The sequence below is a fragment of the Saccharopolyspora oryzae genome (genome assembly GCF_027853915.1).
Lineage (GTDB): Bacteria > Actinomycetota > Actinomycetes > Mycobacteriales > Pseudonocardiaceae > Saccharopolyspora > Saccharopolyspora oryzae.
On sequence record NZ_JAQGLA010000027.1, the window covers coordinates 1 to 56,599 of the forward strand.

The following is a 56,599-nucleotide window of genomic DNA, read 5'->3' on the forward strand; positions in this document are numbered from 1 at the left end:
CCCCCCCCCGCCGCTCACACGTCTCGGCGCATGCAGACCCGTTTGGCCGGGTCCAGGCCCAGGTTCGCCTCGTGGGCGACGAGCGCGGCCAGCTCCGGGGTCGTGGCGTCGATCTCCTGGAAGCCGAGCCGCGCGTAGTACGGCGCGTTCCACGGCACCGACCGGAACGTGGTGAGCGTCAGCGCAGGCAGACCGCGCTCCCGGGCCCACGATTCGACGTGCTCCAGCAACTGGCGGCCGATCCCCCGGTGCGCGTGGTCGGCGTGCACGCTGACCTGCGCGATGTGGGCGTTGCCGTCGATCAGCTCGACCAGGACGTAGGCCACCACCTCGGCATCGACCTCGGCCACCCAGGCCCGCCCGGCTCGCTGGTACTCGGCCAGGGCCTCGACCGGGGGCGGCGGGTCGTCGGCGATGTCGGGCATGCCGACCTCCCGGAACACCTCCCCCGCGGAGACCTCGATCTCCTGCAGCCGCCCCAGCTCTGCTTCCCCGACGTTGCGGATCCTCACCTGCCCAGTGGATCAAACCCGCCCGCCCCGCGGCCACCGGATTTCCTACAGCGGCAGGTCTTCGGGTTCGGTGACCGGGCGGTCGCAGACGTAACCGCGGCACACGTACGCCGCCGGGGCTCCGCCGACCAGCGGCCGGCCGGCCAGCAGCGGCACGCCGGTCGCCTCCGGCTCCCCCGCGACCACCACGGCTCCGCCCGGGGCGCGCCGCCGCGCTGCGTCGAGCAGCGCCGCCCGGTCGGCGTTGTCGGCTGCGCCGACGACCGCGACCTGCAGCGGCCCGTGGGCGCGCGCTTCCGCCGCGCTGAGCCAGTGGCCCGCGAAGCGGGGAGCGCGCTGCGCGAGCAGTCCGGCGCGTGACAGCGCCTGCTCCGCAGCGCTGCGGTAGCGCGCTGTGCGCTCCGGGCCGGCGAGCGCGGCAGCGGTGAGCAGGGCGGAGGTGAGCGCAGCGGCCCCGGAGGGGCTCGCGTTGTCGGTCGGGTCGGAGGGGCGGCGGACCAGCGCTTCTGCGTCGGCCGCGGTGTCGTGGAAGGTTCCCGGGTGCTCGGTGTCGGCGAACTGGTCCAGCGCCGTGTCGAGCAGCTCGCAGGCCGCGTCCAGCCAGCGCGGGTCGGCCGTGGCCTGGTGCAGCGAGAGCAGGCCCTCCGCGAAGCAGCCGTAGTCCTCGAGCACGCCGGCGGCGGTGCCGACCTCCCCGTTCCGCGAGGTCCGGCGCAGCCGACCGTCCACCAGGTGCAGCGAGAGCAGCAGGTCAGCGGCAGCAGCAGCCGCGTCCAGCCAGGCCGGTTCGTCGAGCGTGGCGGCGGCTTCCACCAGCGCTGAGATGGTCATGCCGTTCCAGGCGGTGACGACCTTGTCGTCCTTGCCCGGCTGCGGACGGCGGTCGCGGGCTTCGCGGAGGCTGTCGCGAACCCGCCGCCAGCGGGCCGCGTCGTCCGGGTCGCGCTTGAGCTGCAAGGTCGAGGCGCCGTGCTCGAAGGTGCCTTCCTCGGTCACCTCCAGCAGCTCCGCCGCCCAGTCGCCGTCCTCCGCCCCGAGCACCTCGCGCAGCTGGTCCGGCGTCCACACGTAGGTCAGGCCTTCGACGCCCTCGGTGTCGGCGTCCAGCGATGCCGCGAAGCCGCCTTCCGGCGTGCGCAGGTCGGTCAGCAGGAACTCGGCCGTCTCGCGGGTCACCCGCTCGCCGAGCGGATCGCCGAGCCGCGCCAGGTGCGCGTACGCGCGGAGCAGCAGGGCGTTGTCGTAGAGCATCTTCTCGAAGTGCGGGACCACCCAGGCGTTGTCCACGGCGTAGCGCGCGAACCCGCCCGCGAGCTGGTCGTAGATGCCGCCGCGGGCCATGGCTTCACCGGTGTCCTTGGCCAGCTCCAGCGCCGAATGCCCGCTGCCCGGTTCGCCGAGCCGTTCGTGGTGGCGCAGCAGGAACTCCAGCACCATCGACGGCGGGAACTTCGGCGCGCCGCCGAACCCGCCGTGCGCGGCGTCGAACTCGGCGTGCAGCCGGGAGACCGCCCCGGCCAGCACCTCGTCGTCCAAGATGGTCTCCGGGAGCGGCGCGCGCTGCGCGGACAGCTGCTCGACCACCCGGCTCGCGGCCTTGCGGACCTCGTCGCCGCGACCGCTCCAGGCCTGCGCGACGGCGTCCAGCAGCTGCTGGAACGACGGCATCCCGGACATCGGCGACGCCGGGTAGTAGGTGCCGCAGTGGAACGGCTCGCCGTCCGGGGTGAGGAAGCAGGTCATCGGCCAGCCGCCCTGCCCGGTCATGGCCTGGGTGGCTTCCATGTAGACCGCGTCGATGTCCGGCCGCTCCTCGCGGTCCACCTTGACGTTGACGAAGTGCTCGTTCATCAGCCGAGCGGTCTCGGCGTCTTCGAAGGACTCGTGCGCCATCACGTGGCACCAGTGGCAGGCGGCGTACCCGACGGACAGCAGGACCGGCACATTGCGGCGCCGGGCCTCGGCGAACGCCTCCGGCGACCAGGGCCACCAGTCGACCGGGTTGTCGGCGTGCTGGAGCAGGTAGGGGCTGGTCGCGCCCGCGAGCCGGTTAGCCATGCGCCCAGCCTCCCACTCGGCCCCGGCTCCCCACCACAGGGCGGGCCCGATCACGACCGGGCCCGCCCGCAGCGACCGGGCCTCAGGCGCCGGGCTGGATCGGGCCGATCTGGGTGCCTGCGCCGACAGCGATGTCGCCGACCGCCCAGCCGTTGGTCCCGGCGGGGCCGTCCAGCTCCGGGAGCTCGAAGATCACGCGGTCGGCGGGATCAGCGCCACCGCTGTTGGGCACCTGGACGTCGAAGTGGACCGGGGATCCGGGGCCGAAGGCGACGTCCTCGGGCTGCCCGTAGGGCTGGGGCTGCACGTCGACGGGCGACTTGCCGAGGAAGAACGTCGGTTCGACGGCCCAACCGGACAACGTGCACGCCGAGGTTCCCTCGTTGGCCGTTAGCGTGACGCGGTAGTGCGTGTGGCCCGCGGTGCTGTCGGCCTGCGCGATGGTCCCGGAGGAGCCGCTGATCCCGCAGGCGCTCGGCGGCGGGGGCGGCGGCGTCGCGAGCGCCTGGGAGGCGTTGAACCCGAACCCGGTGATCGCGGCGACCGCGAGCGAGGCACCGAACGCACTGCGGCGGAAGAACGTGCTCATGGAAAGGCTCCACTGTTGATCTCTGCGGTTCGTTCCTTTCACCCCGGAAGACGCCTCGGCGCGGTGGCGGTTGCCGACGTCACCCCGATCGTCTGATTGCCCACTCCGGCGCAACCCGGTGCTCGCTCGCGCGTCCTGGGGCTGAACCTCCTTCCGATACCTGGACGTGCTTGAGTAGGACGAGGACTTCTCAGAAAATGTGTTAAGAGCGAGAGCGACCTCGGGAGCGGTTTTGACGTCGACGAAGACGATGCGCGGGGAGTAGCCGTGGTGGGCAGGGCACGGCCGCCGGACGCCGTCGTCGAGCAGCGGCGGCAGGACGAGCTGCGGCGGGTCGTCGAGCACGGTGAGGTCCGCATCACCGATCTCGCCGAGCACTTCGAGGTCAGCCTGATGACGATGCACCGCGACCTCGACGCGCTCGTCGAGCGGCGGCTGGTGCGCAAGCTGCGCGGCCGGGTGACCGCCTACCCGTCGCTGACCTTGGAGACCGCGACGCGCTTCCGGGTCAGCCTGCAGGTCGCCGAGAAGGAAGCGCTGGCCGCCGCGGGCGCCGCCGAGGTCGAGCCGGGCATGACGCTGCTGATCGACGACTCCAGCACGGTGTTCCCGCTGGCCCGCCGGGTCGCTGAGGTCGAGTCGCTGCGGGTGTTCACCAACTCGTTGACCGTCGCGAAGATCCTCGCCGGCGCCGGGCACGAGGTGGGGCTGCTGGGCGGCCGCTACCGCGCCGAGTTCGACTCGTGCACCGGCCCGGAGGTGCTGGAGGCGCTGTCCGGGCTGCGCGCCGACGTGTCGTTCGTGTCGGCCACGACGGTCACCGAAGGCCACCTGTTCCACCCGGTCCGGGACTACGCCGAGATCAAGGAGCGCATCGTCGGCCGCGCGGAGCGCAACGTGCTGCTGGTCGACCACTCCAAGTTCGGCCGGACCTCCCCGTTCGCGCACGGCGACGTGGGCGCCTACGACCTGGTCATCACCGATGCCGCCACACCGGAGGCGGAACTGGACGCGCTGCGCGGTTTCGACACCGAGGTGCGCGTCGTGCCGATACCCGAGCCAGACGGGGGAACCGATGCGCTCAGCTGACAGCCCGGCCCGCTCGGCCGAGGAGGGCGCTCGATGAGCCTGGTCGCCGGGGTCGACTCCTCCACCCAGTCCACCAAGGTCGTGGTGTGCGACAGCGAGACCGGTCAGGTGCTGCGGCAGGGCCGCGCACCGCACCCGGACGGCACGGTCGCCGACCCGGCCGACTGGTGGGACGCGCTCACCACCGCCACCGGCGGACTGCTCGACGACGTGGCCGCCATCGGTGTCGCGGCGCAGCAGCACGGCCTGGTGGCGCTGGACGAAGGCGGTGAGGTGGTCCGCCCGGCGCTGCTGTGGAACGACAACCGCTCCGCGCAGGCCGCGCTCGACCTGACCGAGGAGCTCGGCGGAGCGCAGGCCTGCGCCGACGCGGTCGGTCTGGTGCCGGTGGCCAGCTTCACGGTCAGCAAGCTGCGGTGGATGGCCGAGCACGAGCCGGAGCTGGCCGACCGGGTCACCGACGTCCTGCTCCCCCACGACTGGCTGACCTGGCGCCTGACCGGTGAGCTGGTCACCGACCGCGGCGACGCCTCCGGCACCGGCTACTGGTCGCCCCGCGAGGGCCGCTACCGCCCGGACGTGCTGGCCACCGCCTTCGGCGGCCGCAACCCCCGCACGCCCCGAGTCCTCGGCCCGGCCGAACCCGCAGGTCACACCCCGGACGGCAAGCTCGTGTCGGCCGGGACCGGCGACAACATGGGCGCCGCACTGGGCTTGGCGATCGGCCCCGGTGACGTCGTGGTGTCGCTGGGCACCAGCGGCACGGTGTTCGCCTCGGCGGACCGCCCGAGCGCCGACCCGACCGGCACGATCGCCGGGTTCTCCGATGCCACCGGGCGGTTCCTGCCGCTGGTGTGCACGCTCAACGCGGCCCGGGTGCTCACCTCGACGGCCGCGCTGCTGGGCGTGGAGATGGCCGAGTTCGACCGGTTGGCATGTCAGGCCGAGCCGGGAGCGGACGACCTCGTCCTGCTGCCGTACCTCGACGGCGAGCGCACCCCGAACCTGCCGAACGCCAGCGGCACGCTCATGGGCCTTCGCCGCGACAACATGACCCCGCAGAACCTGGCCCGGGCAGCGGTCGAAGGAATGCTCTGCGGCCTCGCAGCAGGCGTCGAAGCCCTCCGCGAACAAGGCGTCGAGGTCCGCCGGGTGCTCCTCATCGGCGGCGCGGCCCAGTCGAAGGCGGTCCAGGTCGCAGCACCCCAGGTCTTCGGCGTCCCGGTCACGGTCCCCGCCCCCGCGGAGTACGTCGCCCTCGGCGCAGCCCGCCAAGCGGCCTGGGCCCTGACCGGCGACCAACCGACCTGGCCTCTGACCGGCTCGGCGGAACTGGACGTCACCGACCCCTCGGCAGGCGAACGCATCCGCGAGCACCACCGCGAAGCCTTCACCCGGGTCCACGGCGACTGATCCGTCGTCGGGGCTGTTCGAAGGGCTTCAGCAGCTGCGACCGACGGGTGAGACGAGAGCGGGGCCGCCCGGTCTTGCCGGACGGCCCCGCTCTTCAGCCCCCGCTAGGGGGTTTCGTCCTTGCCCTGCTTCGCCTCGCTGGGCTCGGCTTCGGACCGGGCTTCGCCTTCCGGCGCCGCTTCGGCTTCCGCCTTCGCCTTCGCCGCTTCGGCTCGCTTGACCTTCGCCGGCGCTGCCGCGGCCGCCTTCTCCTCGTCGAACGAGACCGGGAGCTTGCGGAGGTGCTTGGTCATCGAGCGGATCAGGAAGACCACCGCGATGGCGAACAGGATCAGCAGGACCAGGCCGACCGGGGAGGACTTGCCGAAGTCCTCGCCCTGGCCGCCCGGGTCGTTCGGCGGTACCGGGGCCTGCGCGATCACGTAGGCCGCCGTTTCCTGGGCAGTCATGCGCACACCTTCTCCTGCACACCGGAGAACAGGTCGTCCTCCGGCAACGTGGTGTCGACCAGGGAGCGGACCAGCTCGTAGTCCTCGGTCGGCCACAGCTCCTGCTGGATGTCCAGCGGCACCGCGAACCACCGGCTGGTCGGGTCGATCTGCGTCGCGTGGGCGCGCAGGGCGTCATCGCGCTGCTCGAAGTAGTCGGCGCACACGACGCGCGTGGTGACCCGCTCGTCCGGGTCCGGGCGCGACGAATCCCACTTGGCCAGCCACTCGCCGTAGGGCGACTCCATGCCCCGCGACAGCAGCGCCTCGTGGAACAGGTGCATGCGCTTGCGGGAGAAGCCGTGCGAGTAGTACAGCTTCAGCGGCTGCCAGGTCTCCCCGGCGTCCTGGTACAGGTCGGGGTCGCCCGCGGCGTCGAAAGCCGCCACCGAGATCTCGTGGCACCGGATGTGGTCCGGGTGCGGGTAACCGCCGTTCTCGTCGTAGGTGATCACCACGTGCGGGCGGAACTCGCGGATGACCTTCACCAGCTCGCGGGTCGACACCTCGAGCGGCGTGGTCGCGAAAACGCCCTCCGGCAGCGGCGGGGGCGGGTCGCCCTCCGGCAGGCCGGAGTCGACGAAGCCCAGCCAGCGGTGCTGCACGCCGAGGATCTCGGCCGCGGTGGCCATCTCCTGGCGGCGGACCTCGGTCAGGTTCTCGACCACCTCCGGCCGGTCCATGGCCGGGTTGAGGATGCTGCCCGCTTCACCCCCGGTGCAGGTGACCACCATCACCTCGTGCCCCTCGGCCACGTAGCGCGCGGTGGTCGCCGCACCCTTGCTGGACTCGTCATCCGGGTGCGCGTGCACCGTCATCAGCCGCAGCTTGTCCGCCATCGCCCGGTGGTCCCCTCCATGCTCGTGCAGCGTCTCTCCTGAACACGGCCCCGCTCACAGGCCGCAGGACGCCCCAGGGATACTTAACGTGGATGTCGGGCTCCATTGTTCCCGGTGGGCCCGATGCACCGAGTGCCAGCCCCCACAAGCGGGGCTCGGCCAGACCGCAGGCGAAAGGCTTCCCGAGCCGGTGACGCACCCGCAGATCCCCGAGGACCGGTACGGGGCGCGCGCGAAGAAGCGACCGCGCCCCGGGCTCCGCTGGTTGCTCTTCGCGGTCGTGTTCGTCGTCCTGCTCGGTGCGACCTACGTCGGTTACCAGAACCTCGGCACCGCTCCCATCGAGGGCAAGCAGGTCGCCTTCGAGATCATCGACGACCAGTCCGTCCGCATCGTGGTCGAGGTCCAGCGCGACGATCCGCAGCGCCCCGCCGAGTGCGTGGTGCGCTCCCGGGCCAAGTCCGGCCTGGAGGTCGGCCGCAAGGAAGTCCTCATCCAACCAGCGGATGGCGTGACCAGGCAGGAGACTGTGGTGCGCACGTCCTCCCAACCGGCCACCGGGGAGGTGTACGGCTGCACCTACAACGTTCCTGAATATTTGTCCAACCACCTACGGCCAACTGGGTGAAGACAAGCGTTCCACGCCGGGCGCTGGGAAAATGCAGCCCCTCGGCGTGTAGGTTCGTGCTATCGTCGACCACAGGCACGGCCCCGCGCGGGCCGTGTTTTTCCGTTACTTGGCCATCGAGCCCAGAAATAGCGCGGAAATGCAATTGGCCCGCGAGGAGTCGCGGGACGCAGTCGACGAGGAGTGGTGACCGTGAGCGAGACCCAGGTGACCTGGCTGACCCAGGATGCTTACGACCGGCTCAAGGGTGAGCTGGACGAGCTCGTGGCCAACCGCCCGGTGATCGCCGCGAAGATCAACGAGGCCCGCGAGGAGGGCGACCTCCGCGAGAACGGCGGGTACCACGCCGCCCGCGAGGAGCAGGGCCAGATCGAGGCCCGCATCCGCCAGCTGCAGGAACTGCTGCGCACCGCCAAGGTCGGCGACGTGCCCACCGAGTCCGGTGTGGCCCGCCCCGGTTCGGTGCTGACCGTCCGCTACGACGGCGAGGACGAGACCGAGAAGTTCCTGCTGGCCACCCGCGAGGAGGGCGCGCACGGAGAGCTGGAGGTCTACTCCCCGAGCTCCCCGCTGGGCCAGGCCCTGCTGGACGCCAAGGAAGGCGAGACCCGCGAGTACGAGCTGCCCAACGGCGGCTCGATGAAGGTCACCCTGGTCAAGGCCGAGCCCTTCAACGGCTGACTTTCCCGCACCGGATAGCGGTTGCGCTAAAGCACAGGAGAAAAGCGAGTTCTGCAGAGAACTCAACGAATCTTGCACCGCGGGTTCCCCACTTCGGGCACCCGCGGTGCTTTATTCCCCCGTTTCCGCGAGGCGTTCCAAGAGCGGGCGGACTCTGGGCGGAACCGGGGTGGAGAGAGCGATCGACGTCGATGTGCGGCGCACTCCGGTCACGCTGACGACTTCGTCGATCACCCGCTGCAGATCCGCGTTGGAGCGGGCCACCATGCGCACGAACAAGTCGCCCTGCCCGGTCGTCGCGTGCACCTCGCACACCTCGTCGATCGCGGCCAGCTGCTTGGCCACCACCCCCCGGTGCCCCTGAGCGATCTCCAGGACCGCGAAGGCCGTCAGGCCGTAGCCCATCGCCGCCAGGTCCAGGTCCGGCGGGAAGCCCAGCAGGATTCCCCGCTGCACCAGCCGGTCCATCCGCGCCTGCACGGTGCCGCGCGCGACGCCCAGCCGGCGGGAGCACTCCAGCACGCCCAAGCGCGGCTCGTCGGCCAGCAACAGCAGCAGGCGCGCGTCCAGCGCGTCCAGACCCTCGACATTGGGAGCCACGTCACATCTCCTGCTCAGGTTGACCGATCCAACCAGTAGTTCCGATCGAATACTGGTCAGATTGCGCACCGGAATCAACCGCTGTTGCCCAGGATGACCTGTCCGCGCACGCTGAGCTCATCACCGATGGAGCGAACCGGGGGAGGCCATCGTGACCGGCACCGTCAACCACGGCAGTCAGACCGAACAGCTCGACGACGTGACCTTCGACCAGATGCGCCGCCTCGTCGGTCTCGTCGAGCACGACGACGCGAAGGACCCGTTCCCGGTCAGGGCGCTCGACGCGGTGGTGTTCGTCGTCGGCAACGCCACCCAGAGCGCGCTGTTCTACCAGGTGGCGTTCGGGATGGAACTGGTCGCCTACTCCGGACCGGAGAACGGCAACCGCGACCACAAGGCGTTCGTGCTCAAGTCCGGTTCGGCGCGCTTCGTGCTCAAAGGCGCCGTCGACCCGGACAGCCCGCTGGCCGACCACCACCGGCGGCACGGCGACGGCGTCGTCGACCTGGCCCTGGACGTGCTCGACGTGGACAAGTGCGTGGAGCACGCGCGGGCGCAGGGCGCGACCGTGCTGGAAGAACCGCACGACGTGTCCGACGAGCACGGCGCGGTCCGCACCGCCTCGATCGCCACCTACGGCGAGACCCGCCACACGCTGCTCGACCGCAGCCGCTACACCGGCCCCTACCTGCCCGGATACGTCGAGCAGCGGGGCAGCTACGTCAAGCCCGCGGACTCGCCCAAGCGGCTGTTCCAGGCCGTCGACCACTGCGTCGGCAACGTCGAACTCGGCCAGATGAACACCTGGGTGGAGTTCTACAACCGGGTCATGGGCTTCGTGAACATGGCCGAGTTCGTCGGCGACGACATCGCCACCGACTACTCGGCGCTGATGAGCAAGGTGGTGGCCAACGGCAACCACCGGGTCAAGTTCCCGCTCAACGAGCCGGCCGCGGGCAAGCGCAAGTCGCAGATCGACGAGTACCTGGAGTTCTACCGGGGCTCCGGCTGCCAGCACATCGCGCTGGCCACCGGCGACATCATCAAGACGGTCACCGCGATGCGGGCCGCCGGCGTGGAGTTCCTGAACACGCCGGACGCCTACTACGACGACCCGGAGCTGCGCGCGCGCATCGGCGAGGTGCGGGTGCCGATCGAGACGCTGAAGGAGCACGGCATCCTCGTCGACCGCGACGAGGACGGCTACCTCCTGCAGATCTTCACCAAACCGATCGGCGACCGCCCCACGGTGTTCTACGAGCTGATCGAGCGCCACGGCTCCCTCGGCTTCGGCAAGGGCAACTTCAAAGCCCTCTTCGAAGCAATCGAGCGAGAGCAAGAGCGCCGAGGCAACCTCTGACCAGGGATCTCCGCAAATTCAATGGAAATTGGACCTCCGATTTCCATTGAATTTGCGGAAGTTCTCCACAGGAGGGGTCACCCGACCCCCCCCGTCGGCGTGCCGGGCGCCCGCCACGCCGGGAGAGCGCAGTTTCAATTGAAACTGCGGTCACCTCAGCGGTTGGCGAGGATGGTGTAGTGGGCGGATTCGAGTTCGTGGATCACCTGTTCCCGGTGCTCCGGACCTCGGGTTTCCAGGGAGATCTCGACCTCCACCTCGCCCAGCGCCAGGGCCCCGGAGATCCTCGAGTGCTCGATGTCCAGGACGTTCGCGGTCAGCTCGCCGAGCTTGGCCAGCAGGCCCGCGAGGGATCCGGGTCGGTCCGGGATGCGGATGCGCAGCGACAGGTAGCGGCCCGCCGCGGTCATGCCGTGCTGGATGAGCTGGAGCAGCAGCAGCGGATCGATGTTCCCGCCGGACAGCACCGCCACCGCCGGGCCGACGACCTGCTCGGGGTGCTCCAGCAACGCCGCGACCGCCGCCGCTCCCGCCGGTTCGACCACCAGCTTCGCCCGCTCCAAGCACAGCAGCAGCGCCCTCGACAGCCCTTCCTCGCTGACCGCGAGGACCCCGTCGACCAGCTCCGACACGTGCGCGAACGGCACCGGGCCGGGTTCGGCGACCGCGATGCCGTCGGCCATCGTCTGGGTGTCGGCCAACCGCACCGGCTTGCCCGCCGCCAGCGAGACCGGCCACGCCGCAGCTCGCTCCGCCTGCACCCCGAGCACCCGGACCTGCGGGTGCTCGGCCTTCACCGCAGCGGCGATCCCGGAGACCAGTCCACCGCCCCCGGTCGGCACGACGATGGTGCGTACCTCCGGCAGCTGCGCCAGGATCTCCAGACCAACAGTCCCCTGACCAGCGACGATGTCCGGGTGGTCGTAGGGGTGGATGAACTCCGCGCCGGTGCGGCGGGCGTATTCCCGCGCCGCGGCGAGGCTTTCCTCCAGGACCGCGCCGTGCATCCGGACGTCGGCGCCGTAGGCCCTGGTCGCCGCCAGCTTCGGCAGCGGAGCGCGCTCCGGCATGAATACCGTCGCCCGGATCCCGAGCAGCGATGCGGCCAGCGCGACACCCTGCGCGTGGTTCCCGGCGCTGGCTGCGACCACCCCGGCCACGCGCTGCGCCTCGTCCAGCGCCCGCAGCCGCACGTAAGCCCCGCGGAGCTTGAACGAGCCCGTGCGCTGGAGGTTCTCGCACTTCAGGAAGACGTCGCCGCCGAGGTGCTGGCCGAGCACGCGGGAGTGCTCGAGCGGGGTTCGCCGCGCGATCCCGGCGAGTTCGACGTCAGCGGCCCGGATCCGGTCCAGGTCGACCAGCCGCATGCGCCAATCGTGCCACCGCGAATCGGCGGTCACTCGAGCAACACGTTCGGTACCCTCGAAGGAGCGGCCGGTCAGCGCGCCGGGCGCAGCGTCGCGGAGGGGGCCGGGCGCGACCGTCGAGCACTCCCGGCAGCCGAGCACCGCGACCCGGGACCACCCCGCAGACCCACCGGACAGGAGGACGCATGTCGCAGCTGACCTCGACGAACCGCGTCCTCCCACTGGTCACCGGCGTGGCCACGGCGGCTGCGCTGTCCGGCGCGGCGGTCTTCGCGGTGCTGCAATCCGGGTGCGACGACCCCGGCGCCTACCGGGTGCGCGACGACGTGGTCGAGCTGATCGGCGGTTGCCTGCAGCCCGACGACCTCCCGATCAGCCCCCGTCCCCCGGCAGACCTGGGCAGCGGCGAACCCGCCCTGGCGCGCTGAAACACCGCGGGCCGCCCACCCGGTGGATGGACGGCCCGCGCGAACTTTCGAAGATCAGCCCAGTGCCTGGAGGATGTCCTCCACCAGGTCGTCGGCTTCCTCGATGCCGACCGAAAGGCGGACGAGCTCGGCCGGGACCTGGAGCATCGAGCCCGCGGTGCTCGCGTGCGTCATGCGGCCCGGGTGCTCGATCAGGGACTCGACGCCGCCCAGCGACTCGGCCAGCGTGAACAGGCGGGTGCGCGCGCAGACCTCCAGCGCGGCCTCCTCGCCGTCGGCGTGCAGGAACGAGACCATCCCGCCGAAGTGCCGCATCTGCTTGGCCGCGACCTCGTGGCCCGGGTGCTCCGCCAGGCCCGGGTACAGGACCTTCGAGACCTTGGGGTGACCGGCCAGCGCGGCGACGATCCGCTCCGCGTTGGCGCTGTGCCGCTCCATGCGGACCGCGAGGGTCTTGACGCCGCGCATGGTGAGGAACGCGTCGAACGGGCCCGGCACCGCGCCGGCACCGTTCTGCAGGAACGCGATCTGCTCGGCCAGCTCGTCGTCGGAGGTGATCACGGCACCGCCGACCACGTCGGAGTGCCCGCCCAGGTACTTGGTCGTCGAGTGCACCACGACGTTCGCGCCGAGCTCCAGCGGCTGCTGGAGGAACGGCGAGGCGAAGGTGTTGTCCACGACCAGCTTCGTGCCGGCCTCGCGGGACACCTGCGCCAGCGCGGCGATGTCGGCGATGTTGAGCAGCGGGTTGGTGGGGGTCTCGACCCAGATCACCTTGGTGTTCGGCTGGATCGCCGCCCGCACCGCGTCCACATCGGACACCTGCGCCGGGGTGTACTCCACGCCCCAGCTGGTGAGGACCTTGTCGATCAACCGGAACGTGCCGCCGTAGGCGTCGTCCGGGATGACCAGGTGGTCACCCGGGCGCAGCGTCGCGCGCAGCACCGCGTCGGTGGCGGCCATGCCGGAGGCGAAGGCGCGCCCGTGGCGACCGCCCTCCAGCTCGGCCAGGCACTGCTCCAGCGCGGTGCGGGTCGGGTTGCCGGTGCGCGAGTACTCGTAACCCCCGCGCATGCCGCCCACCCCGTCCTGGGCGTAGGTCGACGTGGCGTGGATCGGCACGATCACCGAACCGGTCGTCGGATCCGCCTCCTGCCCCGCATGAATCGCGCGGGTGGCAAAGCCATCACTCATGACGAGCAGCGTACGACCTGTGGGCCGATCGGCCGACTCGACCCCGGAACGCAGAGCGGCCCCCGACCGGACCGGTCGGGGGCCGCTTCGCGTCAGCTCAGCTGGTCACCACTGGGGCGGCTGGGGGCCACCGGGCGGCGGGAAGCCGCCGGGCTGCTGACCCGGCTGCTGGCCGGGCTGGCCGAAGCCCTGCTGCGGCTGGCCGAACTGGCCCGGCTGACCGGGCTGACCCGGCTGGCCGAAGCCCTGCGGCGCGCCGTAGCCGCCGGCGGCCGCAGGAGCCGAGGCACCCGCACCAGCGGCGACCCACTCGCGGGTACCCGGCAGCATGGCCAGCACACCGATGGCGATGCCGGCGAGCATGCCCAGGATGGCTCCGATGATGCTGGCGCCCTGGACGTACCCGCTGAAGAGGAGCACTACCGAGCAGATCAGGTACAGCGCCTCAGCGCCGACGATCAGCAACGGGCCCACGTTCTTCCGCAGGATGGTCATGATGCCGCCGGTGCAGAGCACGATCGCAGCGATCGTGACCGCGATGTAGATCGTCACCATCAGGCCGTACGACGGCAGCTCCGGCAAGCCGTCGGTGCTGCTGCCGAGCTGCTCGAGCGACGACTTGGCCTGGTCGTACACCGCGTAGGCACTGCCGAGGAGGAAGGTGCCGATCAGGTAGAAGATCGCGGCGATACCACCGATGACCGCGGCGATCCAACCGACGGTCAGCGCCAGGCCCTTGTTGCCCTGGCCCTGGGGGGCCTGGCCGTAGGCGGCCGGGGGCTGGGCCCCGTAGCCCGGCTGGGCCTGCGGGGCCGGGAAGCCGCCGCTCGGCGGGCCCGACTGCTGCGGCTGGGCCGGGAAGCCGCCCGGCTGGCTCTGGGTGCCCGGCTGCTGGTACATGGGCTGCGGGGGCTGCATCGACGGCGGCACCATCGCAGTCGCCTCAGCCGCACCGCCCTGGCCGGACAGGCCGGGCTGCTGGTACATCGGCTGCGGCGGCTGCATCGACGGCGGAACGACCTGCGTCGAGTCGGACGGCGGCTGCGCTGCCTGCCCCTGCGACTGCACGGGCTTCACGACCTGAGTCGCGTCGCTGCCGGCCTGGTTGGGGTCCTGCGGGTCCATCCGGTTCGAGATGGGGTCCGAACCCTGCTGACCGCCGTCCGGCGGCTGCGGAGAGCTCATCGGGTTGTCCTACTCCCTCGGGGCGTAATGCGAAAGCCTGGGCATTCGAGAGCACACGCTATCTGATGGATCAGCAGCGTAGTGCCATTCCGTAACAACTCGTCATCGCCCGGCGATGAAACCGAGAACGTCCTGACGTGTGACGACGCCGGCGGGCTTCCCATCGATGAGCACCATCGCGCCGTCGGCCCCGGCCAGCGCGGTCATCGCGGCGCTGACCTCCTCGCCCGCGCCGATGGTCGGCAGCGGCGGGGACATGTGCTCCTCGATCCGGTCGGCGAGGTTCGCGCGACCTGCGAAAAGGGCGTCCAGCAAGTCCCGCTCGTTGACCGCGCCGGCCACCTCCGCGGCCATGATCGGCGGCTCCGCGCGCACCACCGGCATCTGCGAGACGCCGAACTCGCGCATGATCGCCACCGCCTCGGCGACGGTCTCGTTCGGGTGAACGTGGACCAGGGCCGGGATGGTGCCGTCCTTGCGGCGCAGCACGTCGCCGACCGAACCACCGGCGTGGTCCGGCGACAGGAAGCCGTAGGAGGCCATCCAGGAGTCGTTGAAGACCTTGGTCAGGTAGCCGCGGCCGCCGTCGGGCAGCAGCACCACGATCACGTCGTCCGGGTCGGCGGTCTCCGCGATCCGCAGCGCCGCCGCGACCGCCATCCCGCAGGAACCGCCGACCAGCAGCGCCTCCTCGCGGGCCAGCCGCCGGGTCATCTCGAAGGAGTCGGCGTCGGAGACCGCGACGATCTCGTCGCAGATCTCCCGGTCGTAGGTGGTCGGCCAGAAGTCCTCGCCGACGCCCTCCACCAGGTACGGACGGCCGTTGCCGCCGGAGTAGACCGAGCCCTCCGGGTCGGCGCCGACGACGCGCACCTGCCCGCCGGAGACCTTCTTCAGGTACTGCCCGGTGCCGGAGATGGTGCCGCCGGTGCCGACGCCGGCGACGAAGTGCGTCACCTTGCCCTCGGTCTGCGCCCAGATCTCCGGGCCGGTGGAGTGCACGTGCGATTCCGGGTTGGCCGGGTTGGAGTACTGGTCCGGCTTCCAGGCGCCGTCGATCTCCTCGACCAGGCGGTCGGAGACGCTGTAGTAGGAGTCCGGGTGCTCCGGCGGAACCGCGGTCGGGCAGACCACGACCTCCGCGCCGTAGGCCTTGAGGACGTTGCGCTTGTCCTCGCTGACCTTGTCCGGGCAGACGAAGACGCACCGGTAGCCCTTGCGCTGGGCGACCATGGCCAGGCCGACTCCGGTGTTTCCGGAGGTCGGCTCCACGATGGTCCCGCCGGGCTTCAGCTCGCCCGAGGCCTCGGCGACCTCGATCATGCGCAGCGCGATGCGGTCCTTCACGCTGCCGCCCGGGTTCAGGTACTCGACCTTGGCCAGCACCTTCGCCTGGCCGGTCGCCACCGCGTTCAACCGCACCAAGGGGGTGTTGCCCACCAGGTCGGTGACGTGCTCGACGTAGTCCACGTTCGGTCCTCGATCCTTCCGAACTGCTGTGTTGCGTCGAGCCTAATCGGCAGGTCACCGGGTAACTCATCGGACCTTCCCGGCGACACACCGATCGGGAACGATTTCGCGTTCTCCGACGTCTTGCGAATAACGGGAGCGTTCGCCTCGCGCGCGGGGCGAACGCGGGTGACCATGACCCATCCCGTTCGACGCGGCCGACCGGTGGATCCCGGAACGGCCCGGTTCAGGGAGGGCCGCATGATCGCAGCGAAGGCGCTCCGTCTCGCACTGCTGGCAGCCGGCACGGCCGGCGGGATCTCCGGCGCCGCCTACGGGCTGCTCAACGGTCAGTCCAAGTACGCGCGGCGGGTGATCGGTCCGCCGAGCAACGAACCGGTGCGCGCCGACGGCGTCCACCTGCCCGACGGCACCGGCCCGGTGCCGCGCTACGAGCTGCTCGACGTCGAGCCGCTGGAGTTCGCGGTGCTCGGCGACTCGTCCGCGGCCGGGCTGGGCGTGGACTTCCCGGCCGAACTGCCCGGGGTGCGGCTGGCGCGCGGGCTCGCCGAGGAGCTGGACCGGCCGGTCGCGCTGACCACCCGCGCCATCGTCGGCACCACCTCGCAGGAGCTGTCCGCGCAGGTCGACGCGGTGCTGGTGCGGCCGCCGAGGCTGGCGCTGATCATCGTCGGGGCCAACGACGTCACCTCGAAGCTGGCGGTCTCGGCGTGCGCCGAGCTGCTGGGCGATGCGGTGCGGCGGCTGGTCGAGGCCGATGTGGCGGTGGTCGTCGGCACTTGCCCCGACCTGGGCGCGATCCGGCCCATCCCGCAGCCGCTGCGGTCGGTCGCACGGCGGTGGAGCTTGGCTCTCGGCCGCGCTCAGCGCCGGGTGGTGGAGGCCTCCGGTGGGCGCGCCGTTCCGCTGGCCGACCTGCTGTCGCCGGAGTTCCTGGCCCGGCCGAGCGAGTTCTTCAGCCCGGACCGGTTCCACCCGTCGGCGGCCGGGTACGAGGCCGCGGCGGCGATCCTGCTGCCCGCGATGTGCGCGGCGATCGGCGAGTGGGAGGGCGGGCCGATGCCTGCTGCGCCGACCCGGTCCAAGGCGGCCGAGGCCCGTCGCCCGACCAGTCGCATCGTGGCCGGCCTGAACCGCCACCTGCACCGCCGCTCGCGCTGAAGGGCTCGATCCGCGTGGCGTGCGCCACGACATACCAAACGGTCGGTTGTGCTCTTGTTCCGTGACTGCCATCACCGCCAAGATGGGGTATCCGGCCTTAAAGTGACCGACCAGTAGGTCAAGTCGTGCGGGCCACGCGCGGCAGGTCACCGATTCGCGCCCACGACCGCGGACGAAGGAGTTCCCATGCCCGAAGCAGTCATCGTCGCCACCGCGCGATCCCCCATCGGCCGCGCAGGCAAGGGGTCGCTGAAGGACCTCCGCCCGGACGACCTCACCGCGCAGGTCGTCCGCGCCGCGCTGGACAAGGTGCCCGAGCTCGACCCGAACGAGATCGACGACCTGATGCTCGGCTGCGGCCTGCCCGGCGGCGAGCAGGGCTACAACATGGCGCGCGTGGTCTCGGTGCTGCTCGGCTACGACCAGCTGCCCGGCACCACCGTCACCCGCTACTGCTCGTCGAGCCTGCAGACCACCCGGATGGCGCTGCACGCGATCAAGGCCGGCGAGGGCGACGTGTTCATCAGCGCCGGCGTCGAGATGGTCTCCCGGTTCGCCAAGGGCAACTCCGACTCGCTCGAGGACACCAAGAACCCGCTGTTCGCCGACGCCCAGGCCCGCACCCAGCAGACCGCCGAGCAGGGCGCGGACTCGTGGACCGACCCGCGCACCCTGGACCTGGTGCCGGACGTCTACATCCCGATGGGCCAGACCGCGGAGAACCTGGCGCGGGTCAAGGGCATCAGCCGCGACGAGATGGACGACTTCGGCGTCCGCTCGCAGAACCTGGCCGAGAAGGCGATCGCCAACGGCTTCTGGGCCCGCGAGATCACGCCGGTCACCACCCCGGACGGCACCGTCGTCGACTCCGACGACGGCCCGCGCGCGGGCGTGACCAAGGAGGGCGTGTCCGGCCTCAAGCCGGTGTTCCGCCCGGACGGCCGGATCACCGCGGCCAACTGCTGCCCGCTCAACGACGGCGCCGCCGCCCTGGTGATCATGAGCGACACCAAGGCCAAGCAGCTGGGCCTGACCCCGCTGGCGCGGATCGTGTCCACCGGCGTCTCCGGGCTGTCGCCGGAGATCATGGGCCTGGGTCCGGTGGAGGCGTCGAAGCAGGCGCTCAAGCGCGCCGGCATGGGCATCGGGGACATCGACCTGGTGGAGATCAACGAGGCGTTCGCCGCCCAGGTGATCCCGTCCTACCAGGACCTGGGCATCCCGCTGGAGAAGCTGAACGTCAACGGCGGTGCGATCGCGGTGGGCCACCCGTTCGGCATGACCGGCGCCCGGATCACCACGACGCTGATCAACTCCCTGCAGTGGCACGACAAGCAGTTCGGCCTGGAGACCATGTGCGTCGGCGGCGGCCAGGGCATGGCCATGGTCCTCGAGCGCCTCAGCTGAGGGTTCCGCCAGCGCAGAACGTCCGGCCTGGTCAGGACCCGTGAGCACTTTGGGGTGCTATAGCAACACAAAGTGCTCACGGGCACCTACCAGGCAAAACAACACCGCGAACAGAACGGGGCGCCGCCGTCCGAAGTGGACAGCGGCGCCCCGTTTCGCGCTGGGAAGTTCCTCAGTCCCGCTGGAAGTACGAGAGCAGGCGGAGGATCTCCAGGTAGAGCCAGACCAGGGTGGTCATCAGGCCGAAGGCGATGTACCAGGAGAACTTGGCGTCCACGCCGCTCTTGATCGCCTGGTCGGCCGCGTCGAAGTCCAGCAGGAAGCTGAACGCGGCGATGCCGATGCACAGCAGGCTGAATCCGATGGCCAGCATGCCGCCGTCGCGCAGCCCCAGGCCGCCCGCGGTGAAGAAGCTGGCGATCAGGTTCACCAGCATCAGCACGGCGGCACCGGCGGCCGCACCGATGATCCACTTGGTCAGCTTCGGGGTGACCCGGATGGCGCCCGTCTTGTAGACCACCAGCATGGCCGCGAAGACACCGATGGTGCCCGCGATGGCCTGCATGATGATGCCCGGGTTCCCGACCCACCTGGCGAACATGAAGCTGATCCCGCCGAGGAACACGCCCTCGACCGCCGAGTAGGCGATGACCAGCCCGGGGCTGACCTTCTTCTTGAAGATGATGACCAGCGAGAGCACCAGGCCGATGATCGCGGCCGGCAGCGCCAGCGCGACGGCGGACGGGCCCACCAAGTAGGTCAGCGTGCCGGTGACCACCGCCAGGGCGAGGGTGATCGCGGTCTTGGTGACCACGTCGTCGATCGTCATCGGCCGAGAGGCCTGCGGCGGCGCGGCGGTCGCCTCGCCGAAGGGCGAGGGGGCCTGCCCCTGGCCGTAGTTGAAGTTCGCGTAACCGCCGGTCGTCGGCAGGTTGCGGAACGCGGGGTTGCTCGTTGTGCGCAACTCATCCTCCTGGGCGTGCTTGCGCCGTCACTCGGAACAACGCTCAGGAGCGCTGACCGGTTCCCGGTTCGGTAAAGCCGACTTTACCGTCCGATCGGGGATCTCCCCATCTCCCCCGGAAACTACTCGGTATCGATTTTCGCGCGATGTCGATCACATCGCGTCGCCAACCTTTTCGCGCCGGTGCAACCGGTGATCACCGATGAGTGAGCGCCGCCACACGACTCGGCTCAACGGGTGATCAGAACCCGTCGCGAATGCCCGGTTCTCCACACCGCGTGACCGTCCTCGTCCACCGTATGACCTCTTGTCGCCACGCTCAGTGATCGGAAGTATCGCGCTGGGCAGCTGCGCGATTCCTGGTCGGGGTTCAGCGGAACGAACGCGCGGCGCCGGATCACTTCCACCAGAACTGGAGCACGCATGCGCATGTTCAAGAAGTGGGTCACGGCGGTGCTGGGCACCGCCGTGCTCACCGGGGGGAGCCTGCTGGCGGTCCCCGGTGCCGCGAGCGCCGACCCGCAGGAGGCGGTCGGCCACGAGACCCGGCCCGGGCAGCCGTACCGGAACAACCCGGAACCCGATCGCGACTGGCTGGGGTCCTACCTCGTCAACGGCCAGCAGGTGTGGTGCGTGCAGTTCGCGCTGACCGCGCCGGACAGCGGCGAGGAGTACCAGCCGGGCGACGAGCTCAAGACCAAGTGGGGCACCGCGATCCCCGAGGACACCGCAGCCGACATCTCCTACCTGCTGCTGCGCTACGGCAACACCCAGTCGCCCGACGAGGCCGCCGCGCTGGCGCACCTGCTGCACTCCTGGACCGCCGCGCCGCGCAGCCAGGCCGACCTGGACCCGGACAACGACTTCACCCGGATCGCCTACGACGCCGACGCCCACCTCGCCAAGCTCCCGGAGAGCGCCAAGGCCAAGGTCGAGTCGTTCAAGGCCGAGGCCGGCGAGAACCGCGGCCCGTGGGAAGCGGAGCTGACCGCCCCGGAGGGCGAGCAGACCATCGGCCAGGCCGCGGAGTGGACGCTGACCGTGCAGCGCACCGACGGCAAGGGCATCGGCGGCGTGCCGGTGCAGCTGTCCCCCACCGACGTCGAGATCGAGGGCGTCGGCGACGACGGCGCGGTCACCACGCCGGAGGACGGCAGCCCGCTGAAGCTCCAGGTGACCCCGACCGGGCCGAACCCGAAGATCACCGGGAAGCTGTCCGCCCCGGCCGATCGGCCGTACGTGCGGCAGGCCGTCAACCAGCCCGACACCACCCAGCGCGTGGTGTCCACCGGCGGCGAGCAGGAGCTCTCCGTCGAGGCCGAGACCACCGCGGTGACCGCGCCGGGCGTGGTGAAGGTCGGCAAGACCGACTCCGAGAGCCAGGCCGGGATCGCCGGCGTCTCGCTGCGGGTGACCGCCGCGGACGGCTCCCCCGCCGTGCGCCAGGACGGGACGCCGCTGGTCGGCGAGGACGGCCAGCCCGCCGTGGTCGTCACCGGCGACGACGGCACCGCGGAGATCGCCGACCTGCGGACCCCGCAGGAGATCAAGATCGTCGAGGTCAAGCCCGCACCGGGCTACGAGGAAGCGTTCGACGAGGCCAACCCGCCGTCGGTGACCGGCACCGTCGAGGGCGGCCGGACGCTGGAGCTGAGCCTGGTCAACAAGCCCAACACACCGACCGTGCCGATCCGCATCCCGGCCGGTGACCCGACGCCCGAGTCCGGCGTGCCCGCCGGGCTGCTCGGCCTCGCCGGCCTGACCGCGGTGACCGTGATCGGCGGGACCGGCTTCGCGCTGCGCCGGCGGATCGGGGCGCGGAAGCAGTGACCCGGCGCCGTTCCCTGTTCCTCGTGGTGGCGGCCGCGGTGATCGCCCTGGTCGCGGCGGCCGTGCTGGTCGCCGGGAACCTGGTCACCGAACCCGCCACCACCACCGCCGCGGCGGCTCCACGCGATCTGCCCGTGCAGCCGGTGCACGTCCCGGCGGGACAACCGCCGGGCACCATCCGGCTGCCGCAGGGCGGCACGGCCGAGCTCGTGCGCAAGGAGATCGACCGGTCCGGCACGCTGCCGGTGCCCGACGGCGTCGACGAGGCGACCTGGTGGGGCGCCGGGCTCGACGCGCCGAAGGGCGCGACGGTGCTGGCCGGGCACGTCAACTGGAAGGGCGCGGTCGGACCGTTCGCCGAGCTGTGGGACTCCGCTCCCGGCCAGCCGGTGACCGTCGTCGACGACAGCGGCGAGGAGTGGCGCTACCAGGTGTCGGAGGTCGTCACGGTGCACAAGGACGACCTGCCGTCCCGGGCAGGCGAGCTGTTCGGCCAGGGCGGTGAGCACCGCCTGGTCCTGGTGACCTGCGGTGGCCGCTACGTCGGCGGCGACCTCGGCTACGACGAGAACCGCATCGTCATCGCCACCCCGGCCTGACCCGCGACGACGAGAAGGGGCCGGTGGATCGATGTCCACCGGCCCCTTCTCAGGTCCACCTGCAGTTTCAATTGAAACTGCGATCCGTCGTGGCTGGGATTTGCAGTTTCAATTGAAACTGCGGTCTGGACGACCGGACCGACGACGGTTCCGTCCCCGGATCAACGTCGTTTCTTGCCCTTCTTGGCCGACGCCGCCGTCTTGCCCGGGCGGTTCTTCTTGACGTTCGACTTGCCGCCCGGCCGCTGGCCGTTGTTGCTCTTGGCCGGCTTGTTGGAGGTCGCCGTGGCGGTGGTGGCCGTCGACGCGGTCTCCTCCTCGCCGTCCTTGGCGTCCTGGCGGACCGGCTTCTGACCCGGCTTCGGCCGCGGGGCGGACTTCTTGGCCTCGATCTCCTTGGCCTTCTCCGCTTCCTGCTCGCGGTCGATCTTCTTGGTCAGGAAGTGCTGCTGGCCCAGGGTCCAGACGTTGTTGGCCAGCCAGTACAGCAGGACCGCGATCGGCAGGAACCAACCGGAGATGATCGCGCCGATCGGGGCGATGTACATCATGAACTTGGCCATCACCGCCGACTGCGGGTTGGCCATCGCCGCGTCGGTCTGCTTCTTCACCGACAGGCGCATGGTGAAGAAGGTGGCCACCGACGCGATCAGCATCAGCGGGATGCCGACGATCATCATCGAGGTGCGGTCGGTGCCGAACAGCGCCAGCTGGTCCGCGGGCTGGGTGATCCAGTTCGACAGCTTCGCGCCGAAGATCGAGGCGTTGATGAAGGAGTCGACGCCCGCCTTGTCGAAGATGAAGTTGCTCTGCGCGCCCGGGTGGAAGTTCCGCAGGACGTGGAACAGGCTCAGGAAGACCGGGATCTGCAGCAGCGCGGGCAGGCAGCCGCCGAGCGGGTTCACCCCGTGCTCGGACTGCAGCTTCTGCATCTCCTGCGCCATGCGCTGGCGGTCGTTCTTGTACTTCTCGCGCAGCTTCTGGATCTGCGGCGCGAACTTCGCCATCTTGCGCCCGGCGCGCATCTGGCTGATGGCGGGCTTGAGCAGCACCACGCGCAGCGTGAAGACCAGGAAGAACACGGCGAGCGCCCAGGCGAACCCGTTGTCCTCACCTAGCACGGAGCCGAAGACCTTGTGCCAGAACCACAAGATCGCCGACACCGGGTAGAGGATGAAGGAGAAGAAGCTTTCCACTCAGTCACTCCTGGTCTTGGACCACCCTGAACGTGGTCCGCCTGTCCGGCGCTACCGGGGCGTACGCAGTCAGCCGAACCTCGCAGGGTCGGCCAACCCAAGGGTGCCATGCCCGGGTGCCGCCCAACCGCCACCCCCCGAAAGGGGGACTTATAACACAGAGAGTCACAAGGCGGATCATGCCGACCCCGCCTAGCGTGTTCGCCATCTCACCGACGCCGAGGATCCGCGGAGCGAGACCCGCCACCGCTGCTGAATCCGAGGGATGACCTGCGGAACGAGGAGTGGCCGATGGCCGACGTGGAGAAGGGCGGCGAGAGCACGCTCACGGTGCTGGTCGCGCTGGGCATCAACCTGGCCATCGCCGCGATGAAGGCGGTCGCCGGGGCGATCACCGGTTCGGCGGCGATGCTCGCGGAGGCCGGGCACTCGGTCGCCGACACCTGCACCGAGGTGTTCCTGCTGACGGCGCTGCGGCGCTCCGGGAAGCCCGCCGACGCCCGCCACCCGTTCGGGTACGGCAAGGAGCGGTACTTCTGGTCGCTGATCGCGGCGATCAGCATCTTCGTGTCCGGCGCGGTGTTCGCCTTCGTCGAGGGCTTCCGCACGCTGGCCGGCGAGCCGCAGGAGCAGACCCGGCCGCTGGTCGGCTACGCGGTGCTCGCGCTGGCCTTCGTGCTGGAGGGCGTGTCCTGGCTGCGCGCGATGCGGCAGGTGCGCGCCGAGGCCGCCGAGGACGGCGACACGATCCTGCACCACCTGCGGGTTTCGGACGATCCGACGGTCAAGACGGTGCTGCTCGAGGACAGCGCGGCGCTGGCCGGTCTGCTGCTGGCCTTCGCCGGGCTCGGGTTGCACGACCTCACCGGGTCGAGCGCGTGGGACGGCATCGCGTCCATCGCGATCGGGGCCCTGCTCGCGCTGGTGGCCTACACGATGGCCCGCACCAACCTCGGCCTGCTCATCGGCCAGCAGGCGGACCGCAGGCTGCTCTCGGCCGTGCGCCGCAGGCTGGACGAGCAACCGGAGGTGGACAGCGTGGTGGACATGCTGTCCATGAACGTCGGAACCGACCGGGTGCTGTGCTGCGCCCGCGTGGACTTCTCGGTCTCGCTGGACTCCACCGAGCTGGAGCACGCCGTGGTGCGCATCGACGGGATGCTGCGCGAGGAGTTCCCGGAGCTGGACGAGGTGTTCCTGGAGCCGGTTCCGCGCAACGACCCCGACCTGCGCGCCCGCGTCCTCGCCCGCTACGGCCACCCGCTCTGAGCACTTCGGGCCGCCGCCACGGCCCGAAGTGCTCACGGGTTCAGCGCTTCAGCGCCCGCGCGATGATCCGGCCGCCGAACAGGTAGATCAGCGCGGCGAGGCCGTAGTTGAGCACCACGCCGATCGTCGCGTCGCCGGGCTGGAACACGTCGCCGAGCCCGAACACGAAGAACTTCGCGGTCCCGTAGGTGAACGAGACGAAGCCGTTGTCCTGGTTCGCCCCGGTGACCACGAAGATGACGTGCAGCACGAAGATCAGCGCGATCAGGCCGGTGAACACCCCGATCAGGCGGCCGATGGTGTCCGCGCTGGGCCCGCTCATGCGGGGCTCGCGGTCGTAGCGCTCCTCCCGCGGCTCCCGCTCGCGACGGCGTTCGCGCTGCTGCTCGTCCCGCCGCCGGTCGTCGTAGTAGTCGTCCTGGTAGCGGTCGTCGCGCCCCTGGTCGTAGTGGTCGTAGTAGGCGGCCCGGTAGCCGTCGTCGTAAGCGTCGCGGTACCGCGCCTCGTCGCGACGGCCCTCGGCGTACGGGTCCGAGTCGCGGCCGGCGTCCGGATCGCGGAGCGTGCCGGACTCGCGGTAGGACGCGGGCTCGTCCAGACCGTCCAAGCGCTGCTGGACCCGCGTCGCCGGAGGCTGGTTCGGCGGCGGTCCCTGCATCGCGTTCGGCATCGGGAGCCCTTGCGGAGCGCCGGGAGGCGGACCGGGCGGCATGCCCGGACGAGCACCGGGCGGCATCGGTCCCGCACCAGGCGGCGGCCCCTGCGGCGCTGCACCGGGCGGCATCGCACCCTGCGGTGGACCAGGCGGAGGTCCCTGCTGACCAGGGGGCGGTCCCTGCCGCCCCTGCGGCGGGCCCGGAGGCATCGCGCCGGGCGGCGGCCCTGCCGGTCCGGCGCCGGGACCACCCGGGCCGGGCCGCACCTGCTGGGTCTCCTGCACCTGCGGCGGCTGGCCCTCCGGCGGCACCTGCCCCTGCCGGGGCGGCACCTGTCCGGGAGGCGCCTGCGGGGGACGACCTGGTCCCGGCGGCGGTCCGCCCTGCGGACGCCCCGGTGGCGGCCCGGAAGGTCCAGGGCCCTGCCCCCCGACTGGAGGCTCTGCACGCTCATTGGCCATGGCCGCGAATTGTCTCGGTTGATCGCCCCGGAGCAAAACCCCCACCCCCGGTCAACCCTGGTGGTCCGCACCACAATCCACCGGAACAGCCCTGCTGACCTGCACGAACGTCCCGGATATCAACTTGTGCGCGATTTGCGGGCCATGCTCGGGTGGAACCCGCGCCGCTGGACCGGTGTGTGCGGCGGTCCAGCGGCGCGGGAGCCTTCAGCGGGTTTCGGTGACCTTGCGCAGGCCCGCCGGGTTGTCCGGGTCGTGACCGCGGGCGGTCGCCAGCTCCCGCGCCAGGCGTTGCAGCGGCAGGACCTCCAGGACCGGGGACAGCTCCTCCGGCACGTCCGGGATGCGCAGCCCGGCGTCCGCGCCGGGACCGATCCGCAGGATGTCCGCGCCCTGCGCGGCGAGCCGGGCCAGCGGTTCCGCCATCGCCGCACCGCCCGGGCCGGATCCCCGCACCGCCAGCACGGCCGTCTCCGGTCCGACGGCCGCGATCGGACCGTGCAGGAGATCCGCACCGCTGTAGGAGCGGGTGACCAGGTAGCTGGTCTCGGCGAGCTTCAGCGCGGCTTCCTGCGCGGTCGCCAGCGAGTACCCGCGGGCCGTGGTGATCACCCGGTCCGCGAAGCGCAGCCGGTGCGCGGCTTCGACGACCCGCTTCGCGTTGCCGTCCAGGCTGGTCCGCGCGAGCTCGCCGATGCGGTCCGGCGACACCGGGGCGACCCCGCGAACCGCCGTGAACAGCAGGTTCAGCGCGAGCAGCGTCGCCGAGTACGTCTTGGTCGCCGCGACCGCGCGCTCCCGGCCGGCACCGATGTCCAAGCTGTGGCGTGCGACGGTTCCGAGCGGCGAATCCGGCGTGTTCGTCACCGCGACCGTGAACGCCCCGCGCCGGGCCGCCTGTTCCGTCACCTCCACGAGGTCCGGGGATCCGCCGCTCTGGCTGACCGCGATCAGCGCGACGTCGGTGAGGTCCGGTTCGGCGCCGTACAGCGTGGTGGTCGACGGCGACACCAGACCGGCCGGCAGCCCGAGCAGCACCTCCACCAGGTACTTGCCGTACAGCGCCGCGTTGTCGCTGGAGCCGCGCGCCGCGAACAGCACGAACTTCGGCCGGGCGCGCACGAGCTGCTCGGCGACCGCCCGGAACTCCCCGGCGCTGCGCGCCAGGTCGGCCAGCACCCGCGGCTGCTCGGCGATCTCCGCGGCCATCCAGGTGCCGGGCCCTGCTTCCGTCGTGGTCATGTCGTTCCTCTCGCGAAGTCCGGGATCCCGAGCAGGCGCGCGGCGTTGCCGCCGAAGATCGCGCGCAGGTCCGCTTCCGGCATGCCCATCTCGTGGCACACCCGCAGCTGGTCGGCCAGGTACCGGTAGCAGTAGCCGCGCGGGAACCAGGAGGAGTCGCTGCCGAAGACGATGCGCTCGGGTCCGATCGTCTCGTAGCAGCGCCGGAACAGGTCCTCGAGCGTGAGCTTGTAGGGCATCCAGCGCACCCACTGGTTCGACCCGGAGGTGTCCACCAGGACGTTCGGGCAGGCCCAGCACAGGAACAGCACCTGCTGGACGTGCTGCACGCCGAAGTGCGGGATCACGAACGGGATGCCGGGGAACCGCTTGGCGACCGGTTCCAGCCACGCGGGTTCGATGTGGGCGTTGTGCGCGACGCCGCCGCTGGACCCGCAGTGCCCGAAGTGGATCAGCACGGGGATGCCGCGGTCGGCGGCCACCCGCCACACCGGGTCGGCGGCCGGGTCGTCGATGCGGTGCGGCAGCAGCGGAGCGAACAGCTTCAGCCCGCGCAGCCCGTGCTCGTCGATCGCCCTGGCCAGCTTCTCGGCGGCGTCGGGGGCGGTGAGGTCGCGCAGGTTCGCCATGCCGGAGAACCGGTCCGGGGCGCGTTGGACCAGTTCAGCGACCTGTTCGTCGCCGCAGCCGGTCACGAACACCGCGTGCGCGATGCCGTGCTGGTCGAGCTCGGCCAGCCACAGATCGGCCTCGTCCTGCCAGGTCCGGTCGGGGTCCGGCTGCGGGTCCGGGAAGTCCCAGGCCCGGCGCCAGCGCCGCGACTGCTCGGCCACCTGCTCGGTGCGGCGGCGCTGCGCCTGCTCGTCGTGGTCGGCACAGCTGAACTGGCCGCCGGAGAGGTCCCGGGTGGCCGGGTCCTGCTCGATGCGGAAGTGCAGGTGGAAGTCGAGAACCGAAACTGTTCCGCCTCCCCGCGAATCACAGCGGTGGTCCTGTCCGGGAGTGATCTCGCGTGGCACGGTTTCTTGTGGCTGGGTTGCGTCACGGTCCCCTGAGGTGCCGTTGATCAGGGCTGGAGTTGGCACAGCGCCGGTCATGGCTGTCCCGCCTCCCCGCGAATCACGGTGGTCCTGTCCGGGAGTGATCTCGCGTTTCTGGCTGCTCATGCCATCACGTCCTCCGGGGTGAAAGCGCGGTCGTGCGAGGGTCGGACGATCACGGTCGCGGCGACGCGCACCGCGTAGTCGGCGGCCTCGGCGAGGTCCGCGCCGTCGGCGAGCCGGTGCAGCAGGCCCGCGTTGAACGCGTCCCCGGCACCGGTCGAGTCGCACACCTGCACTTCGGGCGCCGGGTGCGTGGTGGGTTCCCGTCCTGGCTGCGCGACGAGAGCTCCGAGCGCGCCGCGCTTGACCACGACGGTCGCACCGGTCTTGTCGGCGATGCTCCGGGCCGCTTCCTCATCGGTGCAGTCGTCTCCGTGCAGGGCGCGGAGTTCGTCCTCGTTGGGCAAGAAGACGTCGACCTCGCGCAGCAGCTGGAGCACCTCGTCGCGGGTGGTCTCCGACCAGCCCGCCGGGTCCCAACCGGTGTCCAGCGCGGTGCGCGCTCCAGCCCGCCGCGCCCGGGCCAGCAGGCCGCGCGCGGACTCGCCGCGCAGGGCCGGGAGCAGGAAGTACCCGGACAGCAGCACGAACTGCGCGGACAGCGATTCGGCCGGCACGGATTCCGCGTCGAGCTCGGACATCGCCCCGAGCGCCGACAAGAACGACCGGTCCCGGCCCGGCGCCTCGGCCGCGACGGTCACGCCGGTGGGCTCGTCCTCAGCGCGGACCAGGTCGAGGCGCAGCCCGGGGAGGTCGAGCTGTTCGGTGAGCAGCCGGGCGGTGCCGTCGTCGCCGACGCGCCCGGCCAGCACCGTCGACCTGCCGAGCTGTGCCAGCACGATGGCGGTGTTGGCGGCCGAGCCGCCGGGGCGCAGGACGATCGAGGGCACGATCTGCTCGGTGCCGGGCGGCGGGAGTTCCGCCGCACCGGCGACCAGCACGTCGAGGTTGACGTTGCCGACGACCGTGATCCGGTCGCCGGGAGCAGGCTGGTTCACCCGCAGCCCCCGGCCAGCACACCGTCGACCGCAGCGTCCAGCTTGGCCGCGGCTTCGCTGAGAACCGCGCGACGGGCGGCGAATTCACCGGCCAGCGAGCGCGCCCGGCCCAGCGCCAGCTCCGCCGTGCGCCGAACGGCCGCCGCACCGGGACCACCCACCTGCGGGCGGTCGAGCACGAGCTCCGGCTTGAGCCCGGCGGCGAGCGCGGCCTCGACGACCGAGTCGTCCACCTCGCCCAGCCCGGCCTCCGCGATCGCCGCGGCGACCACCGAGCTCGTCCACTCCGCAGGCGGTGCCTGCCGGACGAGCGCGCCGACCACGGAATGCGCGCCGCGCCAGGGGATTCCGGCACCGGCCAGCGCTTCGGCGATGGCGGTGGTGGTCGCACCGGTGGCCACCACCTGCTCCGGCGACGGCGGGTCCTGCGGGCGCAGCTCCTCGATCAGCCCGCCCATCATGGTCAGGAACCGCACCGAGCGGTCCCCCGCCCGCCACAGGTGTTCCTGCACATCGGTGGTCGCGTTGTTGGAGTCCTCGTACCAGGCGGCGCCGACGTTGTTCATCGTCGCGGCCAGGTCGGCCGCCGCCGCGCCCGCCATCGAGCACATGTGCTCCAGCACCACCGGGTTCTTCTTCTGCGGCATGATGCTCGAGCCCTGGCAGTAGGCGTCCGGCGTGGCGATCCAGCCGAAGGTCATCCAGTCCAGCATGGTGCGGGCCATCCGGGCACCGGTCGCGAGGATCCGCGCCTGCACGGCCGCGGTGCGCATCAGGTGCTCCGCCCCGGCCACCGCCTCGTAGCTGGAGGTGAAGCTCTCCCGGAAGCCGAGCAGTTCGCCCAGCCGCTCCGGTTCGATCGGCAGGTCCGTCCCGGCGAAGGCGCAGGAGCCGAGCGGGTTGACGTCGAGCTCGTCGTAGACCGACAGCAGCTCGTCGGCCTGGCTCAGCAGCGCCTCGGAGTAACCGGCGAGCACGTGCCCGAGCGTGGTCGGCTGCGCCGGCCGGCGGTGGGTGAACCCGGTGATCAGCACCTCCGCGCACCGGTCAGCCTGCACAGCAGCGGCCTCTGCGGCAGCGCAGGCCTGACGCGCCTGGTCGAGGACGTTGTCCCGCAGCACCATGCGGAACACCCCGGCGTCGAGGTCGTTGCGGGACCGGGCCAGCTGAACGTCCAATTCGGACTTCTTGATCCCGGCCGCCGCTGCGAGCCGCTGTTCGACCAGGTAGTAGACGTCCTCGACGCTGCCGTCGAAGACGAACCGGTCGTCCTCGGCCGCGAGCAGTTCGCGCAGCCCGCCCAGCAGCTGCCGGGCGCGCTCGGCAGGCAGCAGGCCCTGCTCGGCGAGCATCACCACGTGCGCGAGGCTGGCCGTCAGCATCGGCCGGTACAGCTGCGGCGCGGACTTCTCGAAGGCGACCCGGAGGTGGTTCTGCCAGTAGGCGGACAGGTTTTCCGGAGGCTGCATGTCAAGAACTCTTTCCACTGTGGATTGAGGCGGGCTCACGCGGTGGGCACGACCGCCGGGGCGGCCGCGGAACGCTTCTGGCGCGGCCCCTGGCCGAGCCGGTTGGACACCGCCAGGACGATCAGGATCAGCACGATCTGCAGTGCGCCGTAGGCGGCAGCGGTGCCGAATTCCGAGGAGTAGATCCGGTTGTAGATCTCCACCGACATCGGCGGCAGACCCGGCGGGTAGATCACCACGGACGCGACGTACTCGCCCACGCCGTCGACGAAGGCCAGCAGCGCACCGGCGAGGACACCCCGCATGACCAGCGGCAACGTGATGGTGCGCAGGACTCTCATCGGACCTGCGCCGAGGTTTCGCGCGGCTTCCTCCAGCGTCGGGTCGAGCTGGTCCAGGGAGGCGCTGGTCGAGCGGAACACCAGCGGCACGAACCGGACGAAGTAGGCGACCGGCAGGATCCACAGCGTGCCGACCAGCGTCAGGCCGAGGTTGCCGACGCCGGGCTCGTTGAACGCGGTCACCAGGTTCACGCCGATGACGGTGCCGGGCAGCGCCCACGGCAGCATGATGACCACGTCCAGCAGGCCCTTGCCCGGCTTGCGCCACCGGGCCACGACCCACGCGGCCGCCGCACCGACGACGATCGCGAACGCGGTGGCCAGCAAGCTGGTCTGCACGCTCACCGAGATCGGCAGCAGGCTCTGCGGCTCGGAGAAGATCTCCAGGTAGTTGTCCAGCGTGTACTCGGACGGCAGCACCTGCGTCGTCCACGCGCCGTCCACCGAGAACGACACCAGCACGATCACCAGCACCGGCGCGAGCAGCACCACCGTCAGCAGCAGGCTGCCCAGCGCGGCGGCGAACTTCGCCGCGGCCGAGGCCGGTGCGCGCCGCGCGCTCGGAGTGCCCTTCGAGAGACTGCGGTGCACGCGACGTCCCTGGTACCAGCGCATGCTCAGCAGGAACACGATCGACACCACGGACAGCGCGGTCGACTGGGCGGCGGCGAGCGCGGCGTTTCCGGAGGTGCGCGCGGAGACGATCTCCATCGTCAGCGTCTGCACGTTGTACAGCTGTGGAGCGGTGAACGACGCCATCGACATCATGAACGTCAGCAGCGCACCGGAGACCAGCGCCGGGGTGAGCATCGGCAGCAGCACCGTCCGCCACACCCGGATCCGGCCGGCGCCGAGGTTGGTCGCGGCCTCTTCGAGCGACCCGTCCATCCCGGCCAGCGCGGCCGAGACCGACAGGTAGAAGTACGGGTACATGGTGAAGGCGTGCACCAGGACGACACCAGCGAGCCCGCCGACCGAGGTGCTGGCCGGGTCGATGCCGAGCAGCACGGCGAGAGTGCGCGGCAGGATCCCGGTTTCGCTGTAGAGCAGCACGAACGACACCGCACCGATCAGCGGCGGTAGCGCCATCGGCAGCACAGCGAACACCGAGAGCGCGCGGCGGCCGGGGAAGTCGAAGCGGTGCAGCAGCACTGCGAGCAGCGTGCCGAGCACACCGCAGAAGAAGACCGAGAGCAGCGAGCTCACCAGCGACAGCAGCAGCGCTTGCCCGGAACTGCCGCCGAACAGGCTGCCGTAGTTGGTCGCGAAACCGTTGCCGCCGGCGGAGGTGATGGCCGTCGTCGCCATCGGGATGACGACGAGGAACAGCAGCACCAGCACGACCGGGACGGCCAGCACGTAGACGAACCGGTCGCCGTCGGAGGCCGGGAGCTTGCGGCGCCGGGACTTCGGGGTCACCGCCGGGGCGCTCATGGCCGCACCAGCCAGGCGTGGTCGGCGTCCGGGCGCAGGCCGACGTCGTCGCCGGGTCGCGGCAGGCCGGGCCGGTCCGGCACCGCCACCGACAGCTCCAGTTCTCCGGCCCGCAGCTCGAACTGGCAGGTCGCGCCGGTGAACTCCACCGCGCGCACGACGGCGTCGAAGCCGCCCTGCCCGGGTTCGGTGAGCTCGAAGTGCTCGGGCCGGACGGACACCGCGACCCGCTCCCCGGTCTTGGCCTGCTCGGCGCCACCGGTGGCGAGCTTCGCGCCGGATCCGGCCAGCTCCACCACCGCCCGGTCGCCGGAGACCTCCACGACCTCGGCGTCCAGGACGTTGCTGCCGCCGATGAACTTGGCGACGAAAGCGGTCGCGGGCTGGTGGTAGACCTCGCGCGGGGTGCCGACCTGGTGCAGCTTCCCGGATTCCAGCACGGCGATCCGGTCGCTCATCGCCATCGCCTCGGCCTGGTCGTGCGTGACGTAGACGCTGGTGATCCCGGCTTCCCGCTGCGCGCGCCGGATCTCGACCCGGGTCTCCTCGCGCAGCTTGGCGTCCAAATTGGACAGCGGCTCGTCGAGCAGCAGCACCGACGGCGAGATGACCAGCGCGCGGGCCAGCGCGACGCGCTGCTGCTGACCGCCGGAGAGCTGGTCGATGCGCCGGTCCGCGTAGCCCTCGAGGCCGACCGCGGCGAGCGCGGCGGTGACCCGCTCGGCGCGCTCGGCCTTGGCGACCTTGCGGGTCACCAGACCGTAGGCGACGTTCTGCGCGACGTCGTAGTGCGGGAACAGCGCGTAGTTCTGGAACACCATGCCGGTGCCGCGCTTGTTCGGCGGGGTGGCCGTGATGTCGCGGTCGCCGAAGAGGATTCGGCCGCTGGTGGGCGTGACGAACCCGGCGATCATGCGCAGCGTGGTGGACTTGCCGCAGCCGGACGGGCCCAGGAGCGTGAAGAACTCACCGGACTCGATCGTCACGTCGATGTCGTGCACGACCGGAGCGGCCGAGCCGTAGCTCTTGCCGACGCGGTCGAGGCGAACGGGGATCATGCTGGTCGCTCCGTGCTCTGCCCGCACACCGGCGGGGCGACTAGGTGCTGGAAGTTCTCGGGCGCGGTGGGGTGCCAGTTCCAGGAAGAACCGGCACCCCGCACCGGCGCTGCTAGTTCCGGTTCTTGATCTGGTCCGTCCAGTAGGAAATCCACTCGGATTCCTTGCTGCCCGCCAACTCCCAGTCGACCGGCATCTCCTTCAGGCCCAGCGGGGCGAGCCAGCTCGGCTCACCGGCGCCTTCGACGGTCGGGATCTGGAAGTACTCCTCGCCCAGCTTCTTCTGCTCGTCGACGCTCAGCAGGAAGTCGAGGAACTTGTCGGCGGCGGCCGCGTTCGGGCCGTCCTTGACCTTGGCCACGCCGTCGATCAGCTGCGGCACACCGGAAGTCGTGGCGACCGGCTTGAACGGGGCGCCGCTCTTCTTCTGCTGCAGCATGACGTCCTGCAGGTTCCAGACGCTGATCGGCGCTTCCTGCCGCTGGATCCGCAGGTAGAGGTCGGTCGGGTTGGCCGCGTAGATCTTGGTGTTGGCGTCCAGCTTGCGCAGCCAGTCGTAGCCCGGCTCGGGGTTGTCCGGCGTGCTGTTGCGGCTGATCATCGCCGAGTAGATGCTGCGCATCGTGCCGGAGGCGGCGACGTCGCGGACCGCGATCTTGTCCTTGTACTCCGGCTTGATCAGGTCGTCCCAGTCCTTCGGGGCCTGCTCCGGGGTCAGCATCTGGTCGTTGTAGAAGACGACCTCGGCGAGCACCATCTCGCCGACCCAGCGGCCTTCCGCGTCGCGGTAGCGCTCGGGGATCCGATCGCGCACCTGGTCGGGCACGGGCGCGAGCACACCGTCGTTGGCGGCCTGGCTGAGCTGCTGCTGCGAGCCGCCCCACCAGACGTCGGCCTGCGGGTGGCCGCGCTCGGCGGAGATCCGCTCGGCGGCTTCCTGCGCGCCGAGCGTCAGGATCCGGACCTTGCCCTTGTACTCGGGGTTGGCCTCCTCGAAGTCCTTGACCACGGACTCGGCGAGTTCCTTGTCGCGGGCGGTGTAGATGGTCAGGCCGTCGTCGCCGCCGGCGGCGTTGAGACCGCACCCGGTCAGGCCGGCGAACAACGCCATACCGGTGATGAGGGACAGGATTCTGCGCATGGCTACCCTTCGCGCACGGGCTGCGCGGTGTTCGCAGCCGGGGGGATCAGAGATGGCGAAACCGCGCCGATGTGCAGCGCGCGCGGACCGAGCTCGGCGAACACGACCTCGGGTGCCGACGGAGCGGCCGAGCCGACGAGCGCGGCCAGTTCGGCCAACCCGTCCGGACCGAGTTCGGTGGCTGCTCCGGCGAAGACCACGCGTGCCGGGTTCACCACGCACGCGCAGACGATGGCTGCGTAGGCCCACGCCTCGATGACCTGCCTGCGCAGCTCGGCGACGGCAGGCTCACCGGCCCGAGCGGCCAGCTCGGCGACCGGGGCGTCATCGGCCCGACCGTCCAGTTCGGACAGTGCCTGCCGGATGCCGGGAACGCTCCACCGCCGCTCGAACTCGCCGCGCCCGCCGCTGTGCGGCGTGGGCGGCAAACCCGCTGGCAGGAAGCCGATCTCCCCGGCGAACCCGGCGGCTCCGCGGCAGAGCGCCCCGCCGCTGACGATCGCGGCACCGATGCCGTAACCGACGTAGATCAGCACGAGGTCGTCCACGTCGGCGGCGGCGCCGCGTTCGCGCTCCCCAAGCGCGATCAGGTTGACGTCGTTGGAGATCTGCACGGGCAACCCGACCCGTTCGGCCAACGCCTCGGTGAGCGATCGCCCGCCCAACGACTCCAAGACCGGCGAGAGCGCCACGGCCCCTTCTGCGGTGGCAACACCGGGGAGCGAGAACACGACGCGGCTCGGACGCGGCTTCGGATGCATCCGAAGTGCCTGGTGGACGACGTCGCTCAGCCCGTCCAGCGGCGCACCCGGATCCACCGCGAGGCTGTACGCCCCGAGCAGCTCCCCGGCGAGGTCGACCACCGAAACGCGCGCCTGCTCCCCCTCGAGGGACACGGCGACCAGCGATTCGGCGGACGGGTTGAACTCCAGCATCCGCGGCCGACGCCCCCCGGAGGAGTCCCCGGCCCCGACCTCGATGACGTGCCCGGACCCCATCAGCTCGCGAACGATCTCGGTCAACGACGACGGTCGGTAACCGGTCAACCCGGCGAGCTCGGTGCGCGAAACGGGCCCGTGCTCGCGCAGAGCGGCGAGCACGGCATCGGTGCGGATGCGCCGCAGAGCCTCGTTCCCAGTGGGCGCAGAACGGTCGCTGACCTCGGACATGCGCTACTTTATACGCCATCCGAAGTAAGTTTCCAATACCTTTCCCCACCGAAAATCCCGCCACCCCAACCACTTCCAACAGGAACCGAACGAACACTCGGCGTGTCGGTCACGATTCAGCACTGCCCCGGCGACTGGCACCGGACGCGGCCACGAACGCGCCGACACCAAGAGCCAACCGCGACTGGCTCCCCTGGCCATCGCCCGAGAAACGCAAATTCAATGGAAATCAGACGTCCAATTTCCATTGAAATCGCACAAGTTCTCCACAGGCCGGACGACCTGTCCACACCCTCCGGCGTGTCGGGCGCCGGACACGCCGTGGGACCACAGTTTCAATTGAAACTGTAGATCTGCGGAGCCAGCCCGGGCCGCCGGGCAGGAGGGCGCGAATCAGGGGACGACGCGGGTCCGGTCAGTCCTCGCGAGGGGTGATGAGGGCTGCTGCGATTCTGGGGAAGATTTCGGTGAACAGGGTGCTCAGGTTGGGGTCGCTGTTGCTGAAGACCGCTCGTTCCAGTTCTGCGTCGTAGATCGCGATCAGGGCCCTCACGGCGTCTCGGGTGTCGACCTCTGGGCGCATGCCCAGTTCGTCCAGGGCGTGCTGCATCAGCTCCGCGACCGCTTCGGTGACCTGGACCAGGTACTCGCCCGCTCGCATGCGCAGTTCCGGGTTCCGGAGGGCGTGCGCGCGGAATTCGGTCAGCAGCAGGTACCAGGTCTTGTCGGCGACCAGGGATTCCGCGCAGGCCGCACCGATCTCGAGGATCGATTGGTGCACCGAGCGCTCTTCGCCGGTGGGGGCTACCGCCTTCTCGATGATCTCCCGTGTCTGGTCGATGCGGGCGGCCATCTCCTCCTCGTAGACCGCCAGGAAGAGGTCTTCCTTCGTCGCGAAGTTGGAGTAGAAGGCGCCGCGGCTGAAGCCTGCTGCCTCGCAGATCAGCTCCACCGGCGCGTCTCGGATGCTGTGCTCGAGGAACACCTCCCGGGCAGCGGAGATCAGCCGTCGACGGGTTTCCGCGCGTCGTCGGGTTTCGCGTCGTTGCGGCTGGTCGGTCATGACCTTGAGTCTCCCGCTCGGTGTTTCGCCTCACAATTTCCCGCGCGAGGTGGCCTCGCGGGGTCCCGGGAAACATACAGTGTGCATTGAATACATCGTGTATCGCATGCACCGCGTATCGCATGCGCCGTGTATCGATCCTCGCTGCGGGAGTGTTCCGGTTGTCGTCTTCGCTGTACCGACTCGGGCGGGCCGTGGTCCGCGCCAGGACTTGGGTGCTGGTCGCGTGGCTGGCGCTGCTCGCCGTGCTGGGCGGCGGCGCGTTCTTCCTGCAGAAGGGGATGGAGACCAGCCTCGAGATCCCCGGCGCTGAATCGCAGGAGGCGCTGGACCACCTCAACAACGTCTTCCCGCAGATGACGGGCTCGCGGGCGCAGCTGGTGTTCACCGTGCCGCCGGGCGAGCAGGTCGACTCGCCGGAGGTGCGGCACGCCTTCGAGGGGCTCATCGACCGCGTTTCCGGCTGGGACGGCGTGGGCGCGGTGATGAGTCCGCTGGACGACCTGGTGAAGAACCAGGTCTCCGCGGACCGCAGCACCGGTCTGATCAACATGCAGTTCGACTTCCCGCCGCTGGACTTCCCCGAGCAGGTCAAGAACGACCTGCTCGGCGAGGCCCACGCGCTGGAGCAGCAGCTCGGCGAGGGCGCTTCGGTGCACATCGGCGGCGACATCTTCGCCAACGCGATGCCCGAGATGGGCGCCACCGAAGCGGTCGGCGTGGTCGTCGCGCTGCTGGTGCTGATGCTGCTGCTGCGCTCGCTGATCGCCGCGGTGATGCCGCTGGTCACCGCGCTCGTCGGCGTCGGCGTGTCGATGACGATCGTGCTGCTGGCGACCGCGTTCACCGAGGTCTCGTCGGCCGCGCCGATGCTCGGCGTGATGCTGGGCCTGGCCGTGGGCATCGACTACTCGCTTTTCATCGTGTCCCGGCACCGCGAACAGCTCGCCGACGGCGTCGACGTCGACGAGTCCATCGCGCGGTCCGTGGCCACCGCCGGTTCGGCCGTCATCTTCGCCGGCGTCACGGTGATCATCGCGCTGCTGGCGCTGGCGGTCCCCGGCATCACGTTCCTGACCACGATGGGCGTGCTGGCCGGTGTCGCGATCGCGATCGGCGTCGCGGTGGCGCTCACGATCATCCCGGCGCTGCTGAGCTTCGCCGGTGAACGGCTGCGGCCGGTCAAGGTCCGGCGCCGTCGCGCCGCCAAGCCGCGTCGCGAGCGCCGCTCGTTCGCGCTGACCTGGGTGCGGGCCGCGACCAAGGCGCCGCTGCTGACGATCGTCCTGGTCGTTACCGGGCTCGGCGTGTGCGCGCTGCCGATGGCCGACCTGAAGCTGTCCGTGCCCGACGCGAGCGCGCAGGCCGTCGGAACCCCGGCGCGGGACACCTACGACCACATCGCCGAGAAGTTCGGTCCCGGCTTCAACAGCCCGCTGATGATCACCACCGACATCATCGGCACCAAGGACCCGCTCGGGCAGGTCAACGGCATCGCCGACGAGATCCGCGCGATGCCGGGCGTGGCCGCGGTGCCGATGGCCACGCCGAACCCGACCATCGACACCGGCATCATCCAGGTCATCCCGACCACCGGCGGCGAAGCCGACGAGACCGCCGACCTGGTGCACCGGCTGAGGGCGATGAGCCCGCACTTCGCCGAGAAGTACGGCGCGGGCATCGCGGTGACCGGCGTGACCGCCATCGGCATCGACCTGTCCGAGAAGCTCTTCGACGCGCTGCTGCCGTTCGCGGTGATCGTGGTCGGCCTGACGCTGGTGCTGCTGGCGATGGTGTTCCGCTCGGTGTGGGTGCCGGTCAAGGCCGCGCTCGGCTACCTGCTGTCGGTCGGCGCGACGTTCGGCGCGATCGCGTTCGTGTTCAACCAGGGGCACCTGGCCGGACCACTGAACATCGCGCACGTCGGCGGGGTCATCAGCTTCATGCCGATCCTGCTGATGGCGATCCTGTTCGGGCTGGCCATGGACTACGAGGTCTTCCTGGTCTCCCGGATGCGCGAGGAGTACAGCCACCACGGCGACGCGAAGCGGGCCATCGAGGCCGGTTTCACCAACGTCGCGCCGGTGGTGGTGGCCGCCGCGGTCATCATGATCTCGGTGTTCGCCGCGTTCGTCCCGCACGGCGACGCCAACATCAAGCCCATCGCGCTCGGCCTGGCGGTCGGCGTGTTCGTGGACGCGTTCCTGGTGCGGATGACGCTGGTGCCCGCGGTGATGGCGCTGCTCGGCGACAAGGCCTGGTGGCTGCCGCGCTGGCTGGCCCGGCGGCTGCCCGCGCTGGACGTGGAGGGCGAGGCGCTGCAGCACGAGCTGCGGCTGGCCGAGTGGCCGGGCAACGACGAGGTGGTCAGCGCCCGCGACGTGAGCATCCACGACGACCGCGGCGACCAGGTCCTCGGCGGCGTGCGGATCGGCCTGCGGCCCGGCGGGGTGCTCGCGGTGGAGGGCGACGAGGCGTCCGCGCTGCTGCACGCGCTCGGCGGCCGGGTCCGGACCGTGCGGGGTGATCTCCGGGTGGCCGGGCTGCTGTTGCCGCAGCGGGCGCGGGCCGTGCGCTCGCGGACCGCGCTGGTGCAGTGCCGGGACTCCGCTGAACCTGCCGCCGAAGTCCGGCAGGCGGTGGCCGAAGGCGTGCGGCTGGTGCTGCTCGACGACGTCGACGCGATCTCCTCCGCCGACCAGCGCCGCCAGCTGGCCGGCCTGCTCCGGAATTCGTCCACTTCGGACGGATCGCCGGTGAGCTTCGTCGTGACCTTCCAGAACGCGGGCCTGGTCTCCGACCTGCTGCCGGACCACCGGGTCGACGTTCTGCGGCTTTCCGCGCGGCCGGACGTGTTGTCGGGCCGCCTCCAGGAGGTTTGAGGGCAATGGTGAACCCGTTCACGCACGCCACCCGGCGCGCCGGCGGATCGGTCGGCCGCCTCACCTGGATCGGGCTCGCCCTGGTCCCGGTGCTCGTCGTCGGCGTGCTGGCCTGGGCCTTCTGGGCGCCGATGAGCCAGCACGGCGCCGCCAAGGTCGCGGTGGTCAACAGCGACGAGCCGACCACGATCAACGGCCAGCTGGCCCCGCTGGGCCGGGAGATGGCCGCGAAGCTGGTCAACAGCACCGATTCCGGCTACGTCTGGCAGATGACCTCCGCCGAGGAGGCGTCGGAAGGCCTGGCCGACGGCCGGTACGCGGCGGCGGTGACCATCCCCGCGGAGTTCTCCCGCAACACCGCGTCGGCGATGACCGGCAAGCCGATGGACGCCACCCGCGCCGGGATCTCCGTGGACACCTCGCCGGTCGCGGCTCCCGCTGACGCGGCGGCGGTGGAAGCCGCTGCGCGGCAGAGCGTTTCGGTGTTCAACCAGCAGATCCTGGAGATGCTGCTCGACGGGTTCTACGGCGGGTTCTCCGAGATGCACGGCCAGCTCGGCACCGCCGTCGACGGCGCGCGGCAGCTGGCGGACGGCAGCGGGCAGCTCGCGGACGGCACCAAGCAGCTGGCGGGCGGTGTCGGTCAGTTAGCCGGTGGCGTCGACGAGTTGGCCGGCGGTGTGCCGCAGCTGGCCCACGGCGGCGCGCAGCTCGCCGATGGTGCGCAGCAGCTCTCCGGTGGCCTGAACGAGCTGCACCAGCAGGTTTCGCAGATGCCCGCGCAGACCCGGCAGCTGGCCGACGGCGCGGAGCAGGTCGCGGCGGGCAACCGCCAGATGGCGAACCAGTTCGTCCCGCTCGCCGACAAGATCCTGGCCGCGACCGACCAGATCCCCGACTCCCCCAAGCTCGACGGCCTCGCCGAGCTCGCCGCGCAGTGCCCGGTCGAAGGCCTGACGACGGACTTCTGCACCCGCCTGCGCGCGGACGTCGACAAGGTCAACCAGCGCGAGGGCGCGCTGGACGGCATCAAGGACAAGATCCAGCAGCCGGTGAAGCAGGCCCGGGACGGTTTCGAAGGCCTCGCCTACGGTTCCGAGCAGGTCGCCAAGGGCACCCGGATGCTCGCCGACAACTCGGGCCAGCTGGTCTCCGGCATCGGCCAGCTCGCCGACGGCGGTACCCAGCTCAGCAGCGGTGCGCAGCAGCTGTCCGGTGGGCTGAACCAGCTCAACGGCGGAGTTCAAGAGCTCAACGGCGGCGTCAAGGAACTCGACGGCGGCGTGGGCCAGCTGGTCTCCGGCGCCGAGCAGGTCGCCGACGGCAACCGGCAGTTCGCCGACAAGATCGCCCCGGCCGTCGACCAGCTGCCCAACTACACCGACGAGGAGCGCGCCCATCTCAAGACGGTGGCGTCCAGCCCGGCCGCGTTGCAGTCCGACCTGCCCGGCTTCGGCAAGTCGCTGATCGCCCTGCTGATCGCGATCGCGTTCTGGACGGCGGCGCTGGGCATCTACGCCGTGACCAGGGCGGTCCCGGCCGACGCGGCGAGCTCCCGCCGCTCGACCTGGCGCCTGGTGCTCTCCTCGCTGCTCCCCGGCGTGCTGATCGCGGCGATCGGCGCGGTCGTGGTCAGCGCGGCGCTGGCCCCGTTCCTGGACCTGTCCTTCGGCTCCTGGGCGGCTTTCGCCGGAGTGACGCTCCTGGCGGCCCTGGCGTTCGTGGCGCTCAACCAAGCCCTGACCGCCTTGTTCGGCAACCCCGGCCGGATCGTGTCGATCGCGGTCCTGGTGTTGGCGGCAGCGACCGGAGTGGTCTCCACGATCCCGGGCACTCTCCAGACGATCAGCGCGATCCTCCCGACCCACGGAGCGGTCCACGCCCTCTCAGCGATCGTCACCGGCTCCGGCGGAGCCATCAGCGGAGCGCTCCAACTCGCGGCCTGGCTGGTCGCAGGCCTCCTGATCACCGTGCTGGCAACGGACCGGTCCCGTGTCCTCCCGGCCAAACAGCTCCGCCGCCGCCCCACTCCCCCGGTCTGGTAGCGATCTTCACCTTATGGTGTGGTGCTGGGGGGTCGTGAGTGCGTAACAGTGTTCGAACACTGTTACGCACTCACGACCGTCATTCGGACGCTGAGCGCAGGTTGCGGACTTCGGGGACGGTGAGGACGGCTGCGGTTGCGACGACGATGCTCGCCGCGATGATCAGCAGGGCGGACTCGTCGCCGACGCTGGTCGCGACGGGACCGATCAGGGCTGCGCCGATGGGCATCGCGAGGAAGGATCCCAGCGCGTCGTAGGAGTACACGCGCGCCAGCCGGTCCTCGGGGATGTTCTGCTGCAGCGCGGTTTCCCAGGCCACCGCGAACTGCTCGATCGCGATCCCGCTGATGAACATCGCCACCAGCAGCAACCAGAGCACGGGCGAGACGGCGAGCACCACCAACGGGATCGCGTCCAGCACCACGACCGCGCACCCGAACAGCAAGGCGCGCTCCGGCGACCACCGAGCCGCGATCAGGCCGCCGCACAGCGCGCCGACCATCTGCACGGCCAGCACCAGTCCCCACGCGCCTCGCCCGACGGTGTCCTCCGCGATCTTCGGCCCCAGCACGTTGATCCCGCCGACGACCGCGGCGTTGACCACCAGGAACTGGAGCACCACCGCCCACACCCACCGCCGCGAGCGGAACTCCCGCCAGCCTTCCCGCAGTTCGGCCCGGACCGAAGCTCCGCGTTCAGCGACCGCCGGAACCCGGATCCCCGCGAAACAGGCGGCTGCGACGGCGAAAGCCGCGGCGTCCACCGCGAGTCCCCACCCCGGGCTCGTCACGGCGATCAGCAGTCCACCGGCCGAGGTTCCCGCGATCATGGCGCTGGTCGTGCCCATCCGGGCCAGCGCGTTCGCGGGACGCAGCACGTCGGCGGGCACCGTCTGCGGGATCAGCGCGGAGGACGCCGGCAAAGCAGCCGCTGCAGCCGCGCCGTTGACCACGCTGAGCAGGGCCAGCAGCGGCACCGTCGCGAATCCCTGCAGCACCGCGACTGCGACCAGACCCTGGCTGCCCGCGGCCAGCAGGCTCGCCCCAGTGAGGACGTGCTGCCGGGGAAACCGGTCCGCGAGCACCCCGCCGAACAGCAGGAGCAGCACGTTGGCCGCGGACCGGCAGGCCACGATCAGCCCGATCTCGGCAACCGACCCCAGCCCGTCGAGCACCGCGAACGCCAACGCCACCGGTGCGATCGCGTTCCCCAGGTAGACGATCGTCCGGCCAGCGACCAGGTAGCGAAAACTGGGATGCCGCAATGGTTCGAGCACAACGGGCAGCAAAGCAGACCCAGCGCCCGCACCTGGACATATGACTCGAAACCGTCAGGAGATCCCGTGGGCCCGCTTGTACTCCAACAGGTAGGCGAGCTTGCCAGCGTGGCGCTGCATCTCGGCCCAGAATTCGTCCGGCGAGAGCGCGCTGAGGTTCGCCACCACCCGCAACCGGACGTGCATGTTCTGACCGCCATCGGGCGTTTCCGCGAAGCTGGTCAGGGTGTGGTGCCCGTCGGTGAGGTACGGCTCCCCGCCAGGTCCGATCACCGCGGTCTTCACCGCCGCAGTGCTGTCCGAGGTCTCCTCGCCGCGCGGCAGCTCGCAGGTGAACGATCCCGGGTCGTCCAGCCGGGCGCCGGGCTCGACCGAGACCGCAGGCGGGATTTGCAGTTTCAATTGAAACTGCAGATCCCACCCACGACGGATCACAGTTTCAATTGAAACTGCGGAACCAGGGTTCACACCATCGTGCCGTCTACTGTGGACAAGCGAGTGCGAGCGCGGGCCGCCGCGTCGGCCGCCAGCTCGGCGAGTGCTGCGGTGTCGACCGGGGGCTCCTCGACCTCCACGTCCACCAGCAGCGGTGCCAGGTCCAGCGGCGGGACCAGCACCGGACCGGGCCCGTCCGGCAGCGGAACGACCGGAGCCGCCCATGCCTCCGCAGCGGGAGTTCCCGACGTGGCTTCGCCGTCGTCCGCGCCCTGCCGGGCGTTGCGCCGGTGCAGTTCCTCGGTCAGCTCGTCCTCGGCCCGGCCGCGCACCAGCAGCAGGACGAACGGATCCCGGTCCATCAGCCAGGAAACCTGGTAGGCCAGCGCTGCCGCGTGCTTGCACGGGCTGTCCCAGTCCGGGCAGTCGCACTCGGTCTCGAGGTCGCCGAAGCTCGGCAGCAGGCGCACGCCCGCGTCCTCGGCGGTGTCGACCAGGTCCGGCGGCATGTCCCGGTCGAGCAGCGCGGCGATGTGCCCGGCCCGGCCGGCCACCCGGTCCAGGAACCGCTCCCACCCGGCACCGGTCAGCTCCGCGAGGTGGACTTCGGTGCGGTACGGCTGGTCCGGGTCGCCGTCGTGCACCGGCGCGGAGATCCGCCCGGGGCTGACCGTGATCGCCCCGACCTGGCCGGCGAACGCGTACTTGCGCCCCTTCTTCAGCTGTTCCGGGTCGAGCGCGGTGTACTCCATCGCCTCGATCCACGCGTTGCCCCACCAGGTGTCGGCGAACTTCTTGCCGTACCGCTTGCCCGGCGGGAACGCGGGGAACGTCTCCGCGCGCACCGGTTCGTCCTCGAAGTCGTCGTAGTAGGACATGTCAGGCGCTCCTCAACTCGACCAGTCGCCGAAGCTCGGCGTCGGACAGCTCGCTCAGCGCGGCTTCACCACCCACGACCGCGTCGGCCAATTCCCGCTTGTGCACGAGGAGTTCGCTGATCCGCTCCTCCAACGTCCCCTGCGCCATCAACCGGTGCACCTGCACCGGCTTGTCCTGCCCGATCCGGTGCGCCCGGTCGGTGGCCTGCTCCTCGACGGCGGGGTTCCACCAGCGGTCGTAGTGGATGACGTGGTCGGCCCGGGTCAGGTTGAGCCCGGTACCAGCGGCTTTGAGCGAGAGCAGGAACACCGGCACCTCACCGGCCTGGAACCGCTGCACCATCTCGTCGCGCTTGGCCACCGGCGTGCCGCCGTGCAGCAGTTGCGCGGGCACCCCGCGGTCGGCCAGGTGCTTCTCCAGCAACCGCGCCATCTGCACGTACTGCGTGAAGACCAGCACCGCACCGTCTTCGGCGATGATGGTGCCGAGCAGCTCGTCGAGCGCCTGCAACTTCTCCGAGCGAGCGGCCGACGCCGTGTCTTCCTTCAGGTAGTGCGCCGGATGGTTGCACACCTGCTTGAGCCCGACCAGCAGCTTGAGCACCAGACCCCGCCGGGCGATTTCCGTTGTGCTGCCGCGAATTTCATCCATAGCATCGTCGACGACCCGCTGGTACAGCTCGATCTGCTCGGCGGTGAGGGCGACCAGGTGATCGGTCTCGGTCTTGGGCGGCAGCTCCGGCGCGATGCCCGGATCGCTCTTGCGGCGCCGCAGCAGGAACGGCCGCACCAGCCGGGACAACCGCTGCGCGGTCGCGTTGTCCCGCCCCTCCTCCACCGCTCGACCCCACTCTGCCCGGAACTCACCCATCCGCCCGAGCAGCCCGGGTGAGGTCCAGTCCAAGATCGCCCACAACTCGCTCAGGTCGTTCTCCACCGGCGTACCGGTCAACGCGACCCTGGCGTCCGCGGGGATCTCGCGCAGCGCCTTCGCCGTGCCGCTCGAACGGTTCTTGACGTGCTGAGCCTCGTCGGCGACGACCATTCCCCAGCGGTGCGCAGCCAACGTCGACGCGTCAACGCGCATCGTCCCGTACGTGGTGAGCACGAAACCGCTTGCTGCACCGGCCAAAGACCGCTCCGTCCCGTGGAACCGGCACACCGGCGTGCCGGGCGCGAACTTCTCGATCTCGCGCTCCCAGTTGCTCAGCAGCGAAGCCGGGCAGACCACCAACGTCGGCCCCGACGCGCGCCGCAGGTGCAGCGAGATCAGCATGATCGTCTTGCCCAGACCCATGTCGTCGGCCAGACATCCGCCGAATCCCAGCGAAGTCATCCGCTCCAACCACCGCAAACCGCGCTGCTGGTAGTCGCGCAAGGTCGCGCTCAGCTCCAGCGGCTGCCCGAGCGCCTCCGATCCCCCATCGGGATCGGCGATCCGATCGCCCAGCTCACCGAGCCAACCCGTCCCGACAGCCTCGACGCGGACGCCCTCGATGACCGCGCTACCGACCAGCACGCTGCCCAAAGCCGGATAAGCCGGCAGCGGCGGCAACGCCCGCTCCCGCGCTTTCCGCGCCAACTCGGGCTCGACCAGCAACCACTGGTCGCGCAGCCGAACCACCGGACGCGACTTGGCCACCAGATCCATCTCGACGTCGGTGAGCGGCGCCCCGCCGAGGGTCAGCTGCCAGGACATCGGCAACGGCGAGGATTCCCGCAGGTAAGCGGCAACATCATCGGGCCGGTCACCGGGCGCGGACACGGCGACCCGCGCATTGAGCTCGCGGGAGAGGTCCGGCGGCCACTCGACGTCGACGCCCATCGCCGCCAACCGCGCCTCGCCACCCCCGAGCAGGTCCACGACGTCCTCGTCGACCAGCTCCAACTCGACCGGCTCAGCTCCGGCCAACAGGCTCTCCAACGGCGACCACGCGCGAGCAGCCCGACGCACCGCGAGCATCGCCTCGAACGTCGCCCGCTCGCCGAAGCCGTGCGCTTCCCCAGCCCACAACGCCTCGGCGTCGATCACCTGCGTCGGATCGGCGAGATTCCGCAGCCGGACCACAGCGGTGAACGGAGCATCGCCGTAGTCACCGCGCAGCTCCAGCCGCAAGCTCACGCGCAGACCCGCATCAACGCCCACAGCGACCTGCTGCGCCCACTCGCGAAGCTCCTCGTCGGCCGCATAGCCTTCCTGAGCTGCGTAAACCCCAACAGCGCCCGGAATCCGAGGCATCGCGTCGGCAACCCCGTCGAAGAACGCGCGCAGCAGCCCCTCGGCGTCGGGCAACATCAGCGGATCAGCGTCCGGATCCACCGGCACCGCCCGCGCACTAGCCAGCATCGCAGAAGCCAGCGCACGCAACCGCTCAACGTCGACGACGTCGAACGGCCCCATCCGCCACGCAGCAACACCGCTCTCGTGAACCCCCGGCAACACCCGCCCGCGCGCAACCATGTGCAACGCCAACTTCGCCGCAGCACCCCAAAAACCCGCAGCCGGATGCACATCCCCATCCAGCGAAACCAACAACGGCAACGCCTCGACCAGCGGAATCCGCCGCACCGGAACGCGCCGAGCAACGACCGCGCCGTCCTCCAGCGACGTCACGACCGCATCACCGGACTCCCCGGCCGAGACCTCCGCCCCGCCGTCCGGGTCGTGAACGACAAACACCCCCGCCCGCGGAACGCCCCCGACCTCGAACACCACCGCGCACCGACCCAGCCCCACCCGCACCTCCAGATCCGCTATCCCGTACAGCGTACCGTAAACAACACGCCAGGCTTTCCCGTTCCCACGAGTCTTCGTGAGTGGCGATAGTGGCTATTACAACCATCGGCACTCACGAGTCCTGACCAGCGCCGAAAACTGTCGGTTGGCGGTGCGAGGCTGGCTTTCGTGAGCACCCGCAATCCCGTCGTCCTGCAGCAGATCAGCCGCCCCGAGGACGTCGCGCACGAGTTGGCGCATGCGCTCGTCGACTGCTGGGTCGACGTCACCAACGCCGGCGGCGCAGCCGGATTCCCGTTCCCGCCAGTGGATTCCGACCAGGTCAGGCCGGCCGCGGAGCGGATCGTGACGGCGCTGGACCCGCAGCTCAGCAGACTGGTCGTGGCAACGGTGGACGACGAGCTGGCGGGCTGGCTCAACGTCCGCCGCGATCGCGATCCACTGGTGGCGCACTGGGGCACGGTCCACCACGTCCAGTCCCACACCAAGTTCCGCGGCCAAGGCATCGGAACAGCCCTGATGACCTTCCTGCGGGAGGTGGCCCGCGACGACATGGGACTGGAACAGCTCCACCTGGCCGCACGAGCAGGCGTCGGCCTGGAGACCTTCTACGGCCGTCTGGGCTGGCAGGAGATCGGCCGCTGGCCCGGCGCCCTCCGCCTGTCCCCCAACGACGACCGCGACGAAATCCTCATGGTCCTGTCCCCGCTTTGAGCCGGACAGGCCGATGGCCGGGCGCGGGGAGGGAGGCGCGCCCGGCCATCGGGGTGGACTGGTGCAGTGGTCGGGGAGGCATCTGCACCAGCCCAGCTCAGGGGTGGTCAGAATTCAGATGCGCAGGTGGTGGCGACCCGTGGGCTCGTCATCCGGGTCGCGGTCTGGGAACTGCGGAGGCTCCGGCATCTCCCGATCCCGTTCGGCCTCGACTTGGGCGATGAGGTCCCAGACGTTGTAGGCGCCTTCCCCCGCACCAGCGTGCTGCGCGCGGGTGAGCAGCGGCAGTCGCATCGCGGTGGAGCTGACGAACAGGGCCGCGATCATCGCGTTGATCAGCACGAGTGCGCTCAGGTGAAGCCAGAACATGGTGTTTCCTCCTCGAAGACGAAGGGTGGACGAGCAGGTCAGGTGCGGTCGGCGAGGATCCGCCAGCAGGCCATGCAGGACTTCTCCCGAACCCAATCCACCTCGGTCCGGTCATGAATTTCGGCAGCATCGGCCTCCACACCGCAGTAGGCAGTGACGACGTCCCCAGCCGGAACTTTCCGCGCCGCGATGGGAAATGCATGACGCCCACCGGTCACCGGACGCCAGATGTAGGTCAGGTACTCGTTGATCGACATGACCAGCTCCTTCCTGGTTCCATTCTTCTGGTACCGGTAACAAACTCGCTAGTACACGATCGACGGATCATGATCACGCCGCCATTCGGGCTATGGTTGGTTCATGCCCGGTACCACCGATCACACGCCCAAAGCGCGACTACTGGGCGCCGAACTTCGTGAATGCCGCAAGCAAATCGGCCTCACGGTCCGCGAGCTCGCAAGCAGAGTTGGAACCACCCACGTCACCATCTCTCGCTACGAGACCGGCACCCGGACGCCTCGACCAGAGGACGTAGCGCGGATCTTGGGAACACTGGGAGTTACCGGTACCAGATACGAGGAGATCATCGAGTTCGCCCGCACCGCAGGCGACAAGAACACCTTCGCCCGGAGCTCGCCCAGCACGCACAAGCACCTGGTGGACCTGGCGGAGTTCGAACGGTCAGCCTGCCGCATCGTTGACGTCGCACCGAACCTGGTTCCAGGACTTCTCCAGACCGCGGACTACGCACGCCAGATCATGCACGGGCTCACCGTCGAGGAACGCGAGATCAGAGTCGGCTTGCGCATGGCCAGACGTGATGTCCTCTTCTCCAAGTCCGCCCCAACGCTCGAAGTCCTGGTCTCCGAACACGCGCTTAGACAGCCGCTGGGCGGAAACGAGCTCATGGCCGCGCAGCTTCACCACGTACTTCGCATGGCGGACTTCGACAACGTGACCGTGTCCGTGATTCCGAACGGACTCACCCGGTACACGCCAGCTCTCGATGGCGCCTTCGTCCTCTACGACTTCACCAAGGCGCCGTCCATCGTCCAGCTGGAACACTTCCACGCCTCGGGGTTCCTCTTCGAGGCGAAGGACATCGCCGCCTACAAGAACGCGATCAACGACCTCCGAAGCATTGCGTTGCCCAGCAACGAGTCCAAAGATCTGATCAAGTCGATCGCCGAGGAAATGGAAGGCACGTCGTCATGTCGTTAGGCCAGATGACCTGGAAGAAGTCCAGCTACAGCGGACAGACCGGAAGTTGCGTCGAGGTCGGCGGCGGCTCCGGCGTCATCGGGGTGCGGGACACGAAGGATCGCGATGGAGGCGCGCTGGCGTTCGATCAGCAGTCCTGGACGACCTTCCTCGGGGCCGTCAAGGCTCAGCGGTTCGACCTGCGCTGATTGACGAACTCCAAGAGCTCCGCCTGATCGTGATCAGGCGGAGCTTCTCTTTGCGGAGCCTCAGCGGACCAGTGACGTGTCGCCGTGGGCGATGTGGGCATTAGTCCTCTGCACGGCGCCACCTGTCGGAGCGACAGTGCCCGGAGCAGCCTTACGCGCGAAGGTGAACAACCATGCTTCGTCACCGTTCGACGATCTTGCTCATGCTGGTACTGCTGCCGTTGGCACTCCTAACGCCGACGGCGACGGGAGCCGGGAGGCAAGAGCCCGTTGTCCCCGCAGCGCGCGCTGCTGAATGCCCCTTCACGTTCATCGGCCTGCACGGACTCAACGAAGACAGTTCCTCGCCCACCATCCAGACCGTCTGGACCCAGTTCAACTCGTTGGCGGAGAAAAGAGGACTTCAATCCAGAGCCGTGTTCCTCAACCACCCGAAGCTGACGTTCTCCGAATTTTTCAGCCAAATCGTAGATCAACAGAATCGCGACCCCATCTCGCGCGCCACGGGCGACCTCAAAGATGCTGCGACCAACGCGGCCAACCGCTGCCACCCGGCACGCCTCGTCCTTGTCGGCTATTCGGAAGGCGCATGGATCATCGATCAGTGGATACAAAATGCCGACTCCACCCAGCTGTCTCAAATCGCAGCCGTGCTCGTGCTCGGCGATCCGCAATGGGACAACGGGGATCACGGACAAGGACTTGCACGAAGGGCCAACCTGGGAATCAATCCCTACATTCCCTCAAAGCCGCTGGGGGACCGTTTCACATCACTATGCCTCCCCCGAGATCCAGTGTGCGGCGAAGGGTACGGCAATGATGTCGTCGGCCAATTCAGAGACGCTCGGAACCTGCAAACAGCTTGCGGGATCCATTGTTCGTACACGAAGAATGCCATTCAGAGCGTGGTGCAAACCCTGGTGACCAATGCCTCGACGAAGTGAACGAGGAACGGGTGCGTATCTCAGCAGCAGTTGGTCATGTTGACGTGGAAGGCGGAACCGTAGCCGCTAGATCCGCTGCCGCCGCCGGTGCCGCTACCGCCGGTGCTGTTCTGACCTCCGCTGCTGCTGCTCGAGTTGCTGTTGCCACCGCAAGGTGAGCACGATCCGCTCTGCTCTCCCTGTTGGCTGTTGCTGTTCGAGTTGCTGTTGCTGTTCGAGTTGCTGTTGCTGTTCGAGTTGCTGTTGCTGTTCGAGTTGCTGTTGCTGTTCGAGCTGTTGTCGCTGTTCTGGTTCTGGCTCCCGTTGCCGTTGGACGCGTTCGAACCGGAGCCGCTGTCTCCGCTGCTGGAGCCCTGGTTCGAGCTGTTGTCCCCGCTGTTCGTGTTCTGACTTCCGCTGTTCGAGTCCTGGTTCCCGGTGTTCGAGTTGCTGTTGCTGTTCGGGTTCTGGTTCAAGTTGCTGTTGGGCGCGTTCGAACCGGAACCGTTGTCCCCACTGCTCGAGTTCTGATTCCCGTTGCCGTTGGACGTGCTCGAACCGGCACCGTTGTCCCCACTGCTGGAGCCTTGGTTCGAGTTGTTCCCGCTGTTCGAGTTCTGATTCCCGCTACCGCTGGACGTGCTCGAACCAGAACCGTTGTCGCCACTGCTGGAGCTGGCGCCTTGGTTCGCGTTGTCCCCGCTGTTGGAGCCCTGGTTCGAGTTGTTGTCCCCGTTTCCCGGGTTTCCGGTGCCGCCTTGAACCGGACCGGGTACAGGAGGAGCTTGCACCGCGGGCGGTGTTGGCGGCGGGATGGCGGGACCGTTCAGGTAATCCCACACGTGGGAGACGAACGTGGCGGTGGCAGCTGCCAGCAGGACCGTGATCAGGACGTCCCAGCCGCCGATCAAACCGGCCAGCCAACCCACGGCGGTTGCCACGCCCCTGATGACCGTTCCGACGAACCCCATGGTCCAGGAAATGGCGTTGCCGCAGGTGACTTCGAGGGTCGCCACCACGCCCCCGACCAGCCCCGCATCGGACGCGACGCTCTGGCTCGACTCGACGGCGGTCGCCTCCAAGGCCCCGACTTCGGGTGCCAAGCCGGCGACGTCGGTCGCGGCGACGCTCTTGAGATCGTCCGCCGCACCCGGCACCGCAGGTTCTTCTGCGGCGGCCACCTCCGCAGCGTTGGCGCCCGCATTCGGCCTGCCTGGTGACGGGAGCGTTGGTGGCACGGTCTCGTCAACGATGTCAGCGGGCCTCGAACTGGGGATTCGGAGCGGTCGTTGCGCAACGGGGTTCCCGTACGGGTTGTTCGTCCATTGCGGTTCTCTGCGGATCTTGTCGACGAAGTCCACGTCCCTCGCCGCGCTGCGCTGCAGCCCCTCCCAGTAGTCCTGGTACGACTCGGCGTCGGCGTACGGGTTGGAGCTGGTGGTTTCGCCGAGGTACCAGGCGCGCAGCTCGTCGGTTCGAGCGGACCAAGAGGTGTAGGACTTGCCTTGCAACGCCTTGAGGTGCTCCAGGTCCCGCTGCGCATTCGAAATGTTTTCCTGCAGCCAGTTCGCCTCGTATTGGTACGTCACCGGGCCTTCGGGGTCGTAGATATCGGTGGGGAGGTGCTTTCCGCTCGACATCTTCAGGAGGAAGGAATTCCGGCAAGCGTTGAAGAATTCCACCTTGTGCTGCGCATCGATGATCGAATTCTGCAGGACCTGGCTGAGCAGCTCCCCCTCGCTCGGCATCGCCGCACCTCCCATCGCGCGGTTGCTCGGCGGGGAATGCACGTCGCCTTGAGCAACCATCCGGCGATCGATGATCCGCCGCCGTTGCGAACCTCTCGGCTCAAGCACACTCGGCCTGGCACCGCCCGACAGAGCCGAAAGTCACGTCCGGGCAGATGCGCCGAACCCGAGCGCGTCGAGCGGCGGTTTCGGGGCCGTTCGCCCCTGGCGCGCCTGGTCGAGGGGGCCCAACGTCCGGCTCAGGAGGTGGAACGCCATGCCAGCTGTGGTGGCGACCTTGCTCGTCGTAGCCGCAGGAGCGGTCATCGGGCTCGTCGTCGGACTGATCTCCCAGTTGATCCGGGCGAAGCGGAAGAACGAGAAGCGACGCGCGCGAACTCCGGGGCAACTCGCCGGGATCGGGGCCGTCGTGTCCGGGCTCGTCTGGGCGTTCCTCCAGGCCTTCCCCCAGACCATCCCGTTCAGATGATCCAGAGCCACCGCGGAGGGTGTTGATGCGGAGAGTGCCCCCGGTCGGGTTCGAACCGACACTTGGACGATTTTAAGTCGTCTGCCTCTGCCAATTGGGCTACGGGGGCCTGGTGGTCGGCACAATGCCGGCCGCACCACTACGACGTTGCGGCGCTCGGATCGGTTCCCGGTTCCGGTAATTCGCACCTGGTCGGTTGGTTCAGCACCGGCCCCACCCGCCGGTCGCCGTGGCCGCCAGCTCCTCGAAGCGGGTTCTGATCCAGTCGTGGACCGCCGTGGACACCGCCGTCGAGCCTGCTCTGTGCTCGAACCAGCGCCAGTCGCAGTTGACGTTGACCTCGAGGAACACCCAGTCGTCGCCGACGCCGAGCAGGTCGAAGCCCGCCACGTTCAGCCCCCAGTTCCGGCACAGCTCCAGCAGGCGCTCGGAGAGCTCGGCGGGGACCTCGACCGGTTCGACCACCACCGATTCGGGGTCGACCCACAGCTGCGCCGGGTCCAGCTTCTGCACCTGGAAACCGATCGTGCGGTCGCCGACCACGAACACGCGCAGCTCGCGGTCCGAGTCGAGGTACTGCTGGACCAGCACCGGGGCCGGTTCGAGGGCTTCGCCGGAGCGGCGGATGTCCAGCGGCTGCGGGAACAGGCCGCGCAGCGCGCCCGGCTCGGGTTCGAGCAGGTGGTGGCCGGCCGTCTTGACGATGCAGCGCCCGCCGCCGGGCCGGCTCCGGCCGGGCATGGTGGTCACCGAGGTGCGGGGCACCCGCAGGCCGACCGCCGCCGCGTCCTGCAGCTGGGTCAGCCGGTCGAGGTGCTCGCTCACGCGCACCGAGTTCACCCGCTCCCAGTCGTTCCGGCAGGACAGCCAGTTGGCCACCGCCCGCCACTGCTCGCGGACGTAGGCGCCGTGCACCGTGGTCGGGTCGACCGGCACGGCATCGATGTCGAAGTGCCGCCGCCAGACCAGCACCGGGCGCAGCAACCAGCGGTGGAACTCGACCAGCGGGGTGTCGGCGTAGATGGTGAGCGGCAGGTCCAGGCAGCGGTCGGCGTCGATGCGCACCATGCGCACGTCGTGCTCGGCCAGCGCCAGGGAGAGCTCGTTCATCTCCATGTCGGAGGCGCGGGCGAGCACCAGCACGCACGGCACCGGGTCACCGGGATCGTCCTCCACCAGGTCCGCGGCGAACATCCGCTCCTGGAAGTCCAGCGGGGTGTCGGGGGCTCGGAAGAAGTAGTCCTGGCCCTGCAGCAGCATCGGCGTGGGGCGCAGGGACGGCTCGGAGACACCTCCGGTGCCGGCGGGCTGCCCCTCGGCCGATGCCATCGTCAGTCGTCCTTCTTCCGGAAGACCTTGGCCGCCTCGCGGTAGTCCGCCGCGAAATCGGCGAGCGGACCCTTCTCGACCGCGCCGCTGCGCAACAAGGCAGCCAGTTCCTTCAGCGTCAAGGGATTCACCCCTTCCCCCGCACGACTTACCCGTTCAGGCGAACATCGAGGAACAGTCTTCGATTACTCGCTACGGACTGTCAAGGGTATCTGATCATCAATTAGCCCGCACGGAGCAGAACCTCGACGCAAGAAAGCCGCGTGCCAGTGCGACACGCGGCTTCGTCGCCTCTACCCCGACCGTACAGATCAGCTCTCCGCGGCGCGCTCGAACGCGGCCCGCGGGTTCTGGATCTGGCCCAGGGACACGACTTCCCGCTTGAACAGGAAGGCCAGCGTCCAGTCGATGATGATGCGCAGCTTGCGGTTGAAGGTGGGCATGCGGCTCACGTGGTACGAGCGGTGCATGAACCACGCCACGAAGCCCTTGGCCTTGAAGCCGTAGACGTCGGCGACGCCCTTGTACAGCCCCATGCCGGCGACCGAACCGGCGTAGGCGTGCCGGTACTCCTTGGTCTGCTTCCCGCGCAGCGACGACAGCACGTTCTTGGCGAGCTGGTTGGCCTGCCGGACCGCGTGCTGAGCCGACGGCGCGCAGGTCGCACCGGGGTTCTCGTCGGTCTTGGACAGGTCCGGCACCGCGGCGCAGTCACCGGCGGCCCACACACCCGGCAGGCCCTCGACCTGCAGGTGCGTGCTGGCCTTGACCCGGCCGCGCTCGTCGAGCGGCAGGTCGCTGTTCTTCAGCACCGGGTTGGCCTTGACACCCGCGTTCCACACCAGGGTGTCGGTGTCGAACTCCGTGCCGTCGGACAGGACCGCGTGACCGCCCTCGACCGACTTCAGGAAGGTGTTCAGGTAGACCTTGATGCCGCGCTCTTCCAGCGCGTTGACGACGTAGACGCCCATCTTCTCGCTGACCTCGGGCATCACCCGGCCAGCGGCTTCGACGAGCACCCAGGACATGTCGTCGGGCTTGATGTTGTTGTAGTAGCGGGTCGCGAAGCGGGCCATGTCCTCCAGCTCCGCCAGCGCCTCGACGCCCGCGAACCCGCCACCGACGAAGGTGAAGGTGAGCAGCCGCTTGCGCAGCTCCTCGTCGTCGGTGTTCGCGGCGGCGTCCATCTTGCCCAGCACGTGGTTGCGCAGGTAGGTCGCTTCGCCAACGGTCTTGAGCCCGATGCCCTCCTCGGCGAGGCCGGGGATCGGCAGCAACCGGGAGACCGAGCCCAGCGCCACGACGAGCACGTCGTAGGCGATCTGCTCGGAACCCGTCTGCGGGTTGTCGACCGTGACGACCTTCTGGTCGTGGTTGATCTCGGTGACAGCGGCGGTGACAACGTGGCACCGCTTCAACACTCGTCGCAGTGGCGCTACCACGTGGCGGGGCTCAACGTTGCCCGCGGCCGCTTCCGGGAGGAAGGGCTGGTAGGTCATGTGCGGCTGAGGATCGACGACCGTCACGGAGGCTTCCCGGCGCCCCAGCTTCTTCTGCAGCTGAAGTGCCGTGTACATGCCGACGTAACCGCCGCCGAGGATGAGAATCCGCGTGGGATCGGATTTACCAGCCATGGTTCACATGGTCGCACCACGTACCGTGTTCGCGCTGCGCCGACCCCCCTTAATGTGACGCCAGTCGCGAGTGGTCTCGATCACGATCAACGCGGCGTGCACGGGAGAACGCGCTGTGTACGCACCCCGGAGGGGTGGTGTGCGGTGGTGTCGCGATGACGCCACCGAGGTGTCATGAGGGCTGGTTCTGGCCACCCTACCGAATCTTGTGCGGCGATGCCCGAACCCGATCACTACCTGTCCGTTTTCCCCAAATTCGTTCACGCGACGTTCACCTCGACCTGCCTACCGGATCAGGACCATTCCCCAGCAACCAATTCGCGCAACTACCCGTCACCACCTGGACCGAACCCCGGTTCAGCCGATGATTCGGCGATCGCGGATCCGTTAGACGTGGCGGACCACTACTCGTTCGCGCTTTGGTCGTTCCGGCTCGTCGACGAGTTGGTTGAGGTCGTCCGGGTCGCTGGTCAGCAGGACCACCGGGCGCGCGAGATCCAGAGCCGTCGCCGCGACGACCGCGTCGATCGCGCAGCGGTGACCGGACAAGCCCGTCGCACCGAGGATTTCTCCAGCTGTGCGGGCGATTTCGGCCGATACCGGAACTACGACGACACGCGAGAGCACTCGATGCACCAAGGCGTCCCGAGCTCCGCCGCGAAGCACTTCCGCCAGGGTTATCGCGCTGACGACGACTCTGGCCCGCCGCGTCCGCGCGATCTCCAGGTACGAACGGGCTCGCGCATCTCCGCTCGCAAGCTTGGCCACCCCCTCGCTGTCCAGGACCAGCGTTCCGCCGGCCGCTACTCGGCGTCCGGCCATGCCGTCCGCGCCTCCGCCAGCAGCTCTTCCGGAAGCTCACCGTGCTCCGCGTCGAGCAGACCCGACAGCTCGGCCAGCAGGTCCAGTTCGAGCTGCTTGGCCACCGCATCGGTCACGTACTGGCTGAACTCGCCCCGCCCCACCCTGCGTTGAACCGCAGCGGTCAAGTCCTCGGGCATCGAAACGCTGACCTTCCGCGCACGCCCCAGCGACCGCGCGTTGCCCGACGAGCCCGCTTCCACGGCATCGTCCCGCGCGGGCTCGTCGAGTTCGCGGTACTGGCTCAGCAGCAGAGCCAACCGCTCGGTGAAGTCCCTCCCCCGCTCATGGCTGCCCGCGGGCTCGTTCGGCAACGCGCTCATGACGAAGATGCTACCGGCGGTGGTAACTTCACCGCTACCTGCGAAGACGCTGGCGAGCGAAGTTCACTCCAGCGTGTTCTCGAACCCGTGGGATTCAGTCCCGGG

The 56,599-nt window shown here is 69.7% G+C and carries 52 protein-coding genes and 1 tRNA gene (1 of these 53 cut by a window edge); 18 read left to right on the top strand and 35 right to left on the bottom strand.

What is annotated here, in order from left to right; translation table 11 throughout:
- Positions 1–14: 14 nt before the first annotated feature.
- The 3 genes from OU415_RS17875 to OU415_RS17885 form a co-directional block, all read right to left on the bottom strand.
- A complete protein-coding gene (locus OU415_RS17875; RefSeq protein WP_270949995.1) occupies positions 15–512 on the bottom strand; it encodes a GNAT family N-acetyltransferase in 498 nt (165 codons plus the stop codon).
- Positions 513–557: 45 nt separating this feature from the next.
- Positions 558–2,570, bottom strand: a complete 2,013-nt coding sequence (locus tag OU415_RS17880; RefSeq protein WP_270949996.1) for a thioredoxin domain-containing protein — start codon at positions 2,568–2,570, stop codon at positions 558–560.
- 82 nt (positions 2,571–2,652) lie between these two features.
- Positions 2,653–3,159: a DUF4232 domain-containing protein gene (locus OU415_RS17885; protein ID WP_270949997.1), complete on the bottom strand. Its 507-nt coding sequence runs from the start codon at positions 3,157–3,159 to the stop codon at positions 2,653–2,655.
- Positions 3,160–3,429: 270 nt separating this feature from the next.
- Between OU415_RS17885 and OU415_RS17890 the strand changes: the two genes are divergently transcribed.
- Both OU415_RS17890 and xylB read left to right on the top strand, forming a co-directional pair.
- On the top strand, positions 3,430–4,248 hold the full coding sequence (locus tag OU415_RS17890) for a DeoR/GlpR family DNA-binding transcription regulator (RefSeq protein ID WP_270949998.1): 819 nt from the start codon (positions 3,430–3,432) through the stop codon (positions 4,246–4,248).
- Positions 4,249–4,281: 33 nt separating this feature from the next.
- Positions 4,282–5,661, top strand: a complete 1,380-nt coding sequence (gene xylB / locus OU415_RS17895; RefSeq protein WP_270949999.1) for a xylulokinase — start codon at positions 4,282–4,284, stop codon at positions 5,659–5,661.
- Positions 5,662–5,765: 104 nt separating this feature from the next.
- On the opposite strand, the gene OU415_RS17900 is transcribed toward xylB, so the two are convergent.
- Together OU415_RS17900 and mca are read right to left on the bottom strand one after the other, a co-directional pair.
- Positions 5,766–6,110, bottom strand: coding sequence for a hypothetical protein (locus OU415_RS17900; RefSeq protein ID WP_270950000.1), 345 nt, complete (start codon positions 6,108–6,110; stop codon positions 5,766–5,768).
- Positions 6,107–6,988 carry a mycothiol conjugate amidase Mca gene (gene mca, locus OU415_RS17905; protein WP_270950001.1) on the bottom strand — a complete coding sequence of 294 codons (882 nt, stop codon included), beginning with the start codon at positions 6,986–6,988 and terminating at the stop codon, positions 6,107–6,109. The genes OU415_RS17900 and mca overlap by 4 nt, the downstream gene beginning before the upstream one ends.
- A 190-nt stretch (positions 6,989–7,178) precedes the next feature.
- Here mca and OU415_RS17910 point away from each other — a divergent pair, with 190 nt between their 5' ends.
- Both OU415_RS17910 and greA read left to right on the top strand, forming a co-directional pair.
- Complete coding sequence (locus OU415_RS17910) at positions 7,179–7,616, top strand: DUF4307 domain-containing protein (protein ID WP_270950002.1); 438 nt, start codon at positions 7,179–7,181, stop codon at positions 7,614–7,616.
- Positions 7,617–7,808: 192 nt separating this feature from the next.
- Positions 7,809–8,297: a transcription elongation factor GreA gene (gene greA, locus OU415_RS17915; protein WP_270950003.1), complete on the top strand. Its 489-nt coding sequence runs from the start codon at positions 7,809–7,811 to the stop codon at positions 8,295–8,297.
- 111 nt (positions 8,298–8,408) lie between these two features.
- Here the strand turns inward: greA and OU415_RS17920 are convergent, their stop codons facing one another.
- Positions 8,409–8,897, bottom strand: coding sequence for an Lrp/AsnC family transcriptional regulator (locus tag OU415_RS17920; protein WP_270950004.1), 489 nt, complete (start codon positions 8,895–8,897; stop codon positions 8,409–8,411).
- Positions 8,898–9,111: 214 nt separating this feature from the next.
- On the opposite strand from OU415_RS17920, the gene hppD reads away from it, so the two are divergent.
- The gene (hppD, locus tag OU415_RS17925; RefSeq protein WP_270950068.1) at positions 9,112–10,257 is read left to right on the top strand and encodes a 4-hydroxyphenylpyruvate dioxygenase; all 1,146 of its coding nucleotides are present in this window, start codon (positions 9,112–9,114) and stop codon (positions 10,255–10,257) included.
- A gap of 155 nt (positions 10,258–10,412) precedes the next feature.
- Here the strand turns inward: hppD and ilvA are convergent, their stop codons facing one another.
- On the bottom strand, positions 10,413–11,624 hold the full coding sequence (gene ilvA, locus OU415_RS17930; protein WP_270950005.1) for a threonine ammonia-lyase: 1,212 nt from the start codon (positions 11,622–11,624) through the stop codon (positions 10,413–10,415).
- A 185-nt stretch (positions 11,625–11,809) separates the two neighbouring features.
- On the opposite strand from ilvA, the gene OU415_RS17935 reads away from it, so the two are divergent.
- A complete protein-coding gene (locus OU415_RS17935) occupies positions 11,810–12,052 on the top strand; it encodes a hypothetical protein (RefSeq protein WP_270950006.1) in 243 nt (80 codons plus the stop codon).
- A gap of 54 nt (positions 12,053–12,106) precedes the next feature.
- On the opposite strand, the gene OU415_RS17940 is transcribed toward OU415_RS17935, so the two are convergent.
- The 3 genes from OU415_RS17940 to OU415_RS17950 form a co-directional block, all read right to left on the bottom strand.
- Positions 12,107–13,246 (bottom strand): cystathionine gamma-synthase, encoded by a 1,140-nt coding sequence (locus OU415_RS17940; protein WP_270950007.1) that lies wholly within the window; start codon positions 13,244–13,246, stop codon positions 12,107–12,109.
- A gap of 105 nt (positions 13,247–13,351) precedes the next feature.
- On the bottom strand, positions 13,352–14,431 hold the full coding sequence (locus tag OU415_RS17945) for a hypothetical protein (RefSeq protein ID WP_270950008.1): 1,080 nt from the start codon (positions 14,429–14,431) through the stop codon (positions 13,352–13,354).
- Between the two features lie 102 nt (positions 14,432–14,533).
- The gene (locus tag OU415_RS17950; protein WP_270950009.1) at positions 14,534–15,901 is read right to left on the bottom strand and encodes a cystathionine beta-synthase; all 1,368 of its coding nucleotides are present in this window, start codon (positions 15,899–15,901) and stop codon (positions 14,534–14,536) included.
- Positions 15,902–16,141: 240 nt separating this feature from the next.
- On the opposite strand from OU415_RS17950, the gene OU415_RS17955 reads away from it, so the two are divergent.
- Both OU415_RS17955 and OU415_RS17960 read left to right on the top strand, forming a co-directional pair.
- Positions 16,142–17,062, top strand: a complete 921-nt coding sequence (locus tag OU415_RS17955) for an SGNH/GDSL hydrolase family protein (RefSeq protein WP_270950010.1) — start codon at positions 16,142–16,144, stop codon at positions 17,060–17,062.
- A 186-nt stretch (positions 17,063–17,248) separates the two neighbouring features.
- Positions 17,249–18,469, top strand: coding sequence for an acetyl-CoA C-acetyltransferase (locus OU415_RS17960; protein WP_270950011.1), 1,221 nt, complete (start codon positions 17,249–17,251; stop codon positions 18,467–18,469).
- Between the two features lie 172 nt (positions 18,470–18,641).
- On the opposite strand, the gene OU415_RS17965 is transcribed toward OU415_RS17960, so the two are convergent.
- Positions 18,642–19,433 (bottom strand): Bax inhibitor-1/YccA family protein, encoded by a 792-nt coding sequence (locus OU415_RS17965; RefSeq protein WP_270950012.1) that lies wholly within the window; start codon positions 19,431–19,433, stop codon positions 18,642–18,644.
- 423 nt (positions 19,434–19,856) lie between these two features.
- Here OU415_RS17965 and OU415_RS17970 point away from each other — a divergent pair, with 423 nt between their 5' ends.
- Both OU415_RS17970 and OU415_RS17975 read left to right on the top strand, forming a co-directional pair.
- Positions 19,857–21,263: an MSCRAMM family protein gene (locus OU415_RS17970; RefSeq protein ID WP_270950013.1), complete on the top strand. Its 1,407-nt coding sequence runs from the start codon at positions 19,857–19,859 to the stop codon at positions 21,261–21,263.
- Positions 21,260–21,862 carry a class F sortase gene (locus OU415_RS17975; protein ID WP_270950014.1) on the top strand — a complete coding sequence of 201 codons (603 nt, stop codon included), beginning with the start codon at positions 21,260–21,262 and terminating at the stop codon, positions 21,860–21,862. The genes OU415_RS17970 and OU415_RS17975 overlap by 4 nt, the downstream gene beginning before the upstream one ends.
- Positions 21,863–22,023: 161 nt before the next feature.
- Here OU415_RS17975 and yidC read toward each other — a convergent pair whose 3' ends face one another.
- Complete coding sequence (yidC, locus tag OU415_RS17980; protein ID WP_270950015.1) at positions 22,024–23,058, bottom strand: membrane protein insertase YidC; 1,035 nt, start codon at positions 23,056–23,058, stop codon at positions 22,024–22,026.
- 291 nt (positions 23,059–23,349) lie between these two features.
- Here yidC and OU415_RS17985 point away from each other — a divergent pair, with 291 nt between their 5' ends.
- Complete coding sequence (locus tag OU415_RS17985; RefSeq protein ID WP_270950016.1) at positions 23,350–24,327, top strand: cation diffusion facilitator family transporter; 978 nt, start codon at positions 23,350–23,352, stop codon at positions 24,325–24,327.
- A gap of 40 nt (positions 24,328–24,367) precedes the next feature.
- Here the strand turns inward: OU415_RS17985 and OU415_RS17990 are convergent, their stop codons facing one another.
- From OU415_RS17990 to OU415_RS18035, 10 genes are all read right to left on the bottom strand, one after another.
- A complete protein-coding gene (locus tag OU415_RS17990; RefSeq protein WP_270950017.1) occupies positions 24,368–24,997 on the bottom strand; it encodes a hypothetical protein in 630 nt (209 codons plus the stop codon).
- A 654-nt stretch (positions 24,998–25,651) separates the two neighbouring features.
- Positions 25,652–26,686 carry an SIS domain-containing protein gene (locus OU415_RS17995; RefSeq protein ID WP_270950018.1) on the bottom strand — a complete coding sequence of 345 codons (1,035 nt, stop codon included), beginning with the start codon at positions 26,684–26,686 and terminating at the stop codon, positions 25,652–25,654.
- The gene (locus OU415_RS18000) at positions 26,683–27,705 is read right to left on the bottom strand and encodes an amidohydrolase family protein (RefSeq protein ID WP_270950019.1); all 1,023 of its coding nucleotides are present in this window, start codon (positions 27,703–27,705) and stop codon (positions 26,683–26,685) included. The genes OU415_RS17995 and OU415_RS18000 overlap by 4 nt, the downstream gene beginning before the upstream one ends.
- A gap of 143 nt (positions 27,706–27,848) precedes the next feature.
- Positions 27,849–28,787 carry a carbohydrate kinase family protein gene (locus OU415_RS18005; protein ID WP_270950020.1) on the bottom strand — a complete coding sequence of 313 codons (939 nt, stop codon included), beginning with the start codon at positions 28,785–28,787 and terminating at the stop codon, positions 27,849–27,851.
- Positions 28,784–30,256 (bottom strand): lyase family protein, encoded by a 1,473-nt coding sequence (locus OU415_RS18010; RefSeq protein WP_270950021.1) that lies wholly within the window; start codon positions 30,254–30,256, stop codon positions 28,784–28,786. Before OU415_RS18010 ends, OU415_RS18005 begins: the two co-directional genes overlap by 4 nt.
- A gap of 35 nt (positions 30,257–30,291) precedes the next feature.
- Positions 30,292–32,031 (bottom strand): ABC transporter permease, encoded by a 1,740-nt coding sequence (locus OU415_RS18015; RefSeq protein ID WP_270950022.1) that lies wholly within the window; start codon positions 32,029–32,031, stop codon positions 30,292–30,294.
- On the bottom strand, positions 32,028–33,089 hold the full coding sequence (locus tag OU415_RS18020; protein ID WP_270950023.1) for an ABC transporter ATP-binding protein: 1,062 nt from the start codon (positions 33,087–33,089) through the stop codon (positions 32,028–32,030). Before OU415_RS18020 ends, OU415_RS18015 begins: the two co-directional genes overlap by 4 nt.
- 112 nt (positions 33,090–33,201) lie before the next feature.
- The gene (locus OU415_RS18025; RefSeq protein ID WP_270950024.1) at positions 33,202–34,230 is read right to left on the bottom strand and encodes an extracellular solute-binding protein; all 1,029 of its coding nucleotides are present in this window, start codon (positions 34,228–34,230) and stop codon (positions 33,202–33,204) included.
- Positions 34,231–34,232: 2 nt separating this feature from the next.
- Positions 34,233–35,399 (bottom strand): ROK family transcriptional regulator, encoded by a 1,167-nt coding sequence (locus OU415_RS18030; RefSeq protein WP_270950025.1) that lies wholly within the window; start codon positions 35,397–35,399, stop codon positions 34,233–34,235.
- Between the two features lie 415 nt (positions 35,400–35,814).
- On the bottom strand, positions 35,815–36,462 hold the full coding sequence (locus tag OU415_RS18035) for a TetR/AcrR family transcriptional regulator (protein ID WP_270950026.1): 648 nt from the start codon (positions 36,460–36,462) through the stop codon (positions 35,815–35,817).
- Positions 36,463–36,623: 161 nt separating this feature from the next.
- Here OU415_RS18035 and OU415_RS18040 point away from each other — a divergent pair, with 161 nt between their 5' ends.
- Positions 36,624–39,344, top strand: coding sequence for an MMPL family transporter (locus OU415_RS18040; protein ID WP_270950027.1), 2,721 nt, complete (start codon positions 36,624–36,626; stop codon positions 39,342–39,344).
- A 5-nt stretch (positions 39,345–39,349) separates the two neighbouring features.
- Entirely contained in the window at positions 39,350–41,389 is a 2,040-nt protein-coding gene (locus OU415_RS18045) for a YhgE/Pip family protein (RefSeq protein ID WP_270950028.1), read from the top strand.
- Between the two features lie 79 nt (positions 41,390–41,468).
- Here the strand turns inward: OU415_RS18045 and OU415_RS18050 are convergent, their stop codons facing one another.
- From OU415_RS18050 to OU415_RS18065, 4 genes are all read right to left on the bottom strand, one after another.
- The gene (locus OU415_RS18050; protein WP_270950029.1) at positions 41,469–42,665 is read right to left on the bottom strand and encodes an MFS transporter; all 1,197 of its coding nucleotides are present in this window, start codon (positions 42,663–42,665) and stop codon (positions 41,469–41,471) included.
- Between the two features lie 54 nt (positions 42,666–42,719).
- On the bottom strand, positions 42,720–43,067 hold the full coding sequence (locus OU415_RS18055; protein WP_270950030.1) for a ParB/Srx family N-terminal domain-containing protein: 348 nt from the start codon (positions 43,065–43,067) through the stop codon (positions 42,720–42,722).
- Positions 43,068–43,129: 62 nt separating this feature from the next.
- Entirely contained in the window at positions 43,130–43,978 is an 849-nt protein-coding gene (locus OU415_RS18060; RefSeq protein ID WP_270950031.1) for an SWIM zinc finger family protein, read from the bottom strand.
- A gap of 1 nt (position 43,979) precedes the next feature.
- Entirely contained in the window at positions 43,980–46,715 is a 2,736-nt protein-coding gene (locus OU415_RS18065; RefSeq protein WP_408641864.1) for a DEAD/DEAH box helicase, read from the bottom strand.
- A 168-nt stretch (positions 46,716–46,883) separates the two neighbouring features.
- On the opposite strand from OU415_RS18065, the gene OU415_RS18070 reads away from it, so the two are divergent.
- On the top strand, positions 46,884–47,429 hold the full coding sequence (locus tag OU415_RS18070; protein ID WP_270950032.1) for a GNAT family N-acetyltransferase: 546 nt from the start codon (positions 46,884–46,886) through the stop codon (positions 47,427–47,429).
- A gap of 114 nt (positions 47,430–47,543) precedes the next feature.
- On the opposite strand, the gene OU415_RS18075 is transcribed toward OU415_RS18070, so the two are convergent.
- Positions 47,544–47,798: a hypothetical protein gene (locus OU415_RS18075; RefSeq protein ID WP_270950033.1), complete on the bottom strand. Its 255-nt coding sequence runs from the start codon at positions 47,796–47,798 to the stop codon at positions 47,544–47,546.
- Between the two features lie 38 nt (positions 47,799–47,836).
- Complete coding sequence (locus OU415_RS18080) at positions 47,837–48,055, bottom strand: zinc finger protein (protein ID WP_270950034.1); 219 nt, start codon at positions 48,053–48,055, stop codon at positions 47,837–47,839.
- A 103-nt stretch (positions 48,056–48,158) separates the two neighbouring features.
- Here OU415_RS18080 and OU415_RS18085 point away from each other — a divergent pair, with 103 nt between their 5' ends.
- The 3 genes from OU415_RS18085 (at position 48,159) to OU415_RS18095 (ending at position 50,151) form a co-directional block, all read left to right on the top strand.
- Positions 48,159–49,019, top strand: a complete 861-nt coding sequence (locus tag OU415_RS18085; RefSeq protein ID WP_270950035.1) for a helix-turn-helix domain-containing protein — start codon at positions 48,159–48,161, stop codon at positions 49,017–49,019.
- On the top strand, positions 49,010–49,207 hold the full coding sequence (locus tag OU415_RS18090) for a DUF397 domain-containing protein (RefSeq protein ID WP_270950036.1): 198 nt from the start codon (positions 49,010–49,012) through the stop codon (positions 49,205–49,207). The genes OU415_RS18085 and OU415_RS18090 overlap by 10 nt, the downstream gene beginning before the upstream one ends.
- Before the next feature lie 203 nt (positions 49,208–49,410).
- Positions 49,411–50,151, top strand: coding sequence for a cutinase family protein (locus OU415_RS18095; RefSeq protein ID WP_270950037.1), 741 nt, complete (start codon positions 49,411–49,413; stop codon positions 50,149–50,151).
- 20 nt (positions 50,152–50,171) lie between these two features.
- Here the strand turns inward: OU415_RS18095 and OU415_RS18100 are convergent, their stop codons facing one another.
- Positions 50,172–51,878, bottom strand: coding sequence for a hypothetical protein (locus tag OU415_RS18100; protein WP_270950038.1), 1,707 nt, complete (start codon positions 51,876–51,878; stop codon positions 50,172–50,174).
- A 256-nt stretch (positions 51,879–52,134) separates the two neighbouring features.
- Here OU415_RS18100 and OU415_RS18105 point away from each other — a divergent pair, with 256 nt between their 5' ends.
- Entirely contained in the window at positions 52,135–52,347 is a 213-nt protein-coding gene (locus tag OU415_RS18105) for a hypothetical protein (protein WP_270950039.1), read from the top strand.
- 35 nt (positions 52,348–52,382) lie between these two features.
- On the opposite strand, the gene OU415_RS18110 is transcribed toward OU415_RS18105, so the two are convergent.
- The 6 genes from OU415_RS18110 to OU415_RS18135 all read right to left on the bottom strand — a co-directional run.
- Positions 52,383–52,456 (bottom strand) — tRNA-Leu (locus OU415_RS18110).
- Between the two features lie 92 nt (positions 52,457–52,548).
- Positions 52,549–53,676, bottom strand: a complete 1,128-nt coding sequence (locus OU415_RS18115) for an ATP-grasp domain-containing protein (protein ID WP_270950040.1) — start codon at positions 53,674–53,676, stop codon at positions 52,549–52,551.
- 311 nt (positions 53,677–53,987) lie between these two features.
- Positions 53,988–55,310 (bottom strand): NAD(P)/FAD-dependent oxidoreductase, encoded by a 1,323-nt coding sequence (locus OU415_RS18120; protein WP_270950041.1) that lies wholly within the window; start codon positions 55,308–55,310, stop codon positions 53,988–53,990.
- A gap of 387 nt (positions 55,311–55,697) precedes the next feature.
- Positions 55,698–56,132 carry a type II toxin-antitoxin system VapC family toxin gene (locus OU415_RS18125; RefSeq protein WP_270950042.1) on the bottom strand — a complete coding sequence of 145 codons (435 nt, stop codon included), beginning with the start codon at positions 56,130–56,132 and terminating at the stop codon, positions 55,698–55,700.
- Positions 56,114–56,494 carry a hypothetical protein gene (locus tag OU415_RS18130; RefSeq protein WP_270950043.1) on the bottom strand — a complete coding sequence of 127 codons (381 nt, stop codon included), beginning with the start codon at positions 56,492–56,494 and terminating at the stop codon, positions 56,114–56,116. Before OU415_RS18130 ends, OU415_RS18125 begins: the two co-directional genes overlap by 19 nt.
- A 94-nt stretch (positions 56,495–56,588) precedes the next feature.
- Positions 56,589–56,599: the 3' end of a DinB family protein gene (locus OU415_RS18135; protein WP_270950044.1), read on the bottom strand. It continues 580 nt past the right edge of the window; 11 of the gene's 591 nt are visible here — the last part of the coding sequence; its start codon lies off the right edge, out of view; it ends in the stop codon at positions 56,589–56,591.

Bases quoted from the DNA above. Each gene is read 5' to 3' on its own strand.
- OU415_RS18085 (WP_270950035.1), top strand. From the start codon at position 48,159: ATGCCCGGTACCACCGATCACACGCCCAAAGCGCGACTACTGGGCGCC.
- OU415_RS18045 (WP_270950028.1), top strand. From the start codon at position 39,350: ATGGTGAACCCGTTCACGCACGCCACCCGGCGCGCCGGCGGATCGGTC.
- OU415_RS18020 (WP_270950023.1), bottom strand. From the start codon at position 33,089: ATGATCCCCGTTCGCCTCGACCGCGTCGGCAAGAGCTACGGCTCGGCC.
- OU415_RS17945 (WP_270950008.1), bottom strand. From the start codon at position 14,431: ATGAGCTCTCCGCAGCCGCCGGACGGCGGTCAGCAGGGTTCGGACCCC.
- OU415_RS18105 (WP_270950039.1), top strand. From the start codon at position 52,135: ATGCCAGCTGTGGTGGCGACCTTGCTCGTCGTAGCCGCAGGAGCGGTC.
- OU415_RS18125 (WP_270950042.1), bottom strand. From the start codon at position 56,132: ATGGCCGGACGCCGAGTAGCGGCCGGCGGAACGCTGGTCCTGGACAGC.
- OU415_RS17880 (WP_270949996.1), bottom strand. From the start codon at position 2,570: ATGGCTAACCGGCTCGCGGGCGCGACCAGCCCCTACCTGCTCCAGCAC.
- OU415_RS18090 (WP_270950036.1), top strand. From the start codon at position 49,010: ATGTCGTTAGGCCAGATGACCTGGAAGAAGTCCAGCTACAGCGGACAG.
- ilvA (WP_270950005.1), bottom strand. From the start codon at position 11,624: ATGCGGCTGGTCGACCTGGACCGGATCCGGGCCGCTGACGTCGAACTC.
- OU415_RS17940 (WP_270950007.1), bottom strand. From the start codon at position 13,246: ATGAGTGATGGCTTTGCCACCCGCGCGATTCATGCGGGGCAGGAGGCG.
- OU415_RS18060 (WP_270950031.1), bottom strand. From the start codon at position 43,978: ATGTCCTACTACGACGACTTCGAGGACGAACCGGTGCGCGCGGAGACG.
- hppD (WP_270950068.1), top strand. From the start codon at position 9,112: ATGCGCCGCCTCGTCGGTCTCGTCGAGCACGACGACGCGAAGGACCCG.
- OU415_RS17935 (WP_270950006.1), top strand. From the start codon at position 11,810: ATGTCGCAGCTGACCTCGACGAACCGCGTCCTCCCACTGGTCACCGGC.
- OU415_RS17960 (WP_270950011.1), top strand. From the start codon at position 17,249: ATGCCCGAAGCAGTCATCGTCGCCACCGCGCGATCCCCCATCGGCCGC.
- OU415_RS18075 (WP_270950033.1), bottom strand. From the start codon at position 47,798: ATGTTCTGGCTTCACCTGAGCGCACTCGTGCTGATCAACGCGATGATC.
- OU415_RS17970 (WP_270950013.1), top strand. From the start codon at position 19,857: ATGCGCATGTTCAAGAAGTGGGTCACGGCGGTGCTGGGCACCGCCGTG.
- mca (WP_270950001.1), bottom strand. From the start codon at position 6,988: ATGGCGGACAAGCTGCGGCTGATGACGGTGCACGCGCACCCGGATGAC.
- OU415_RS17985 (WP_270950016.1), top strand. From the start codon at position 23,350: ATGGCCGACGTGGAGAAGGGCGGCGAGAGCACGCTCACGGTGCTGGTC.
- OU415_RS17990 (WP_270950017.1), bottom strand. From the start codon at position 24,997: ATGCCGAACGCGATGCAGGGACCGCCGCCGAACCAGCCTCCGGCGACG.
- OU415_RS18100 (WP_270950038.1), bottom strand. From the start codon at position 51,878: ATGCCGAGCGAGGGGGAGCTGCTCAGCCAGGTCCTGCAGAATTCGATC.
- OU415_RS18130 (WP_270950043.1), bottom strand. From the start codon at position 56,494: ATGAGCGCGTTGCCGAACGAGCCCGCGGGCAGCCATGAGCGGGGGAGG.
- OU415_RS17955 (WP_270950010.1), top strand. From the start codon at position 16,142: ATGATCGCAGCGAAGGCGCTCCGTCTCGCACTGCTGGCAGCCGGCACG.
- OU415_RS18115 (WP_270950040.1), bottom strand. From the start codon at position 53,676: ATGGCATCGGCCGAGGGGCAGCCCGCCGGCACCGGAGGTGTCTCCGAG.
- OU415_RS18080 (WP_270950034.1), bottom strand. From the start codon at position 48,055: ATGTCGATCAACGAGTACCTGACCTACATCTGGCGTCCGGTGACCGGT.
- OU415_RS18010 (WP_270950021.1), bottom strand. From the start codon at position 30,256: ATGCAGCCTCCGGAAAACCTGTCCGCCTACTGGCAGAACCACCTCCGG.
- OU415_RS18095 (WP_270950037.1), top strand. From the start codon at position 49,411: ATGCTGGTACTGCTGCCGTTGGCACTCCTAACGCCGACGGCGACGGGA.
- OU415_RS17885 (WP_270949997.1), bottom strand. From the start codon at position 3,159: ATGAGCACGTTCTTCCGCCGCAGTGCGTTCGGTGCCTCGCTCGCGGTC.
- OU415_RS17900 (WP_270950000.1), bottom strand. From the start codon at position 6,110: ATGACTGCCCAGGAAACGGCGGCCTACGTGATCGCGCAGGCCCCGGTA.
- OU415_RS18015 (WP_270950022.1), bottom strand. From the start codon at position 32,031: ATGAGCGCCCCGGCGGTGACCCCGAAGTCCCGGCGCCGCAAGCTCCCG.
- OU415_RS18035 (WP_270950026.1), bottom strand. From the start codon at position 36,462: ATGACCGACCAGCCGCAACGACGCGAAACCCGACGACGCGCGGAAACC.
- OU415_RS18025 (WP_270950024.1), bottom strand. From the start codon at position 34,230: ATGCGCAGAATCCTGTCCCTCATCACCGGTATGGCGTTGTTCGCCGGC.
- OU415_RS18120 (WP_270950041.1), bottom strand. From the start codon at position 55,310: ATGGCTGGTAAATCCGATCCCACGCGGATTCTCATCCTCGGCGGCGGT.
- OU415_RS17995 (WP_270950018.1), bottom strand. From the start codon at position 26,686: ATGACCACGACGGAAGCAGGGCCCGGCACCTGGATGGCCGCGGAGATC.
- OU415_RS18030 (WP_270950025.1), bottom strand. From the start codon at position 35,399: ATGTCCGAGGTCAGCGACCGTTCTGCGCCCACTGGGAACGAGGCTCTG.
- xylB (WP_270949999.1), top strand. From the start codon at position 4,282: ATGAGCCTGGTCGCCGGGGTCGACTCCTCCACCCAGTCCACCAAGGTC.